Raw genomic sequence first — 51,763 nt, forward strand, 5'->3', positions numbered from 1 at the left:
GTGCGGGGCAGGCGGGCGGCGCGGGCGTGGCCCGGCTGCGGTACGCGCTCGCGCAGGTGCCGACCGGCGTGCTGTGGCCCGTCGCCGCGGGCACCGTGGCTCTCGTGGCGGCGGGCCCGATCCACGCCTGCGCGGCCGCCGTGCTGGGCGGCGCCGCGGCCGACCTGCACGGGCGGGCCACCGAACGCCGACAGCGCCTCGCGAGACTGGGGGCGTGGGAGCGTGCGCTCGACGACACCTCCTCGGCCCTGCGTGCCGGCGCCGGGCCGGGAGGCGCCCTCGGGCAGGCCGCCGACGCCGCGGCCGCGCACGACCGGCGAGTGGCCGGGATCCTCGCCGCGGCGGGGTCACACGCCCGCCTGGGCGGCGACGTCGCGGCAGCCCTGCGACCCGCCGGAGGCGACGGCCCGGACGGGGACCGCGTCGCCGGGGAGCTCGCCGGCGCCTGGCTCCTCGCCACCCGACACGGGGTGGAGCTCGCCGACGTCGTGGACGGACTGCGGGCCGACGTGGCCTCGCGGCGGCAGCGGGCGCTGCGTGTGGACGCCACCCTCGCCGGACCCCGAGCCACCTCCGTCATCCTCACCGCGCTCCCCGGACTGGGCGTGCTCCTGGGGTCCGGCTTCGGCGCCGACCCGCTGGGGGTCCTGGGCAGCGGCGCGCTGGGCGGCGGGTTGTGCCTGGCCGGGGCGATCCTGCTGGCCGCCGGACTGCTGTGGACCGACCGCATCGCGGGCGGTGCCGCCCGATGACCGCGGCCGTCCTCCTGCTCGCCGCCGCGCTGTGCGTGGCGCCGTGGCGCCCGCGGGCCGCCGACAGGGTGGCGGCTCTCCCGGCCGGTGCCGAGGGATCGACACCCCGGGCCCGGGACAGCGATCGACCCGGCGGCAGGCTCCCCTCGAAGGCGACCGCCCGCGCCCTGGCCACGATCACGCGCCGCGGCCCCACCAGCGCCGACACCGGAGCCCTGGCCCAGCTGGTCGACCTGCTGGCGGTTGCGTTGCAGTCCGGTCTGCCCGTGCCCGACGCACTGGCCGCGGTCGCCGACGCCGTCGATCACTCCGATCCCGCGTCGGCGCGTCCGTTGCGGGCGGCCGCGGCGCGGATGCGGCTGGGGGCCGCACCGGCCGAGGCGTGGCGGGAGGTCCCGGACGCCGCCCGGCTGGCCCCGATCGCGCCGGTGCTGGCCCGCGCGACCGACGGGGGCGGGTCGGTACTGGCCGCGCTCGGACACGCCGCCGACCGGTTGCGCTCGGAGGCCGACGCCGACGCCACCGCCCGGGCCGAGCGGGCCGCCGTCATGGTCGCCGGCCCGCTCGGCCTGTGCTTCCTCCCGGCGTTCGTCTGCCTGGGAGTCCTCCCCGTCGTCGTGGGCCTGGCCGACGGGATGCTGCCGGGAGTCCTGCCGTGAGCGGACTCGCCGGCCACACCGATTCCGGGACGGAGACGCCGCCCCGGTCACCGAAGAAGGAGAACCCAGATGAACACCCACCTCACCACCCACTCTACCGCCCGCTCCACCGCCCGGAACGCCACCGAGAACGCCGCCCGCACGCCAGCGGTCTCCGGCGCGCCGATAGCCCGGGCCCGTGCCGCCCTGGCCCGACGGTTCAGTGCCGTGACCACCCCGGACGCCGGCATGTCGACAGTCGAGTACGCCGTGGGGACGATCGCCGCCGCCGCGTTCGGCGCAGTGCTCTACACCGTGGTCAGCGGCGACTCGATTCCCGACGCGCTCAGCGGGATCATCGAACAGGCCCTCAACACCTCGGTGTGATGGTGCTGCGGCGGCTCCGGACCGCGTCGGCCCGCGACGAGGGGTCGGTGACCGTGGAGGCGGCCCTCGGCATCGCCTCCCTGGTGGCGGTGTTCGGCGTCGCCGCCGCCGGGGCCGGCGCGGCGCTCACGCAGATCCGGGTGGTCGACGCGGCGCGGGAGGCCGCCCGGGTGGCGGCGATGGCGGGTCCGGGCGACGGGGTCGCGGCCGGACGGGCGGTGGCTCCCGGGGCGGAGGTGTCGGTGGACGGCGGCGGGTCGTTCGTCACGGCCGTGGTCGTGGCCCCGGCGCGGGGCCTGCCCGGTGTCGAGCTCCGTGGCCGGGCGGTCGCGCGGACCGAGCCGGGGGTGGTGGGATGACGCGCCCCGTACCTGACCGATCCGGTGCGGCCGCGCCCCGTTCGCCGGGGTGGCGGCGGGTGGTCGACGACGACGAGGGCGCCATGACCGTCATGACCGCCTTCGCCGTCGCCGCGGTTCTGGCACTGACGGTGGCGGTTCTCCTGGTGGGACGGGCCGCGGTGGCCGCGCATGCTGCCCGGGCGGCCGCGGACCTGGCCGCATTGGCCGGCGCGCACGCGCTGCGCGCGGGGCAGGACGCGTGTGCCGCGGCGGCCGGGATCGCGGCCGCTAACAGTGCGGAGTTGTCGGTCTGCCGGGTCGACGGCCACGACGTCGTGGCCCGCGCCGAGGTGCGCGTGGATCTCGGGGTGTTCGGCGTGCGGTCGGGCTCGGCGGTGGCCCGGGCGGGGCCGGCCTGACGGGTCAGCGGGGACCGGCGGCGGGCCCGGCCGGCGCGGGCTCCCCGGCACCCACGTCACCCAGCTGTCCCACAACCTCGGTGAGCAGCGCGATCGCGCCCGGCTTGGACAGTGGGTCGTTGCCGTTGCCGCACTTGGGGGACTGGATGCAGGACGGGCACCCGGATTCGCATTCGCAGGAGCGGATCGCGGCCAGCGTCGCGCCGAGCCACGCGGTGGCGCGCCGGAACCCGCGTTCGGCGAAGCCCGCCCCTCCGGAGTAGCCGTCGTAGACGAACACCGTGGGCAGCCCGGTGTCCGGGTGCAGGGCGGTGGACACGCCACCGATGTCCCAGCGGTCGCACGTCGCGACCAGCGGCAGCAGCCCGATCGCCGCGTGCTCGGCCGCGTGTAGCGCCCCCGGCCAGTCCGCCTCCTCCAGCCCGGCGACCCGCAGCAGCTGCGGGGTGAGTGTGTAGACCACGGCCCGCGTGGCCAGGGTGGTCTCGGGCATGTCCAGCGGGGTGACGTCGAGGATCTCGCCGCCACGCAGCCGCCGCTGGTAGCCGGTCACGCGGGTGGTCACCTCGACGTCGGCCAGCGAGAGGGTGACGGGACCGGCGGGTACCGACTCCAGGGTCTCGACCAGGTCGATCGACACCTGCTCACGTGCGCTGGTCGTCCACTCCGGCACCTCCGGGTGGCACAGTGCCAGGCCGTCCTCCAGGTTCAGCTCGTCCACGACGAACGACTCACCCTGGTGCAAGTAGAGCGCTCCCGGGTGGACCTGGGAGCGGGCCCGGACGGAGTCGATCGTGCCGAGCATGCGGCCGTCGACCGCGTCCACGATCACCACCTCCGCCCCGCCGGTGCCGCGGATGTCGACCTCGGCGTGCGGGGTGTGGTCGTCGGCGGCCGGGTACCAGCCGGCCGGTCGGCGCCGCACCAGTCCGTCGGCGGCGAGCCGTTCCAGCACGTCGGTCGCGCCCCACGCGCGGGCCTCGTCGTGCGACATGGGCCGCTCGCTCACGGCGCACCTCAGTTGCCCGGCCAGCAGGACGGGGTTGCGCGGGTCGGTGACGGTGGCCTCGACGGGGCGGCCCAGTAGCGCCTCGGGATGGTGGACGAGGTAGGTGTCGAGCGGGTCGTCGCGCGCGACCAGCATCACCAGGGCGCCCTGTCCTCGGCGTCCGGCGCGTCCGGCCTGCTGCCAGAACGAGGCGATCGTGCCCGGGAAGCCGGCGCTGACCACGGCGTCGAGCCCGGAGATGTCCACGCCCAGTTCGAGCGCCGAGGTCGAGGCCACGCCCACCAACTCGCCGTCGGCGAGGTCGCGTTCGAGTTCGCGGCGGTCGTCGGCGAGGTAGCCGGCGCGGTAGGCGGCGATCCGTCCGGCCAGCTCGCGGCCGCGTTCCCCGTGTTCGGAGGCGAGCCGCTCGCGGGCCCGCAACGCGGTCGACTCGGCTCCGGCCCGCGACCGGACGAAGGTCAGGGTCCGCGCGCCCTCCGCGACGAGGGAGGCCATGAGGGTGGAGGCCTCGACCGGGGCGGGCCGCCGGACCGGCGCGCCGTGCTCCCCGGACAGGCCCTCCATCAGCGGTGGTTCCCACAGTGCGACGGTCCGTCCGCCCTGCGGGGAGGCGTCCTCGGTGACCTCCACGCACTCGCGCCCGACCAGCGTGGTCGCGGCGACGCCGGCGTCGGAGGTGGTGGCGGAGGCCAGGATGTAGGTCGGTGCGGCGCCGAGCGCCCGCGCGAGACGGTCGAGCCGGCGCAGGACGAGGGCGACGTTGGAGCCGAACACCCCCCGGTAGGAGTGACACTCGTCGACGACGACGAAGCGGAGCCCCCGCAGGATCCGTGTCCACTGGCGGGCCCGGCCGAGAAGTGACAGGTGGAGCATGTCGGGATTGGTGACGATCCACCGGGAATTCTCCCGGATCCACGGCCGGGCGTCGGTCGGGGTGTCGCCGTCGTAGGACGCAGGTGCCACGTGGGAGAGCTCGGGCACGGCGTCCACCAGCGAGATGACGGACGACAGCTGGTCCTGCCCGAGTGCCTTGGTCGGGGCCAGGTAGAGCACGCAGGCGCCCGGGTCCGCGGCGAGCGCGCTGAGTGCGGGCAGCTGGTAGCCGAGGGACTTGCCGGACGCCGTCCCCGTCGCGACCACCACGTTGCGGCCCGCGTGTGCGTGCTCGGCGGTGGCCACCTGGTGAGCCCACGGGCGCTCGACCCCGCGGCCACGCAGCTCGTCCACCAGACCGGGGTGCGCCCAGGCCGGCCAGTCGGCGTGCCGTGCCTCGCGCGCCGGCAGGTCGACGGCGTGCGTGAGCGGCGACGCCCCGGCCGGCAGCTGCTCGAGCAGGTGGCCGAGGAGTTCGCGTCCGTAGGTCGTCACCCCTCGACCGTAGAGGGCTGATCACCCCGTGCGCCGGATCGGCCTGCCCCGGATCTGTTCTCCTCGCGCCGCGGTCGTGATGTACTGGACCCGGTCGTCATCATCGTCCACGGGAACCCCGTGGTCGGGGGCGCCGGCCCGACACGCGTGGCCATCCCGCGAGTCGCACCTGGCAGTACGGAAAAGGAACACATCAAAAATGGCACAGGGCACCGTCAAGTGGTTCAACGCGGAGAAGGGCTACGGGTTCATCGCCCCTGAGGACGGTTCGGCCGACCTCTTCGTCCACTACTCCTCCATCGAGGGCTCGGGCTTCAAGTCGCTCGAGGAGAACCAGCGCGTCGAGTTCGAGGTCGGCGAGGGCCAGAAGGGGCCGCAGGCCCAGGAGGTCCGCGCCATCTGAGGCGCTCCGCTCGATCTCGGCGAGGCCCCCACCGCACGCGCGGTGGGGGCCTCGCGATGTGTCGGGGGTCGACCGTAGGCTCTGGTCCGTGACGCAGCTGTCGTTCTTCGCCGCGGACGGCCACGTCCCCGAGCCCTCGGACCTGGAGGGCGCACTGGCCGCCCGGGGTCAGTCCACCCTCGCGGGCGAGCTCGCGCAGGTCTCGGTGGTCCTCGACGCGGCCTGGCGGGCGGACGCGCTGGAGTCCCTCCTGGCGGAGGCGGGGCTCGATCCGGTCCGCTCGGAGGCGGGACCGGACGGCGAGTCGGGCCCGGACGGCCGCTGCACGGTGTCGACCGCGCGGACCCCGGCCCTGGTACCGGTGGTGCGCCGCTGGCGGCGGGGCGCGGTCACCGCGGTGCCCGAGGGGTGGACGCCCTCCGCCGGGGCGCTGCGCGTCTGGGTGCTCACCGCCGGCCACGTCACCGACGGGGGAGCGGTCGAGTTGGGCATCGACGCCGCGATGGAGCACCATGCGCCTCGACGGGACGCCCTGCGCGCGGCGCTGGACCGCGTCGGGATCCGGACCACCTACGTCGGCTCCAAGGGTGGCGGGCCGCTGCTGCGGCTCGGGACGGCCCGAGCCCGCACGCGTCTGGCGCAGAGCATCGGGCCCGCGCCCGCCGGGGTTCCGCCGCAGCACTGGCCCGGCTAGCCGGACCTCACAGCCGGCGCCGTCACGCCGGATGTCGGATCTGCGCTGCGCCGGACGTCGGCCCCGCGCTGCGCCGGACGTCGGCCCTGCGCTGCGCGGACGCCGCCCGAAGTACCGTGGGGGTATGTGCATGCTGGTCGTCGCCCGTCGGGTCCACCCTCACTACCCGCTGATCGTGGTGGCCAACCGGGACGAGGTCCTGAGCCGGCCCACCGAGCCGTTGCACGAGTGGACCGCCGACGCCGGTGGCGCCGAGGGCATCGTCGCCGGCCGGGACGTCACCGCGGGCGGGTCCTGGCTCGCGGTGGCCCCGGGCGGACGGTTCTCGGCGGTGACCAACGTGCGCGAGCCCGGACCCGTGCTCCCCGCAGCCGCCTCCCGCGGCGAGCTGCCCATCGACGCGCTCACCGGGCCGGTGCCCGTCGCGGAGTTCGCCCACCACGTCGTCGACGACCTCGATCGCTACGGGGGCGTCAACCTCCTGGCCGGCGACCTCGACCGGATGTGGTGGGCGTCCAACCGCTCCACCCGCGGCCCGGTGGCGCTCGGCACCGGCGTCCACGGGCTGTCGAACGCCTCGTTGGACACCCCCTGGCCGAAGGTGGTGGGCGCGGTCCACGACGTCAGAGCGCTCATGGGCACCGACGTCATGACAGGCCCGGACTGGTCCGGGGCGCTGCTGGACGTGTTGGCCGATCGTCGCCCGGCGACACCGTGGACGATGCCGCGCACGGGCGTGCCGCTGACGCACGAGTGGCGGCTGTCGTCGAGGTTCGTCCGCATCGGCCGGCGGTACGGCACCCGGTCGACCACCGCCGTGCGCGTCGACCAGCACGGCGTGGCCGACGTGGTCGAGCGCACGTGGGACGCCCGAGGACGCATCACGGGGACGGTCACCAGGCGCATCTGAGCCGGTGACCGCCCCCGCGGGCGGCTGGTTCCGACGCCGCTGACGCGGCGCGGGTGGTGCCTTCGGCCCTAGCCGACGGTCCAGGTGTTGCTGCCGTCGAGCAGCGCCTGCAGGTCCGTGGGTGAGGTCTCCTTGGCGGCGGCGACCTGGCCGCGGGCGAGGTCGTCGTAGGTGTCGCGGCGGACCTGCCGGATGATGCCGGTGACCGTGTACTCGAGGTCCTGGCTGGACAGGTTGGCCAGGGCGTGGGCGTAGGTCGGGTCGTCGGCGTGGGCGTCGTGGACGACGATGTCGGCCTCGTCCACGTCGGCGGTCGCGGCCACCGCGAGGGAGAAACCGCGGCGCACGACGCAGTGCTGGCCGTCGTCACCGAAGATGATCTTCTCGCCGTGGCGCACCGGGATGAGGTGGTCGCCGGCGTCCTCCTTGCGGAGCAGGTCGAAGGAGCCGTCGTTGAAGATCGGGCAGTCCTGCAGGATCTCCACGAAGCTCGTGCCGCGGTGGCGTGCGGCCGCGTCGAGGACCTCGGTCAGGCCCTTGCGGTCCGAGTCCAGGGCGCGGGCGATGAAGGTGCCCTGGGCGCCGATCGCCAGCGACAGGGTGTTGAACGGGTGGTCCAGCGACCCCATCGGGCTGGACTTGGTGACCTTGCCGGGCTCGGAGGTGGGCGAGTACTGGCCCTTGGTCAGCCCGTAGATCCGGTTGTTGAACATGAGGATGTTCAGGTTCACGTTGCGGCGCAGCGTGTGGATCAGGTGGTTGCCGCCGATGGACATGGCGTCGCCGTCACCGGTGACGACCCAGACCGACTGGTCGGGGCGTGCGGTGGCCAGGCCGGTCGCGATGGCCGGGGCGCGGCCGTGGATCGAGTGCATCCCGTACGTCTCGAGGTAGTACGGGAAACGGCTCGAGCAGCCGATGCCGGAGATGAAGGTGATGTTCTCCCGCTTGAGCCCGAGCTTGGGCAGCAGGGCGCGGATGGTGGCCAGGATGACGTAGTCGCCGCAGCCGGGGCACCAGCGCACCTCCTGGTCGGAGGTGTAGTCCTTGGGCTTCTGCGGAGCATCCGTCTTGGGCACGGACGCCAACGCGTCGAGCGGCAGTGCGCTGCCGACGAGGCCGGATTCGGTGGTGGTCATGGGGTTCCTCTCCTCGCTCGCAGGTCAGCGGGTTCGGTTGGCGGTGGTGGTGCCGGTGGCGGTGTGCCCGATCCGCCGGTTGCGGGCCGCGGGCTCGCCGGTGGTGGTGATGACCCCGTCGAGCGCCAGGCGGTACTTGTCGTGCTCGGTGTGGGTGAGGCGGCCGGCGAACTCGGACTCGATGGCGGTCTGCAGCTCCTCGGCCGAGAACGCCATACCGTGCACCTTGGTGATGGGCTGGATGTCGGCGGGGAAGCGGGCCTTGAGCAGCATCGCGAGCTGTCCCAGGTTCATCTCCGGGACGAGGATCCGGCGGTACCGTTCGAGCACCTCACCGATGTTGTGCGGCAGCGGGTTGAGGTGACGCACGTGGGCGCGGGCCACGCGGTGGCCGTTCGCGCGGGCGCGGCGTACGGCCTCGCCGATGGGCCCGTAGGACGAACCCCAGCCCACCACCAGCACGTCGGCCTCACCGGACGGGTCGTCGACCTCGAGGTCGGGCACCTCGATGAGGGCGATCTTCAGGGCCCGGGTCCGGGTCATGAGGTCGTGGTTGTCGGCGGTGTAGGAGATGTTGCCGGTGCCGTTGGCCTTCTCCAGTCCGCCGATGCGGTGCTCGAGTCCGGGCTCACCCGGGATGGCCCAGTCGCGCGCCAGCGTCTCCGGGTCACGGGCGTAGGGGAGGTACTCGGAGGCGGGCGTCCCCTCGTCGCCCTCGCCCTCGGCCTCGGGTGCCGTGGCGAGGTTCTTCTCGATCGCCGGCAGGGCGGCGACGTCGGGCAGCAGCCACGGCTCGGACCCGTTGGCGATCGCGCCGTCGGACAGCACGATGACCGGGGTCCGGTAGGTGACCGCGATCCGGGCCGCCTCGCGGGCGATCTCGAAGCAGTCCGCGGGGGACTGCGGGGCGATCACCGCGACGGGGGACTCGCCGTTGCGGCCGAACAGGGCCTGCAACAGGTCGGACTGCTCGGTCTTGGTCGGCAGGCCCGTCGAGGGGCCGCCACGCTGGACGTCGATGACCACCAGCGGCAGCTCGGTCATCACGGCCAGGCCGATGGCCTCGGACTTGAGGGCCAGACCCGGACCGGAGGTGGACGTGACACCGAGGGTCCCGCCGTAGGAGGCGCCCAGTGCCGCGGCGACGCCGGCGATCTCGTCCTCGGCCTGGAAGGTCGTGACGTCGAACTGCTTGAGCTTGCTCAGCTCGTGCAGGATGTCCGAGGCCGGGGTGATGGGGTAGGTGCCCAGGAAGACGGGCATGTCGGCGGACCGGCCCGCGGTGACCAGGCCGTAGGCCATCGCCGTGTTGCCGGTGACCTGACGGTAGCGGCCCTCGGGCAGCTTGGCCGGGGCGATCTCGTACTCCGAGGCGAAGGCCTCGGTGGTCTCGCCGTAGTTCCAGCCCGCGTGCAGGGCGAGGATGTTGGCCTCGAGAATGGTCGGCTTCTTGCCGAACTTGTCCTTGAGGAAGTTCTCGATCGAGTCGACCGTGCGCCCGTACATCCACGTGAGCAGCCCCAGGGCGAACATGTTCTTGCAGCGCTCGGCGTCCTTCTTGCCGAGGTCGACCGACTCGACGGCACCGATCGTCAGGGTGCTCATCGCGACCTCGTGCACCTGGAACGCCTCGAAGGCCGGCGACCCGAGCGGATTGGACTCGTACCCGACCTTGGTGAGGTTGCGCTTGGTGAACTCGTCGGAGTTGACGATGAGGATTCCGCCGGAGGGCAGGTCCTCGATGTTCGCCTTGAGCGCCGCCGGGTTCATCGCCACCAGCACGTCGGGACGGTCACCGGCGGTGAGGATGTCGTAGTCCGCGATCTGGATCTGGAAGCTCGAGACCCCGTGGATCGTGCCCTGTGGGGCCCGGATCTCGGCGGGGTAGTTGGGCTGCGTCGCCAGGTCGTTGCCGAAGGCGGCGGCCTCGGAGGTGAACTGGTCACCGGCGAGCTGCATGCCGTCGCCCGAGTCACCCGCGATGCGGATGACCACCTTGTCCAGCTTGGTCTTGGACGAGTTGCCCACCGGTGCTGACCTCCAGAAAGTCGTGATGAATCGAGGCTTGTCGCGGCTCCCGTTCAGCCCTCGACGGTACGCCGATTCCGGCGCAGCCCGCGGCCACGACCGTGTGACCGGGACTGTAACAGGTTCCAGTTCGGCGACGTGGCTTCTTCCCTCACCCTAGACCGATCTGTCTATTGCTGCCAGTCGGGCGGTCCCCCCGCAGGAAAACCCGCCGGAACGCAGCGGAGATGAAAAACTCGTCATCATGCCCCACTTCTCACGACGCCTGGTCGCGTCCGCGACCGCAGCCCTCGTCGTCGTCGTACTACCACCCGTCGCCCCGGCCACGCCCGCACCCACCTCCACCCTGACCGGGGTTGACGTCGTGACCTGGACCCCGTGCCCCGCGGAGTCGGCGGCCGACGTCCTCCACCGCCTGCCCCGCCCCGACGTCCTGTGCGCCTCCGTCACGGTCCCCGTCGACCACGCCGACCCCGACGGTCGCACCGTGGGGATCGAGGTCCGCAGGATCACCGCCACGGGCGATCGTCAGGGGGCACTGTTCTCCAACCCCGGCGGGCCGGGAGGCGACGCCCGCACCCTCTGGTACACCGCACTCGACAGGGACGACGACTCCGCCGTCGACGAGATCCGTCGCACCCACGATCTGGTGATCGTGCAGCCCCGGGGCCTGGCGGGATCGGGCGCGCTCGAGTGTCTCCCCGGGCCGGAGGTGGAGGCCCCGGACCGTTCCGACCCCGACGACGACGACGACCTCAACGAGCAGGCCGCGCGGTGCATGGCCACCGACCCGGAGTTCGTGCGGTCCATCACCACGGAGAACGTCGTGCGCGACCACGAGGTGGTCCGCGAACGCATGGGCCTGGAGCGCATCTCCTTCCTCGGGTACTCCTACGGCACCGCGATCGGGATGATGTACCAGACCCTGTTCCCGCAGAGCCTCGACCGGATGGTGCTGGACTCCTCGGTCGGACCGTCCGAGACGTGGTGGTACGAGTTCCACCAGCGGCAGGCGGAGAATCGGCACCGGGCGCGCGACTACGTCCTCGCGTGGATCGCCGAGTACGACGACGTCTACGCGTTGGGGGACACCGCCCTGAAGGTGTACCGGCGGATCCACGAGCTCGACCTGTCGGAGGGGGCGGCCGCGGGCCGGTTCCTTCCGCCCCCCGCCGTGCCGGGCGATGACGCCCCGGGGTCGGTTCCCACCGGATCGCTGGCGGCGGGCTCCCTCGACGCCCTCAACACCGGGTCGGTGCGGGCGGAGAACGCCGCCGTCGCGTCCACCGGCGGGTTCGACTCGACGCCGGACGACGCCGTGGGCTACTTCCGGGTCCTCGACTTCTACAGCCGGTCCCCCGACGCCTGGCCCGACATCGCCTGGGCGATCTCGGCGAAGGTGCACGGCACGGCGCCCGACGTCGAGACACCGGAGGAGCTGGACGAGCGGATCGAGGAGGAGGCCGAGGAGCGCACCGGCCGGCCCCCGGTGACGTCCGACCAGGCCACCTACCTGAAGATCATCAACTGCAACGAGACCGCGCCGCCCCGGACGAACCTGGCGGCCCCGGCCCTGATCGGCAGCAGCGACCCGGCGGGTAGCACCGGCGAGGACGTGTGGGCGTTGACCGAGCAGACCCGATACTGCCTCTACCCGCCCTCGGCGGTCCCGCCGCGCATCGAGGCACGCGAGATGGCCGCGCCGCCCCTGATCCTCCAGGCCGACCACGACCCCAACACTCCGGGCATGTTCGGTCCGACCACCGCCGACGCGACGGGAGGCACGCTCGTCCGGATCCGGGGCACCGTGCACTGCCATTTCGACACCGGCAACGAGGCGGTCGACGAGATCGTCCTGCGGTATCTCGAGACCGGTCAGGCGGAACCCGGGCAGTATCTGGACACCCCGCGCCCCGCGCCGGGAAGCCCACCGTGGGTGCCGGAGGGGTGACTCGACGGTTCTCGTGGAGGGCATCCCGCCTGGTATGAATTCCTATAGAAGGGCCCCGGCACGCGTACCGTAGCCGGGACCGGTGGTCGGTGAAGGGCGTCGACGACGGAATCAGCGCAGGTTGGGAGCACTCCAGTGGCGAGCAAGAAGGCAGCATCGGGCGGCAAGCGGAGCCTGGTGATCGTCGAGTCCGCCACCAAGGCACGCAAGATCCAGCCCTACCTGGGGTCCGACTACGTGGTCGAGGCGTCGGTCGGACACATCCGCGACCTGCCCAAGGGCGCGGCCGACATCCCGGCCAAGTACAAGAAGGAGCCGTGGGCGCGGCTCGGGGTGAACCCGGACGACGACTTCGAACCCATCTACGTCGTCAGCGCCGACAAGAAGAAGAAGGTCGCCGAGCTCAAGAAGGAACTCGCCGGCGTGGACCAGCTCCTGCTGGCGACAGACCCCGACCGTGAGGGCGAGGCGATCGCCTGGCACCTGCTCGAGGTCCTCAAACCCAAGGTCCCGGTCAAGCGGATGGTGTTCCACGAGATCACCAAGCCCGCCATCCTCGCCGCCGCCGAGAACACGCGCGAGCTCGACACCGACCTCGTCGACGCCCAGGAGACCCGCCGGATCCTCGACCGTCTCTACGGCTACGAGGTCTCCCCGGTGCTGTGGAAGAAGGTCATGCCGCGACTGTCCGCCGGCCGCGTGCAGTCGGTGGCCACCCGCGTGATCGTCGAGCGTGAGCGCGAGCGCATGGCGTTCGTCGCCGCGGACTACTGGGACATCACCGCGACCCTGGCAACGAAGGGATCCGCCGGCGGGGACGCCGGTGAACCCCGCAGCTTCACCGCCCGCCTCTCCGCCGTCGACGGCGCCCGGGTCGCGCAGGGCCGCGACTTCGGCCAGGACGGGCGTCTGAAGTCCACCGGCGCGGCCAAGGACTCCGTCGTCCTCGCCGAACCGGCGGCCCGGGCGCTGGCCGACGCGCTGACCGGTGCCGACTTCGTCGTCGACTCCGTCGAGTCCAAGCCGTACACACGGCGCCCCTACGCGCCGTTCATGACCTCCACGCTCCAGCAGGAGGCCGGCCGCAAGCTGCGGTACACGTCCGAGCGCACCATGCGGATCGCGCAGCGACTGTACGAGAACGGCTACATCACCTACATGCGTACCGACTCCACGACCCTGTCCGAGGGCGGCATCGCAGCCGCCCGCGCGCAGGCCACGGAGCTGTACGGCAGCGACTACGTCTCACCCACGCCCAGGCAGTACACCCGGAAGGTCAAGAACTCGCAGGAGGCCCACGAGGCCATCCGGCCCGCCGGCGAGACCTTCGCCACCCCCGGGCAGCTCCACAGTGCGCTCGACGCCGAGGAGTACCGCCTCTACGAGCTCATCTGGCAGCGCACGGTCGCCTCCCAGATGGCCGACGCGCGCGGCACGACCGTCAGCATCCGCATCAGCGGTGACGCCGGCGACAACGCGTCCGGCTACGAGCGCGCCACCTTCGCCGCCTCGGGCCGCACCATCACGTTCCCCGGCTTCCTCAAGGCCTACGTCGAGGCGACCGATGACCCGGCCGAGGGCTCGGAGAAGCAGATGGCGGACGACGCCGAGCGGCGCCTGCCCCGCCTCGACGAGGGACAGCAGCTCACCGGCACCGACCTGGTCCCCGACGGGCACACCACCAGCCCGCCCGCCCGCTACACCGAGGCGAGCCTGGTCAAGGCGATGGAGGAGATGGGCATCGGCCGCCCGTCGACCTACGCCAGCATCATCCGCACCATCCAGGACCGGGGGTACGTCTACGTCCGCGGCAACGCGCTGGTCCCCAGCTGGGTCGCCTTCGCCGTGGTCGGACTGTTGGAGCAGAACTTCGGCCGGCTCGTCGACTACGACTTCACCTCGCTGATGGAGGACGAACTCGACGCGATCGCCGAGGGCCGCGAGAACCGGGACGACTGGCTGCGGCGCTTCTACTTCGGTGCCGCCGAGGGCTCCGGCGACGAGGACAAGGCCAACTACGCCGTGGGGTTGAAGAACCTCGTCGACGTCAACCTCGAGGCCATCGACGCCCGCAGCATCAACTCGATCCGGGTGTTCGACGACTCCGAGGGCCGCCCGGTGCACGTCCGCGTCGGTCGCTACGGTCCGTATCTCGAGCGCATGGTCGCCGGCGAGGACGGCGCCGAGGAGTCCCAGCGGGCCAACCTGCCCGAGGGGATGAGCCCGGACGAACTCACACTCGAGGTGGCCGAGAAGCTCTTCTCGACCCCCCAGGACGGTCGCCCGCTGGGCGTGGACCCCGAGACCGGACACGAGATCGTCGTCAAGGACGGGCGCTACGGCCCCTACGTCACCGAGAAGCTCCCCGAGGCCACCGACGCCGAGAAGGCGGTCTGGGCCAAGAAGGTGCTCGCCGACGCGGATGCGGAGAAGAAGCGGATCGACGCCGAGCGCGATGCCGCGATCGCCGCCGCCAAGGACGACGACGCCAGGGCCGAGGCCAAGAAGGCCGCGACCAAGGCCAAGGCCGCCGTGACCCGCCGGGCGAAGAAGGAGGCCGACAGCCCCACCGGGCCGAAGCCCCGGACCGGGTCGTTGATGCAGTCCATGGAGCCGGCGACGGTGACGCTGGAGGACGCGCTCAAGCTCCTGTCGCTGCCGCGCGTGGTGGGCATCGACCCCACCAGCGGCGAGGAGATCACCGCCCAGCTCGGTCGCTACGGGCCGTACCTCAAGAAGGGCACAGACTCCCGGACGCTCGATTCCGAGGACGCGGTGTTCACGGTGACGCTCGAGGACGCGGTGAAGATCTACTCCGAACCGAAGCGTCGGGGCCGGCAGGCCGCCGCCCCCAAGGCGCTGCGTGAGATGGGGGTCGACGAGGTCTCCGGCAAGCAGATGTTGGTCAAGGACGGTCGCTTCGGCCCGTACGTGACCGACGGGGAGTCCAACGCCTCCCTGCGCAAGGGCGACACCGTGGAGAGCCTCACCGACGCCCGCGCCTCCGAGTTGCTCTCGGAGCGGCGCGCCAAGTCGCCGCCGAAGAAGGCGCCCGCGAAGAAGGCTCCGGCCCGCAAGTCGCCGGCGAAGAAGACGGCGGCGTCGCGCCGCTGAGGCCCGAACGAGACACCCCGCGCAGCCGAGGCCGCGCGGGGTGTCGCCGTCTTGCGGGGTCTCGCGTCGCGGGGTGTCGTCCCGGTGCGTGGTGGCGGACGCCCCCCGGAGCGTCAGTGCGCCGGGTCGTCCGCCGGGCGCAACGCCACGGAGCCGGCCTGCCACCGGTCCGCGAGGGTGGGGCGCAGGGGTCGGGCGAGCTGGGTCATGATGCCCCGGCCGCGCAGTTCGACGCTGCGGCCCAGCACCCACCGGGCCGCCTCGGGTGCGTCGGCCCGGTGGATCGTGGCCGCCGACGCCAGAACGTGTCCCTGCTCCATCTTGGCCAGCGTGGTGAGGCGGGCGGCCTCGTTGACCGGATCGCCGATGACCGTGTACTCGAACCGCTTGGCATGGCCGATGTGTCCGGCGATGACGGTGCCGTAGGAGACGCCGATCCCCGCCGTGAGCGGGGCCAGGTCGGCGAGTCGGCTCTGCAGTGCACGCGCGGCCCGCAGCGCACGGCCAGCCTCGTTGTCCACCTCCAGCGGCGCCCCGAAGACCGCGAGCAGGGCGTCGCCCTGGAACTTGTTGATGTACCCGCCGTTGGTGTCGACGGACTCGACGGCGATCCGGAAGAAGTCGTTGAGCACGGAGACCACCTCGGCCGGCTCGTGGGCCGCCGCGAACTCCGTCGAGCCGGTGAGGTCGACGAACAGCACCGCGACCTGGCGTTCCTGCCCGCCCAGTTCGGTGCCCCGCTCGAGCGCATTGCGTGCGACGTCCTCGCCCACGTAGCGACCGAAGAGGTCCTGGATGGCCTCACGTTCCTGCAGGCCGGTGACCATCTCGTTGAACCCCTGGGCGAGCTGGCCGATCTCCGAACTGTCATAGATCGTCACGCGGGTCTCCAGGTCGCCCTGCTTGACGCGACTGACGCCCGCCTGCATCTCGCGCACCGGGTCGGCGATCGAGTCCGAGACCAGCCCCATGCCGATCGCACCGGCGATCACGGCGACGCTCGCCAGTACCGCGAGGGCGACGAGGATCAGACCGGGGTCGTCGCCGAACAGGCCGAACCAGTGTCCGGTGAGGATGAGCAGGATGCCCGCGATGGGGATGACCGTGGTCAGTGACCAGCCGAGGAAGATGCGGCGACGCACGCCGGGGACATGGCGGCTCTCCGGCACCCCCCTGGACAGGGCGCGGACCGTGATGGGTCGCATGATGCGCTCGGCCTGGAGGTAGGAGATCAGGCAGGTGGTGCTGCCGCCGAGCAGGCTGGTCACCGCCACGATGAGCGCCAACCTGGGGGAGTGGCCCACGTTGACGGCGACGAACAGCAGCGTCCCGGTCACCCACATGGCCCCGGAGATGAGCGCCTGGTGGAACGGCAGGCGCAGGGTGCGCCGGCGGATGGCGCCGTCGAAGTCCGCCCCCGACCGGTCGACCCGCAGCACGGGCAGGAGGAGCAGCGTCGAGGCGATGACGCCGCCGACGAAGGCCAACACGAGATAGCCGATGAACAGGTACTGGTTGAGGAAGCGGAACTGGTCGAGGTCGAGGAACCGGTCCATCGGCAGGACGAAGCGCAGGAACGAGAACACGAAGACCGCGCCGATGATGTTCGCCTGCACCATCGTCAGGGCATAGACGGGCCAGGGGGTGGCCCACAGCCACCTGAACAACCTGACCCATCGTTCCATCGGCCCAAGCCTAGTTCGCGCCGGTGATGCCGGGAACGCAGGTGTGTCGGTGGGCGGGGATAAGGTGGGGGCCATGCCCGGGGTGTTCGATCGGTTGGCCGGACAGGCCGACGTCGTGGCGGAGCTGACCGCTGCCGCCACGGCCGCTCGTGCCCGCGTGCCGGGGCAGGGGTGGGATGCCTCGGACGCCCGGATGGTCCATGCCTGGCTGTTCACCGGTCCGCCGGGCAGCGGCCGCAGCGTGGCGGCCATGGCGTTCGCCGCCGCCCTGCAGTGCGAGGACCCGGACGTGGTGGGCTGCGGGGAGTGCCGCGCGTGCCACACGGTGTTGGCCGGCACCCACGCGGACGTGCACCTGCTCGCCCCGCAGGGCGTCAACATCCTGCTCAAGGACGTCAAGGAGACCATCCACCGCGCGGCGAGCCGCCCCGGCACCGGGCGCTGGCAGATCGTGGTGGTCGAGGAGGCGGACAGACTCACCGAGCAGTCCGGGAACGCCCTGCTCAAGGTGGTGGAGGAGCCGCCCAGTCGGACCGTGTTCCTCCTGTGCTCGCCGACCACCGACCCGATGGACATCATGGTGACCCTGCGGTCGCGCTCGCGGAACGTCGCACTTCGTCAGCCGGACGCGGCGGCGGTCGAGCGTGCGCTGCTCGCCGGCGGGGACCCGATAGACCCCGATCTGGCCCGGTGGGCGGCGTCGGTCTCCTCGGGCCACGTGGGTCGTGCCCGGTGGCTGGCGACCGACGAGGCGACCCGGGAGCGGCGGGACGTCGTCCTCCAGCTGCCCATGGTCATGCACAATCCCGGCCGGGCGTTCCCTCTCGCGGACCGGCTCGTCAGCGCCGCGGAGCAGGAGGCGTTGGCCCGCAACAGTGAATCCGACGAGCGCGAGGTCGAGGAGCTGCGCACCGCGCTGGGCGCGGGCGGCACCGGCAAGGGCACCGCGTCGGCCGGGCGGGGTGCGACGGGCGCGGTCAAGGAACTCGAGAAGGCCCAGAAGTCGCGACGGACCCGGTCCACCCGCGACTCACTGGACCTCGCGCTGGTCGACCTGGCGGGGTTCTACCGGGATGCGCTCATGTCGGCGCTCGGCGCTCGCGAAGTCGACCCGGTCCATCCGGACAAGGCGGCGGAGGCCGCGAGGCTCGGCGGGCATTATCCGGCCGCGGCGATCCTCCGGGCGATCGAGGCGATCCAGGACTGCCGGGCGGCGATCGAGGTCAACGTCAAACCCAAGTTCGCGGTGTCCGCCATGGTGGGCGCGATCCGCGAGGCACTGGGCTGACAACCGGGGCGGGGGCGGGTCGTTTTCCGGCGACGGGGGTCCGTCGGATATAGTTGCGACGCCCCACAAGGGCTCGCCGCGTTAGCTCAGTCGGTAGAGCATTTCACTCGTAATGAAAAGGTCGTCGGTTCGATTCCGACACGCGGCTCCATCGGAACGCCGAACGCTGTCAACCCCCGCCCTCCCAGGTCGGGGGTTTTCTGTCGTCCGGTCCGCTTCCCGGGGACGACATGATGCCTAGCTCCTGGGTCCCGCCCGAATGTCCTGCGCCCGCGGTCATTGACGGTGACGACGATCACTCGCTACTGTCAGGTAACAGTTTACGTAGTTGCATATCGTCGGCTGTTCGCCCCTCGATCAAAGGACTCCCATGACCACTGCGCCCCTGCTCGTCGAGCGAGCGGACCACATCGAGACGTGGACGATGAACCTGCCGGACTCCCGGAATCCCATCTCCGATCCGGCGATCGTCGACGCGCTGTGCGATCAGGTCGCCACGGTCAATGGGGATCATGACGTCCGGGCCGTGGTCCTGACGGGTGCCGGTTCCGCGTTCTCCGCCGGCGGGAACGTCAAGGACATGGTGGACAGAGCGGGGATGTTCGGCGGCAGCCCGTATGAACTGCGTGACGGGTACCGCCGGGGTATCCAGCGGATCCCGCGCGCCCTGTACCACTGCGAGGTGCCGGTGGTCGCCGCGGTGAACGGGCCGGCCGTCGGTGCGGGGTGCGACCTCGCCGTGATGTGCGACCTGCGGGTGGCATCGACGAAGGCGTGGTTCGCGGAGAGCTTCGTCCAGCTGGGGATCATCCCGGGCGACGGCGGTGCATGGCTGCTGACCAAGGCGATCGGCCCGGCGCGGGCGGCCGAGATGGCGCTTACCGGCGACCGGGTCAAGGCCGAGCAGGCCGCCGCGTGGGGGCTGGTGAACGAGGTCGTGGAACCCGATCAGCTGCTGGAGGCGGCCCACACTCTCGCCGCGCGGGTGGCCAAGAATCCACCGCACTCGGTGCGCATGGCCAAGAAGCTGCTCCGCGAGTCACAGCACCAGTCGCTCGAGTCGCTCCTCGAGCTGTCGGCGGCGATGCAGGCGCTGGCGCACCACACCGAGGATCACCGCGAGGCGCTCGCGGCGTTCGGGGACAAGCGCGCCGGCGAGTACACAGGTCGCTGATCTCCGTCTCTCGGCCGGGCCGGGCCGGGGCTGGGTCTGGCTCCAACACGCGACCAGGCTCAGCGCAGGCCCCATTCCGTCGCGTGGCGGAGGCAGGTGCGGGCCAGTTCCTCGCTGCGTTCGACGATGAGGTCGCGCGCGGCGATGACCCCCACGGTCGCGATGGTGCGGCCCCTCTCGCGCAGGGCGACTGAGACGCCGTCCCCGCCGTCGACCGCCACGCCAGGGGCGGTGCACACCCCGGTCTCGCGGAGTTCCTCCAGGGAATCGAGAAACCTGTCCACGAACTCGGATTCCGCGGACGGCCGGGCGTTGAGGTAGGCCCAGATGTCGCGCTTCTCGCGGTCGGCGAGCAAGAGCCAGCCGGACGAGGTCCGAAGAAGTGAACGCCGCAGGCGGTTCTCCGCGATGTACGAATATTGCGGGTCGCTGGAGACGTGGTCCACGTAGAACAAGTCGTCACCGACATCGGTCGACAGGGCGGTGGTGAGGCCTGTCTCCGCGTGCAGGGCCAGGAGTTGGTCCCGCGACACGGACGTCACGGGCGGGCGACCAGCGATGACGTTGAGTAGATACGGTGCCGTACCCAGGGTGTATACGCGGTTGCGCTCGTCGAGGTATCCCACCGCCACGAGCCCGTTGAGCAGGCCCTGCGTGGAGCTGATCGGGGCCTCGAGCGCTCTTGCCACCGCGGTGAGCGTCAGGCCGGATCCCGATCGGGCGACGAGTTCCATGATCGCCGCGACCCGGTCGACCATCCGGTGCCGGGGACGCTCGGGGACCTTGTCCATGCGGGGCACGTCTACCGCCCCGTCGCCTCCCACGTCCGCTTGCGTCATGGGGTAAGACTATCCGCCCCCGCGGGACGACCGGGCGAATACGAAAGAGCGTAGTGGAATCCCCTATTGCGTAAAAACGCCGACCGTGCGATTCTCGAATACGTGGTCCGGGTCACCCTTCGGTCCCGATCCGGCAGACGACATCCCAATCCCCTTCAAGGAGGCCCGATGAGGTCCGCACTCGCTCCACCGACCACCCTGGCGTCGGCGGACATGGACGCCCTACGGGCGGAGGTCCGCGACTTCCTCTGCGGCGAGATCGCCGCCGGCCGTCTCACGCCGTGGATCGACACCTGGCTGACCCGGTGGGACGAGGACTTCACCCGTCGTCTCGCAGAGCGCGGCTGGGTCGGCATGGCGATCCCCACCGAGTACGGCGGCCGAGGACGCACGCACCTGGAGCGCTTCGTCGTCACCGAAGAACTCCTCGCTGTCGGGGCGCCCGTGGCCGCGCAGTGGGTCGCCGATCGGCAGATCGCCCCCTCGCTCCTGCGGTACGGCACAGAGGAGCAGAAGCGCGAGTACCTGCCGCGCATCGCAGCGGGAGAGTGCTGTTTCGGCATCGGGATGAGTGAACCGGACTCGGGTTCCGATCTGGCCAGTGTGCGGACGAAGGGTGTGAGAGTCGACGGCGGCTGGGCCGTCTCCGGCACCAAGGTGTGGACCTCCGGTGCCCAGTACGCGGAGGCGTTCATCGCCCTCGCCCGCACCGAGCCGCTGGACACCGCCCACCGGCACGCGGGGCTGAGCCAGTTCATCGTCGACCTGCGCAGCGAGGGCGTCACCATCCGACCGATCGTCTCCCTGTCCGGCGACCACCACTTCAACGAGGTCGTGCTCGACGAGGTGTTCGTCCCCGATGCTCGCGTGTTCGGTTCCCTGGGCCGGGGCTGGGAGCAGGTCAATTCCGAGCTGGCCTTCGAGCGCAGCGGCCCCGAGCGGTTCCTCTCCTCCTTCCGCCTGTTCGCCGCCGAGATCGGCGCGATCGCCGAGGGGAAATTGCCCGCCCGCACCGACCTCGGCCGCTCGGTCGCGCGGATGGCGGGGCTTCACGCCCTGAGCCAGAACATCGCCGGGGCGCTGCAGCGCGGCGAGCCCGCCGACAACGCCGCGGCACTGGTCAAGCTCCTCGGAACCACCACCGAGGGCGACATCGTCGACGTAGTCTCCGCCCGGCTCGGCGACGAGTTCGCGCCGGGCGAGGCGGACGCGGCCGCGTCCGAACTCACGGATCTGCTCCGTGTCGGACTCCATCAACGCCCCGGCTTCACGCTGCGCGGCGGGACCAACGAGATTCTGCGCGGCGTGATCGCGCGGGGAATGGGGATGCGATGAACGGGCGCACCGCCTCCGACCGGACCATCGAGGCCGTCGACCTGGCCGTTGACGAGGACCTCGAGTCGATGATGGCGGGTGTCCTGGCGCAGTTCTCCGGGCCCACCGTCGACCCCGACGCGACTGCGGTGTGGCGGGCCCTGTCCGAGGTGGGGATCGGCCGGCTCACCGGCCCGGAGGAGACCGGGGGCAGCGGGGCGGCTCGGAGATTTGTATAAGAGACAGGGCGGAGGCCGCCACGCTGCTGAGATTGGCCGCCGCCGCCGGGGTCGCGGTCCCGTATGCCGAGACCGACCTCGTCGTCGGGCCGCTGCGCCGCGCGGTCGGCCTGGACGACTCCGCCCCGGGGACGGCGACCCTCGCCGTCCTCGGGTCCGACTCCCGCGCCCGGCGCGTGGCCTGGGCCGGGGCCACCGATTCCGTGCTGTTCGTACGCCGGTCCGCCGCCGACGACGGCGGGCGACCCCGCTTCGAGGTCGCGGACATCCCGACCGACCGGGCGGCGGTCACACCCGTCGACGGGACCTCCGCGGTGGCACTGGGCGACCTCAGCGCGCCCGACGACGCTGCGTGGACCCCGGTCGACGCCGCTCCCGTCGAAGCGGCGGTACTCCGAGGCGCCCTCGCCCGGGCCGTCCAGTCCGTGGGCGCCGCCGAGGGGATGCTCGACGCGGCGATCGCCCACAGCACCGAGCGCAACCAGTTCGGTCGGGCGCTGGCCGAGTTCCAGTCGGTGCAGAACCTCGTCGTCGACATCGCGGCCGAGACCGTCCTCGCCCGCGCGGCGGTCGACCAAGCGGTCGCCGACGCGCTCGACACCGACCTCGGGGGGCCGCTGTCGGGATTCCGCGTGGCCGTGGCCCGCAGCGTGGCCTCGCAGACCGTCGCCGTCGCCGTGCGCAACACCCATCAGGTGCACGGCGCCATCGGCACCACGCACGAGCACACCCTGCACCGCCTCACCCTGCCCGCTCTGCAGTGGCGCGGTGAGTTCGGCTCCGCGGCGTTCTGGGAGAGCCGACTCACCGACGTCGCACTCGCGGGCGGGATGGACGGGGCATGGCCCATGGTCGTCGAGGGCGCTCGGGTCGAGGGTGCGGCCGCCGGTTGGCTCGACCGTGTGACGGGCCCCTGAGTCGTGGCCGCCACGCCGTACGCGGATACGCCGCGGACCGGGGCTCTCACCGACATCCGTGTCGTGGACCTGTCCCGTGTCCTGGCGGGACCTCTGTGTGGTCAGATGCTCGCCGACCACGGTGCTGATGTCGTCAAGGTGGAGCCACCGGGCGGGGACGAGACCCGGGGCTGGGGTCCGCCGTTCGTGCGAGAGGACCACAGCGCCTACTTCGACGGTCTGAACCGCAACAAGCGGAACATCAGCATCGACCTGCGCAGTGAGGAGGGGCAGTCACTCCTGGCGAGGATGCTCGCGGAGGCGGACGTCGTAATCGAGAACTTCAAAGCCGGGACCCTGGAAGCGTGGGGATTCGGCGACGCCGAGCTCGCCGTGCGGTTCCCCCGCCTGGTCCACTGCCGCATCACCGGGTACGGCGTCGACGGTCCGCTGGGCGGCGCACCCGGTTATGACGCCGTCCTCCAGGCGCTGTCGGGGCTCATGAGCATCAACGGGGAGCCCGACGGGCCGGCCATGCGCATCGGTATCCCGCTGGTGGACATCGTCACCAGCCTCAACGCGATCACCGGCATCCTCATGGCGTTGCACGTCAGAGAAACCACCGGGCGCGGGCAGCTCGTCGACCTCGCCCTGCTCGATAACGCCGTGTCGATCCTGCACCCACACGCGGGGAAGTGGTTCGCCACGGGCGAGCCCCCGGCCAGGACAGGCGTCGCCCACCCGACGATCTGCCCCTACGAGACCTTCACCTGCTTAGACGGCCCCTTCTTCATCGGCGCGGGCAACGACAGGCAGTTTCGCTCCCTCGCCGTCGCGCTGGGTGAACGCGCACTGGCCGAGGATCCGCGGTTCCTCACCAACTCGGACCGTCTCGCGCACGCCGGAGAACTCCGGTCGCTCCTCGGGGAGCTCGTCGGCGGCATCGATCGCGCCGACCTGGCGGACCGCCTCCGTTCGGCGGGGGTTCCCTCCGGTGCGGTCAACGATGTGGGGGAGGCGCTCGCGATGCCGCAGGTCATTCATCGGGGCATGGTGGTCGAGCGGGAGGGATACCGCGGTGTCGGGATCCCCGTCACCTTGTCCGACACGCCCGGATCCGTACGCTTCGGACCGCGCCCCCGCGGAGCGGACACCGATGCGGTGCTGGCCGGGTTCGGGATCGGCCCGGCCGAGGTGGCCCGCCTACGGGAGGCGGACGTGGTGAGCGGCGCGGGCGACCGTTCCTGACCCCGCCGCACCGCGCGCCACGGGCCGCGATCTCGGTACCCTCGACACCAGTACCGAGAAAGGTCGTGTCGTGGAATTCCTCCTCATCGCCGCAGTGATCGCGGTGGCCGTCGCAGTGGTCTCCCGCAGTCAGAACAAGGGCCAGACCCAGCTGGAGGCGCAGCACAATCACAACCTCGCGGACTACCGGGCCGAGGCGGCCCGGTGGGTCGAGCGTCTCGGGGGCCAGGTGTTCAACCTGGACGGCACCGACGAGGCGTCCAAGCAGGCCATGGCCGACGCGTCGGAGCGCTACACCGCGGCGGTCTCCGAGTTGGAGAACGCCCGCACCCCGGTGCAGGCGCAGCTGGCCAAGGACACCGCGCTGGAGGGCCTGTACTACGTACGCGCCGCGCGCTCGGCGATGGGCCTGGACCCGGGCCCTGAGCTGCCCAAGACCCCCGGACAGGACCGCGCCGGCCGTGTGACGGAGGACCGCGAGGTCGACGTCGAGGGCCGGACGATGAAGGCCGCGACCGATCCGAGTGACGAGACCCCGCACTACTACCCGGGTGGCGTCGTGGCCGGTCGACCGGTCCCGGCCGGCTGGTACTCGGAGCCCTGGTGGGCGTCGGCCCTGACCACGGGCGTGTGGATGATGGGCTCGATGATGATGTTCAACATGATGTTCGCCGGCATGTCGGGCATCGGGTACTCCGGTGAGGACTTCGCGTCCGGGGTCGGCGAGGGCGGCGCCGACGTCAGTGACATGGGCGGCGGCGACGGCGGCGAGGGGTTCTTCGACGGCGGACTCATGGGCGGGGACGGCGGCGATGGCGGAGGCGACGGCGGAGGCTTCTTCGACGGTGGCCTGTTCGGAGGCGACGGCGGGGGAGACGGCGGCGGGGGCTTCTTCGACGGCGGCCTGTTCGGCGGCGACGGCGGCGGCTTCTTCGACTTCTGACCCGGCCGCGGTGCGCCCTGCCCGGTCGCGGTGCGCCGCGGCGGCTCAGCAGCCGGCCAGGACCCGGTCCATCGCGTCGCGCTCGGCCGGCGTCACCCACAGGCCGTACCGGTCCTTGACCAGCACCTGGCGCGAGACGTACGAGCACCGGAACTCGCGACGGGGCGGCAGCCAGGTGGCGGTGTCGCCGTCGCCCTTCTGCTGATTCGCCCACCCTGCCACGGCCAACAGGTTGAGCGGGTCGTTGGCGAAGTCACGCCGCTGCTCCTCGGTGAGTTGCTGTGCGCCCTTCTGCCACGCGTCCGACATCGCCACCACGTGGTCGATCTGAACCTCCGATGACGTGTCCTGCCCGCGGACGAAGTCAATCCGCTCCCCGGTGTACGGCCCCTCCAGGACGCCGGTGAGGACCACGCAGTCCCGCGTGCCGGGCCGGAAGGTGATGTCCTGCAGGTCGCGCTGGAGGATGTCGTTGCGAGTGTCGCAGCCGTTGCGTCCGAACTCCACGGACACGTCGTCGGTCCACGACTGCCCGAACAGGTCGCGGTCGTACCCCGTCTTTGGTGCCCGGCCCTTGACCTCGAGTTGCGGCAGGGCCCCGAGGGCCGCCGCGACCAGGGGATCTCCGGGTGGGCCGGCGTCGGGGTCGACCGGGCGGGGGGCGCCGGCTGCGCGTCGACGGGCGGGGGCTCCACCGGCGACGACGGCGAGGCGTTCCTCTCCGGGTCGACCGCCGACGTCGGGGGAGTGCCGACCGTGCCCGGAGCGCCGACCGTGCCCGGAGCGCCCTCCTCGGGCTCGGCGCACCAGCCGATCCCGGCCAGTACGGCCACCCCGAGGACGACGGCACCGATTGCACGCGGGGTTCCGGAACTCATGCGGGGCACCTTATCGAGGGCCTCCGACATCCCCGCCCGCGGCCGAGCATCGTCGCAGGCCGGAGCGCACCCACGGGCGCGACTGTGCCCATGATGGTCGTGGCGCCCGTACACCTGCATCGCAGCCGCTCCCCGGGGTGGCGTCTCGCACCCGCTTCGGGGCAGGCGAGACGCCATGTTGACGTGCGGCTGTGGCCCGGGCGTACAGCCGCGCGAGCGAGACGCCAGGCGCGGGAGCGGCTGCGCGGTGATGCGGCGATGCGGCGATGCGGGTCTGCGGGGGCGCAGGCGTAGCGGCCATCGTTCCCGAGCGCCCTGCCACTCAGGGGAGTGCACGTGCGCTCCCGCCTGGCCGACTAGCGTGGCCCGCGATGCCCCCCGCCACGTCCAGCCGCCGACCCGCCCCGGGCACGCCCGACGACCGCACCCCGGGCACGCCCGACGACCGCACCCCGGGCACGCCCGACGTTCCCGCGCGGGCCCGGCCGACGGATCGCGGTCGGCTCGTCCTGGCGGCCTGCGCGCTGGTGGTGGTGGCGGCCACGGCGGTGCGCACCTGGGTCGCCGCGGCGGGCTGGTTCTACTGGGACGATCTCCTCCTGCACGGCAGGGCGGCCGCGCAGGCGTTCCCGGATCCCGCGTTCCTGTTCGCGGACCACGACGGTCACCTCATGCCCGGCGCGATGGCCCTGACCTGGGTCGCGGCGCACGTCGCGCCGCTGGACTTCCGCATGCCGCTGGTACAGATCGCGCTGCTCCAGCTGGTCGCGGGCGCCGCGCTCGCCCGGATGCTGTGGGTCCTGCTGGCGGGCCGCGCGATCCTGCTGGTCCCACTCGTGGCCACGCTCGCGATCCCGCTCGGCCTGCCGTCGGCCACGTGGTGGGCGGCCGCCCTCAACGCGCTGCCGCTCGCCGCCGCGATGGCGTGGACGGTGGCGTCGATAATCCTGCTCGCCCGCTCGGGTCGCCGACGCCATGCCGTGGGTGCCGCGGTGGCCACGGCTCTGGGGCTGCTGTTCGTGGAGAAGGCGCTCATCATCCCGGTGGTGGCCGCGGCGGTGCTGCTGGGGTCGTGGTGGACGGGCGGCGGAACACGCAGTGAGCTGCGGGCCCTGTGGCGTCGGACCCGCTGGGCCTGGTCGGCACTGGCCGCGATCGTCGTGGTGTGGGGGGCGGTGTTCCTCGTCGTCGTCGGCCGTCTCGGGGGAGGATCGTCGGGCGGGTTCCCGGCCGGGACCGAGGGCGGGGACGACACCGGCGGCACCGGCGCCGGGAGCCCGGGGCCCGGATTCGTCGACCTGGTGGACCACACCTACCGGCTGGCGGTGGTGCCGACGCTGGGCGGGGGGCCGTGGAGCTGGGAGCGGTGGCACCCGGGGCCCCCGATGGCCGACCCGTCGACGCTCGCCGTCGTCGTGGGCGCCCTGGCTGTCGCGGCGGTCCTGGCGTGGTCCCTCCTCACCCGGCGGCGCACCGGTGCGATCTGGGCGGCCGCTGCGCTGTACCCGCTGGTGACGGTGGTCCTGGTCGCGGTGGGGCGCACAGGGCCGGACACAGCGACGGAGATCGTGCAGACCCTCCGGTACCACTCCGAACTACCGGTGGTGCTGGCGGCGGCCGCCGCTCTGGCGATCGCCGCACCGCGCCGGCAGGACGCCGCGCCCGAGGAGCGCGCCGAAGCGCCTCGCGGCCGCGCGGGGACGTGGCTGCCGATGGCGGGCGCGCTCGGCCTGGTCGCGCTGCTCGCCTCCTCCGCCGTCTCGACCGTCTCGTACCGCCAGGTGTGGTCCGAGCAGCCGTCCCGCGACTACACCGAGCCGCTGTTGACCGCACTGCGCGAGCGGTCCGAGCCCCTGCTCGACAAGGAGGTCCCGCTCGAGGTGCTGCTGCCCCTGACGACGCCCGCGAACCGGCTGTCCGCGCTGCTCGCCGGGGTGCCGGGGGTTCCGGCGGTGGGGGCGTGGACCCGCGACCCGGTGGCGATCGACGCGCACGGGGCCCTGCATCCCGCTGACGTGGTCCCGGGCCGCACCATCCCGCAGGGGCCGGTGCCCGGGTGCGGCCACCGGGTCGGTCCGGACGGCGCCCGGATCGCCCTGGACGGGCCGCTGATCGGGCGCGACTGGGTGGTGCGGCTCCACCTCCTCGCGGACGCGGACGGTCACGTCGCGGTCCGCCTCGACGACGGCGACGAGGTGACGGCTCCCGTCCAGGCCGGGCCGGGGACGGTGTACGTCCGCCTCGAGGGCGGGGGGACGGGCCTGACCATCTCCCCGGGCGGGGGCGCCTCCCAGCTGTGCGTGGGCAGCGGACCGGTCGGCGTGCTGGTGCCGCGCTGAGGTTTCACGGCCCGGTGGACCATAATGGGCGGGTCGGACGGCGGGCCCACGGACGCCGAGAGGGACACGGACACGGACAGGGCCAGAACACGGACAGGACTAGGAACGGAGGCGGGTCATCGACATCGCGTTGGTCATGATGACCCTCACCGCGCTCCTGGTGGTGCCCGGCGCGATCGTGGGCGCCGCCGCGCAACTGCCCCTGCGTCTCGCGCTGGGCACGTCGATCCCGGTCTCGTTCGGGATCGCCGCGATCGCCGGTTACGTCTACGGCCGGGTCGGGGTGCCGTGGTCGCTCGGCGGGTACGTGGTCGCCACGGCCGCGACCGCCGCGGTGGTCGGCGTGGTGGGGCTGCTGATCACCGGGGCGACGTGGGTGTGGCGACGACGACGGAGTCGCGACGCCACGCCGGCGGACGGGCGACGCCGTCGCCGGCGCCGCCGAACCGGTCGGGTCGGCCGACTCCGCAGGGTTCGCGGAACCGCCGGGGTCGAGCGCCCCGGCCGGGTGGACGGCCGGCCCGGGCGGCGCTCGTGGTGGTGGCTGCTGCCGGGCGCGGCGATCCTGACGAGCGCCTGGCTGATCGGCCAGATGATCCTCACCGAACTCTCGGCGACCCCCGGCGGCACGGCGAACATCTTCCAGGGCTGGGACGCCCACTGGCACGCCAACTACATCCGCTTCATCCATGACCTCGGCGTGGCGTCGCCCGACCTCGCCGGGGAGCTGCGTTACCCGGAGAACGGCGCGACGCTCTACTACCCGAGCACGTGGCACTCGATCGCCGCCCTGGTCATGGGCCTGCGCGGGATCGGCGCCGTCGAGACGTACAACCTCGTGCAGATCGGCAGCGTCGCGCTCGTGTTCCCGCTGGGCGTGGCGGCGTTGGCGTGGCTGATCACCCACCGCCGGTTCTCCCGGCCCGTGGTGGCCACCTCGGCGGCCGTGGCCGCGATGGCCACCCCGCTGTTCCCGGGTCTGCCGTTCGTCGAGGTGATGGTGGCCGCCACCCCGTCGGCCGTGGCCAACGGTATGGCCGGTCTGGGGGCCGCGGTCGTGGTGGCGGCCCTGGCCGATCGGCGGTTCATCCCCGCCGCCGCGCTCGGGCTGGTCGGTATCGGCGGCGTCCATCCGTCGGCCATGGTCACCGCGGCCGTGTTCGTGCTGTTCTGGTGGCTGTTCGACGGGCTGTGGCGGCCGGTCCGCGGCCGCGTTCGCGACTTCGTGGTGTTGGCCGGTATCGGGCTGGCCGGGGTGCTCACCCTGTTGCCGCAGGTGCTCACGGTGTCCGAGGAGGCCGACGACATCTCGGCCTTCGAGTTCCAGATCGACGCCGACCGCGCCGCAACCTGGGGCAAGGCGGTAGCCCTGCAGGTGCGCCACGTCGAGGACTGGGGCGTGCGGTGGGTGCTGCTGTCCCTGGCCGCGCTGGGCCTGGTGGTGATGCTGCGCCGCAAGGTGTTCTGGCCGCTGCTGCTGTGGGGCGGTCTGTTGGTGGTGTGCGTCAACTCGATGAGCGTGTTCGGCAACTGGACCGGCGGTGTACTCCGCGGGATCGGCAGCATCTACTACAACGACCCCCGCCGGATCGGGGTGGTGCTGGCCGTGGTTGTGGCCGCGGCGGTGGGTGTGGGCGTCGGGGCGACCGTCCAGGCGCTGGCGGGCTGGTTGGGCAGGCTCGTCGATCCCCTCACCGACCCGGACGGTGGGGGCGTCCGGCTCGCCCGGGTGGCCGTGGCATTGGCGGCCCTGGTCGGGGTGGGGTCCTGGGTGGTGCAGGCCTCGCCCGAGTACGCGGTCGCGGCCGGGGTGAACCAGCGGTGGAACCGCATGGTCGACGAGCACGACCTGCGCGCCTTCCGCTGGTTGTCCGAGCAGCCGCAGGCCTACTCGGGTCTCATCTACACCAATCCCGACGAGGGCTCGGGCTGGATGTACGCCACTGACGGGTTGCCCTCGACCTCGCGGCACTACCTGCAACCCGGCGCCACGGCCCCGCTGACCACCTATCTGTTCTCCCGGATGGACGAGGCCGGGGTGAACCCGCGCGTCGACCGGGCGTTGGCGGATCTCGGTGTGACGTACGTGTACGTGAGCCCGCCCAACTACTGGGGGTTCCAGAAGCCCAACGAGCACCTGTTGCGCCTCGACGGCACGCCCGGCCTGGTCAAGGTGTACGCCGAGTCGCAGGTGCGGATCTACGCGGTGCGGGACGCGTTCACCGACGCCGAACTGGCGCAGATGGTGGAGGACTCCCCGTTCCCGCCCGAGCGACGCTCCCCGCTCACCCGGGCGACCGGAACATATGGGCCGGAGTGACCTCGCCACCGGTCCTCCGGTCGTATCCTGTGCACGGGCCTGAAGGTGAGGGAGCCGCGGCGGTGTCGTCGCACACGAGGGGAGGGCATCACATGCGCGCGTTGGTGACAGGAGGGGCCGGATTCATCGGGTCGACCCTGGTGGACAGGCTGCTCGGTGAGGGCCATGACGTGACCGTGGTGGACAACCTGTCCCGGGGGCGGCTCGAGAACCTGGCGGCGGCCCGTGAGGCCGGTGACCGGTTCGAGTTCCGGGAGCTCGACCTGACCGACCCCGCCATCGAGGACGTGGTGGCCGCCGCCCGGCCGGAGGTCATCTTCCACCTGGCCGCGCAGATCGACGTGCGCCTGTCGGTGGAGGATCCGGTCCACGACGCCCAGGTCAACGTCGTCGGCACCGTCCGGCTGGCCGAGGCGGCCCGCAAGGTCGGGGTGCGCAGGATCGTCTTCACCTCCTCAGGCGGGTCCATCTACGGGCCCGTGACCGAGCTGCCCGTCGCCGAGACCCGACCGGTGGACCCGCTGAGCCCGTACGCCGCCGGCAAGGTGGCCGGTGAGATCTACCTGGAGATGTTTTCGCGCCTGTACGGGATCGAGTGGGCGGGCGTGGCGCCGGCGAACGTGTACGGGCCGCGGCAGGACCCGCACGGCGAGGCCGGGGTGGTGGCGATCTTCTCCCAGCGGCTGCTGGCAGGTCAGCCCACGCGCGTGTTCGGCGACGGCGGCAACACGCGCGACTATGTGTTCGTCGACGACGTGGTGGACGCCTTCGTCCGCGCCGCCGAGGTCCCGGCCGCGGCGGGGCTACGTTTCAACGTGGGCACCGGCGTGGAGACCACCGACCGTGGGCTGCACACCCTGGTCGCCGAGGCCGCGGGGGCCGCTGATGATCCCGAGTACGCCCCCGCCCGCCTGGGGGATGTCGACCGCTCGGCCCTCGACGCCGAGCGTGCCGCCGAGGTGCTCGGCTGGACGCCGCGGGTGACGATCCGCGAGGGCGTCGCCCGGACCGTCGACTACTTCCGCGACTGACGCGCTAGTCGGTGTCGGCGCCCGCGTCGCCGTCCGCGCCGGCAGCGTCAGCGGTGCCGTCCTCACCCGCATCGCCGTCCACCTCAGCCGCGTCGGCGGCTCCGACCGCGTCGGCGCCCACGGCCGCGGCGCCGACGGCGTCCGGCTGCGGGGCGAAGTTGGGCCGGGGCAGGAACGGGCGGAGCAGGTCCGGGAATCCGGGCGCGGGCCGGGCACCGTCGGGTGCGGTGACCTCGAGCTCCCCCCCGCCCTGACCGGCGTCGTCCGCGCCGTCCGTGGCGTCACCCGCGGTGCCGCCCTCGGCTCCGCCACCGGCGACACCGTCGCCTTCCGCGGGAGCCACCGGAGCCGCCGGCGCAGCGGGCACCACCGGGGCGGGGGCCGCGGGCGCGACCGGGACGACCGGCGCCTGACGGACCGGCTGGACGGCGGCGGCCCGCGGCACCGGGGCCACGGTCGGCACACTGGTCACGGGGGCCACCGGGGCGACCGCCTGCTCGGCCCGGTCGTCGGCGGGCTCGGTCTCGGTGCTCGACTCGGTCGACTCCTCGCTAGTGCTGGTGAGTTCCTCGGTGCTCGACTCGGTGCTGGTCTCCGAGGTGGTGCTCGCGATCGGCTCGGCGGTGGGGCCGGTGGTCTGCGCGGACTCGACCTGCGCGCGGGCCCGCTCGACGGCCTCGGCGCTGCGGTGCGAGTCGTACCAGAGGCCGGCGGAAATCAGCCCGACCGACAGGACGCCCAGGGCGCCCATCCCCACGGTGGTGAGGGACGGTGGGGTGAACCGGGTGTCGAGCGAAGCCATGGGCCCAGTATCAGACAGCGTCCGTGGGAACGCCAACCTCTTCCCTCGCCGCGCGCGTCGCCGGAGGGACCGTCGTCAGTCGCTCGGGCCCCTCCCAGAGCACGGTCGCCTCGCCGTAGGGGTCCTGATCGCGACGGAGCAACAGCCCCACCGTGTGTCGGCGCAGGACGGGGAGGACGCGCCCCTCCTCACCGCGGTCCACGCGGGTGTGGCGAGCCCGGATCCGCCGTTCCCGCCACAGTGGCACCTGCCCGCCGAGCATCACGGCGAGCATCGCCCGGAACGCCCCGCAGTCCCGGTCGAACACGCCGCCGTGACCGCGCGTGCCGTAGACGGGCGTGCCGTCGGTGAAGTAGCCGGTGTCGAGCCGGACGGCGCCGCCGCCCAGCTCGGAGTGCGACCCGCGCTGTCGTAGGCCGAACCGGATCTGCAGCAGTTCCACGGGGTCGCCGGGTGCGGTGAGGGAGTACCTGCGCACCGGGCCGGGTGCGCGCCAGTCCGACGGCCCCGCGACGCCCACCCCGAGATCGGGCGACTCGGCGTAGATCACCCGGTCGGCGCGCAGGCCGAGCCGTTCGGCGGTGCCCACGATCCGCCCGCCGTACGAGTGACCCACCACCGTCAGCGCCGCGCCGGGGCACTCGATCTCCATGACCCTGTCCACCTCGCGACAGAAGCGGACCAGGCGCGGCGCCATGGCGTCGGCGAACCGGGGATCGCCGGCATCGGCCATGATGTCCTGCGGGAACTCGCCGTCGAGGAACGTCACCACGGCCAGTCGCCCGCCGCCCGCCTCGACGAGGTCCACCGCGACGTCGGTGTTGACGTGGGACATGTCCAGGTTGGTGCCGGTGCCGGGCACGTACACCGCCACCGCCTCGGTGTCCGGGCCGAGCTCGCCCACCACCTCGATCATCCGACCACCGCGACGCGGGGAGAACGCCGGGAAGGAACGTCGACGACGAGAATCACGCCTCGCCATCGTCTCCAGACGCCCGATGCGCGGACTCCACGGCGTACCCGCCAGGTGCTCGCGGTGGAGCGCGGCGCGCACGGCCACCGCGTTGGCGCGGGCCCGCACCGGCCAGGGCACGCCGTACGTCCCGCCCACGGCCTCCGGCTCGGCCAGCGCGAGGAGTCGCCGGTCGGCCACGGGCATGTGCTCGACCGTCGCGTACACCTCGTCGGGCTCAGCCGAGTGCGGGTCCCAGGCAGCGACCGTGGCGGCGGTGTCGAGCCCGCCGGATCCGCCCGGCCCGCCCGCCACGCCCGCCGCGACCCCGGCGAGCCTGGCCAGGTCGGCCAGCGCGTTGTCCGCCGCCCGGTCCAGCGTCGCCCTCAGGGCCGCGCGCCCGGGCTCGGGAAGCGGGTCCGGCCCGTCGAGGTCGTCCCAGGAGTCCTCGGCGAGCTCGACCAGCCGGTACACGCCCGCCAGGATCTCGGTCAGGCCGCGGGCCTCGCCGCCGACGGCGTCGGCCAGCGCGTCCAGGGCGGGGGAGCGGGTCGTGGAGGTGAGGAGCGCGTCGCGGGCGGTCGCCAGGGCGTCCCGCGCCGAGACGAGGCCGGCGGCCAGGTCGAGTAACCGGATCACCCGGGCCGGCGGCGGGGTCTCTGGCAGTGCGCCGGTCACCGCGGCCGCCGGAACGGCTGGGTGTCGGCGACCGCGCGGGCCGCGTCCCGGACAGCCGCCTCGGACAGCGTGCCGTCCGCGAGACCGTCGGTCAGCTCGAGCAGGCGCGCGATCCGATCGGAGGCGGGGCGCAGGAGGGCGCGGACCTCGTCGTCGTCGATCCGGGCGAGACCCCCGCGCGCCCCGGCGACCCCACCGGCGGCGTCACCCACCCTGCCCGTTCCGGGGTCGTCTCCGGCACGGAGGACCGCGTCGAGTCGTCCGCGCGCCACCCCGAGGCGGCGTCGCAGGCGCGCGGCCTCGCCGCGGACGTCCTCGTTCGCGCCCCCGTCCACGGCTGCGGTCAGGACCGCATCGGGTCGTCGTCGTCCGGGGCCGGCTTCATGACCACCGCGTCGACCTTGTCGTCGGGCCGCACCGCGCTGCGCAACGCGATCGTCCGCGCCAGGCGCGAGTACCGCAGTTCCTGCTCGCGGAAACGCACATAGGTGGACACCGTCACGAACGCGAAGCCCATGACCAGCGCGTACAGCACCAGGTCGGTGCCGCGCTGCACCCCGAGCGCGTTGGCGACCACGGTGAGGTCATCGGGGCGGATCACGGCGTACACCATGAACACGACGAACAGCACGAAGCCGATCTTCACGCCGGCCTTCGCACGCGCCTTGCGGCGGTTGGCCAGGAAGAACAGGACCAGCGCGGCGCCGGCCAGCAGGAGCAGGACCTTGATCATCGGGGCAGCCTCTTTCCCACGAACCCGTCGGAGAGGATGTTGATGCCGTTGAGCAGCGACTGGCCCTTGGACATTGAGTACTCGGTGTACAGGATGTCGACCGGCTGCTCGGCCACCCGCCAGCCGCGACTGTCCATGAGCTCGACGAACTCGCTGGCGTGGCTCATCCCGTTCATCCGCAGGTTGAGGTCCTCCGCGACGCGACGGTTGAACACGCGCAGACCGTTGTGGGCGTCGGTCAGACCCAGCCGCCGGGTGCGCGGACTCAGCAGCACCACGGTCCGCAACACGAGGCGCTTGATCAGCGGCACCTGGTCGTCATCGCGGCGGGGGCGACCGAAACGCGTGCCCACCACGATGTCCACCGGCTCGGAGCGCACCCGCTCCACCATGGCCAGCACGTCCTTGACCTGGTGCTGCCCGTCGGCGTCGAAGGTGACGAAGTAGCGGGCCCCCGGCTGGGCGCGGGCGTACTCCACACCGGTCTGGATGGCCGCGCCCTGGCCCAGGTTCACCGGGTGGCGGACCAGGTGCGCACCCGCGCGGTGGATCGCCGTCGCCGAGTTGTCCGCCGAACCGTCGTCCACCGCCACGATGTTGGGGAACGTCCCACGCGCCGAACGCAGCACCTCCTCGATCACGGTGCCCTCGTTGAAGCAGGGGACGATCAGCCACACGTCGTGGTTACCGACGGTCGAATCACCGCCCGCCACACCCGGCCCCGTATCCCGCACACTGTCACTGCTCATCGGAGGTCGATACTATGCGACCGGACGGACAATCCGGTGACGAGAAGGACGGCGGTTCCCCTGATGGCCATCGACGTGATGCTCCCCTACTACGGGGACGTCGACCACTTCAAGAAGGCCGTGGACAGTGTCCTGGCGCAGAGCTACCGCGATTTCCGGTTGGTCGTGGTGGACGACGGCTACCCGGATCCGGAGCCGGCCCGCTACATGGGCGAGATCACCGCGCGCGACGAGCGGGTGACCTACGAGAAGAACGAGACCAACCTCGGCGCGAACGGCAACTACCGCAAATGCGTGGACATGGTCACCGCGCCGACCGTGGTGATCATGGGCGCCGACGACATCATGCTGCCCAACTACCTGCAGGTCGTGGCAGACGGGTTCGCCGCCGTGCCGGATGCCGCCGTGATGGAGGTGGGGGTCAGCGTCATCGACGAGCACGGCGCGCCCGTCCGGGGGCTGTCCGACTCGGTGAAGGCGTTCACCCAGCCCAAGGCGCAGGGCCGCACCGTGCTGCACGGCGAGAAGCTCATGACCTCGCTCATGCACGGCAACTGGACCTACTTCCCGTCGCTGGCGTGGAACTCCGAGTGGGTCAAGCGGATCGGGTTCCGTGAGGGTCTGGACGTGGTGCAGGACCTCGCGCTGCTGGTTGACGTCATCACCGGGGGCGGCCACATGATCTACGACCCCACGCTGGCGTTCCTCTACCGCCGGCACTCGGCGTCGGACTCGTCGGTCCGCGCCCTCGACGGTCGGCGGTTCGACGAGGAGGCCCGCTTCTTCGCCGGTGAGGCCGACGCGTTCGCCGCCCGCGGCTGGAAGAGCGCCGAGCGGGCCGCGCGCCTGCACGTCACCTCGCGGCTCAACGCGCTGTCGCTGATCCCGACCGCGGCCAGGGCCGGCAAGCTGACCGAGGGCGGCAAGAAGCTGCTCGGGCACACGTTCCGCAAGTTCTGACACACGGGTGATCCCCGAGACGTGGATCCCGCACCGTCGCGACGACGGCGAGGTGGTCGGCTGGATCGACATGACGGTCGCCGAGCCGGCGCTCGTGCCGATCGACAGGCTGGGCCGGCCGATGAGCCCGGTCGACGAGTGGCACAAGGCGGAGGCCGCGCTCGACGGTGTCGGCCTGCGCTTCCTCATGGACCGGTACGTCGTCCACGACGACGGGCGTGACACCGAGGTCCGCATCGCCCACGTCTACGACGACCGCATCGTGCTGACCACCGCGCTCACCGACGCGGTGGAGGACGTGGGCCGCGAGATCGTCGTGCCGTTCCCGGCGCAGGCCTCGCTGCGGAGGGCATAGCGACTCTCTGCTGCCGGGGCCCGGGTGGGCCCGTGCTCCCCGGCGCGCCCGCCGGGGCCTCAGCGTCGCACGATCACCATCCGTTCCCCGACTTCGCGGACGTCGAAGCGGGCGGGATCGTCGAACTGCCGCGGCCGGAACACGATCTCCTCGCGCGCGTTGTTCTGGACTCGGGGCATCTGGTTGACGATCGCGGGGAAAACCCAGCGGCGGGACCCCTCGCGGGTGAGGACCAGAACGTCGGGGCTGCGGAACTCACTCGAGTCCAGCGCGGCGGTCAGCTCTCCGGGGGTCTCGGTGTCCGCCCAGCTCCGGATCTCGTCGAGGCGCTCCTCGTACCGGCCGGCCGGCGTGGCGTACGCCTGGGCCGGCGCCTGGAACGAGAAGTACGGCCGGTAGGCGTAGAGGGTCGGATCCGAGGTCAGCAGGACGAGGTCCGAGGGTGCCCGGTCGCCGGTCATGTCGTCCACAGCGTCCAGCACGTCGCGGGGCACCGCGGGGAACCCGCGGGCTTCGGCGGCGAACTCCGCATCCTCCCCGGAGACGTGCTGCACCATCTGGACGGCAGCGAGGCCCGCGACCACCACCGCCGCGGCGGTGACGCGGCCACGGGACCGGTCGGGAGAGGTCCGCACGGCCCACCGGGCCAGCGTCAGCGCGCCGACCACGCCCGCCAGGGCGAGGGCGAGGGTGATGATCGGGATCATCCGGAACGGCAGCAGCGTGCTGCCGGTGACCGCCCGCAAGCCCGAGAGCACGTACCACCCGAGGACGGTCACCGCCGTGAGGCCCAGGGCCTGTGCGAGGACGAGCCGTCGATCGGCCGGGGGGAGAGGGCCGTCGGCGTCGGTGTCGGCGACGTGGTCCGTGTCGTGCTCGGTGCCGATCCGCGTTCGCAACGTCGCCGCCGCGCGCTCGGAGGCCCGGCCGGCTCCGTCGGGCCAGACGGTGACGACCAGCCACACCACGCCGATCAGGCACAGGAGCCCGACGGCGGACACCTCGAGCATCGGCAGCGGCCACCGCGAGGCGATCTCGGGCGCGAAGTCGTTGGCCACCGAGGGTTCGGTGTCCGCGCCGCCGAGGGCGGCCAGCAGGAATCGGTGCCAGAACAACAGTGCGATCGCCGCGGAGATCGCCGCCATGGCGGCCAGGCGGCCGAGCAGGGCGAGGACCACCGCACGATCGGTGCGGTATCGCCAGGAATGGATGACGACGACGAGGCCCACCAGCAGCGCCGCGACACCCGCGATGAGGGTGTAGCCCAGCGCAGCCCAGCCGAGGTACAGGCCGGTCGTCGCGACCAGCGGCCACGTGGGTCCGCGGCTCGTCCGGGATCCGGCTGCGGCGGCCACCCGTGCGCAGAGGAGGAACGTCGCCACGACGACCTGCGGGAGCAGGCAGATGAGGATCCACGAGTAGGGCTCGTAGGCGTTGGTGTGCCCGCCGATGACCGAGGTGACGAGACCGAACACGACGGCAAGCCGCGCGGGGACGAGCCATCGCCAGGCCACGAACGCGATCGCGCCGGCGATGGCCATGGTGACGATGGCGTACGGCTTGTAGAACTCCCAGCCGTCGATGCCCGTGATCCGGGACAGCTGCCCGCCCACCCAGAACCACTGTGGCGGGTAGAAGGGCGCGGCGTCGGCGTAGAAGGGGTCGGCGAGGGCGGGGGAGTCGGCGAAGCGGGTGACGTAGGCGACGCGGTTGAGCTGGTCGCCGCCGAGGCCGAACAGGTAGTGCGGCGTGCCGTTCAGCAGCAGTCCGAGGTGGGAGGAGGCCAGGAAAGCCGGCCCGGCGGTTCCGAGCAGCCACAGGGCCCGGCCGCCAGTGGCCCTGCGCAGCAACAGCCACCCGGCGAGGATGACGACCCCCGCGGCGAGGGTCGCGCCGAAGGTCTCGGGCAGCCAGCTGGGTTCGACGAACGGCAGCGCGTCGACTCCCTCGAACGTGAGGGCACCGACCACGGCCGCGACCAAGAGGGCGGCGAGGAATTCGCCGCCCCGGCGGGCGAGCAGACGGACGTCGGTCACGCGTCGGTTTCCGGGTGGCGCGCGGTCACGGCCAGGCCGGTGACGTGGACCGCGACCCCGATGCCGGGGCCGGCGAGGAGCGCGATCGCGGCGCGCACGTCGAGTGGTCCGGGCACGGCGACGAGAAGCGCCGCCGCGGCGACGACCGCGACCCACCACCCGGCGTTGTAGAGCAGGTGGCGGTCGAAGGCCAGCGCCGCGTTGCCCGTCACCATCAGGGCGGCGGTGCCCACGGACGCGGCGGTGAGGGCGGCCAGTACCGCACCGGGCAGTTCGAAATCGCCTCCGAACAACACGCGGATCAGCCACGGGCCGACCAGCCACGCGGCCCCCGCTCCCACGATCCCCACCGCCGTCACCAGGCCGAGCGGGGCGGCCAGCGACCGCGGTCCGCGGGCGCGGCGCTGGACGAAGTAGACGATGATCGCGCTCTGGAAACTGGTGAGCGGCACGAGCAACGGCGCGCGGGTCAGGGTGATGGCGAGGATCACCGCGCCGACGAGTGGGGCCGGATCGTCCGCGCGGACGGTGGCGGTGACGAACAGCGGGAACCCGGTCACCAAGGCCGAGGTGCCGGCGGAGGCGAGCATGGCTGCCCCGGTGTTGCGCCAGAAGCGCCGGCGGCCGGCGTTGACGGCGGAGGCCAGCGCGTCGCGGGTGGCGGGGGACAGGGCGATGAGCAGCGCCCACGTGACGGCGCCTGCGACCGTGGCCACGGCGAATCCGAGACCGGCGTCGCCGAGCCACCACGCGACGCCCGCCACGGCCAGGCGCAGCGCCGCGTCGACGGTGAGCAGGACCGCGTACAGGCCCCAGCGTTCGGTTCCCGACAGGGCGCCCGCGGTGGCGGCCTGGAGGGTGAAGCCGAGGATGCCGAACGCCATGATGGCGACGCCGACGCCGGAGAACGTGGGCAGGCCCAGCGCGGGCCAGGCCGGTGCGCTCACGGCCACCGCGGCCGCGAGGACCAGGCCCAGCGTGAGCCCGGCCGGCAGCAACCGGACCGCCGACCGCGGCGGCCGCGCGCCGACCGTGCCGGTCCCACCCCCGCGGGCCGAGCGGACGGCGCGGGTGACCTCCTGCATCAGCCCGTTGGCGACGCCGCCGAGGGCGAAGAACGCTCCCCAGTAGGTGGCGAACAGTGGATAGTCGGCCGGGCCGAGTGCGCGGCCGGCGACGAGCATCACCAGGTACCCGGAGGCCGCGGCGAACACGGTCGCCAACGTCAGTGCCCGCATCCCGCCCGCGGCCGAGCGGCCGGTGGTGGGCGTCGGCTCAGTGGCTGCCGGTGTCGTCATCGGGCATACCGAGGGTCGGCGGCAGGGGCTCGGAGAACAGCCAGGCGTTCCACAGCGGGCGCAGGTCGACGGGGGAGTGGTCGGCGGCCAGGTGGAGGAAGTCGTCGGTGGTGACCGTGCTACCGGAGTACGTCGCCACCCACGTGCGGAGGAGGTCGAAGAAGCGGTCGTCGCCGATCGTCAGGCGCAGGGCGTGCAGGGTCAGGGCGCCGCGCTTGTAGACACGGTCGTCGAACATGTCCTCCGGTCCGGGGTCGGACAGGAGGAGGTCCTGCGGGGAATTCTGCAGCTTGGAGTAATAGCGCAGGGCGTGACTGCCGGCGTCGGCGCCGCCGGAGAACTCGGTCCACAGCCACTCGGCGTAGCAGGCGAACCCCTCGTGCAGCCAGATGTGCTTCCACTCGGCGATGGTGACGGCATTGCCGAACCACTGGTGGGCCAGCTCGTGGGCGATGAGTCGCTCGTCCGAGTCCGGCCGGCCCGCGGCCTCACACGTGTTGCGTCCGAACGTCGACATGCCCATCGCCTCGAGCGGGATCTCGAGTTCGTCGTCGGTCACCACGACCTTGTAGCTGTCGAACGGGTACGGGCCGAAGAGATCGGAGAACACGGTGATCATCTCGAGTTGCCGGGCGAAGGCCTCCCGGAATCCCCGCTTGAGGTCGGCGGGGACGAAGGCGTGGAACGGCACCGGCCCGTCGGTGGCCTCGAGGTGGTCGTACTGCCCGAGGTTGACGGTGACCAGGTAGGGGGAGGTGGGGTGCGGGAGGTCGAAGTCCCAGGCGGTCGTGCTGCCACTGCGCTTCTTGCCGACCAGCGTGCCGGTGACGACGGCGCGGTACGGCGAGTCGGTGGTGAGCCTGATACGGAACGGGGCCTTCGCCGAGGGGTGGTCGTCGCAGGGGAACCAGCTGGCGGCACCGTTGGGCTGGCCCGCGACGAGGACCCCGTCGGTCAGTTCCTCCCAGCCCACCTCGCCCCACGGCCCACGGATCGGCTTCGGGTTGCCGGAGTAGCGGATGGTCAGGGTGAACGCGGATCCCACGGCGAGCGGTTCGGCGGGGGTGATCGAGAGCTTGCCGCGGGGCCGGGTGTAGCGGGCGACGCGGCCCCCCTCGAGGAGCACCTTGGACACGGTCAGGTGTGGGGAGAGGTCGAGCCGGATCGTCTTCAGTGGCTCGGTGGCGGTCGCGGTGATCACCGCCTCGCCACGGAGGTTGTTGGGGCTCACCTTGTAGTTAAGGCCCAGCTCGTAGCGCGTGACGCGATATCCGTGGTTGCCCGCGCCGGGCAGGTAGGGGTCGACCGGGTCGGCGCCCGACGGCGTGCGTGGGGACGCGATCCTGGCGACGAGGTCTGACTTCACTGCCTTCAATTCCATGACCTGCGCGAGTCTAGAGGACCCGCGTCCGGCGACGCCCTTCTCGACGCGAGACGTGGCCGATTCCGAGAAAGTAGTTGCCAAACTGGAAAGTACTTGTCTACTCTCAGTATCACTCCGCGGCGGAAACTCCCCCGGGGCACCGACGGAAGGCAGACCCATGGACCCGCAGAACTCCAGCACCGGCGAGGTCGATCGAGCGGAGGCCGCCCGCATGCTCGCCGAGGCCGAGGGGCGCCCACCGGTCAGCTCCCGGCACGACGCCCGCCTGTTCGCGGCGTTCGCCGCGGCCATCTCGCTTCTGATGGGGATCGGGACAGTCGCGATCATGTTCTCCAACTGGGCGCTCGTGCCGTACGTGCTGTTGCTCTTCGTGGCGATCTTCTGGCAGCGACGTGCGATCAAGGCGGGCCCCCGCGGATCGGGACGGACCTACACGTGGGGCGTCGCGGGATCGGGCGTGATGATCCTCGTCGTCGTCACCGGCCTGAACGTCATCCGCACCACGATCGGGCTCACCGCCTGGTGGTACCTCCTCGGGGTTCTGTTGGTCGCCCTGCCCGGCCTGGTGGCCGCCGCGATCATCGACCGGCGGGGATCCGAGCGGTGAGCGGAGAGAAGATGGGCGGTGAGACGACGGGCGGTCATATGACGGGCGACGAGACGACGACGAGCACCCCGGCTGCATCGGGGGGCTCCGCCCCGGGGGCGGGCGGCGGATCGGGAGGGCACGCCCGCCACCGGTTGGACGAGGTCATCCACGCGCCCGTCCGCTTCTCCATCGTCGCGGCCCTGGCCGGCGTCGACTACGCGGATTTCGCCACCATCCGCGACGCGGTCGAGGTCACCGACTCGACACTGTCCAAGCAGGCATCGGTGCTGGAAAAAGCCGGATACGTCAAGGTCAGCAAGGGGTACGTCGGCAAGCGACCGCGGACGTGGTTGTCGCTCACCCGCGACGGACGCAGGGCCTACGAGTCCCACCTGGCGGCGCTGCGGGCCATCGCCGGCGGCTGACCCGCCCACCGGTTCACCCTCGCCAGGGTGCGATCGGATTGCCCTGCCAGCGGGTGCCGGGCGGGATGCGGTCGCCGCGCATCACCAGCGAGGCCGGGCCGACGGTCGAGCCGTCACCGATCGACGACGCCGGCAGCGCGACGCAGTGGCACCCCAGCGTGGCGCCGGCCTCGATCGTCACCCGGTCGATCTGCATGATGCGGTCGTGGAACAGGTGGGTCTGGACCACACACCCGCGGTTGATGGTGGCGCCGTCCCCGAGGGAGATCAGGTCCGCCTCGGGCAGCCAGTACGACTCGCACCACACGCCTCGGCCGATCCGTGAGCCCAGCAGGCGCAGCATCGCGTTCATCACCGGTGTGCCCGACGCGGGCCGGGCCATCCACGGCGCGGCGAGCAACTCGATGAACGAGTCGGCGACTTCGTTGCGCCACACGAACGACGACCACAGCGGCTGCTCGCCCGCGCGGATCCGGCCCACGAGGATCCACTTGGCCAGCGCGGCGACCACCAGGGCGACCAGACCCGCGTAGGCGAGCGTCAGCCCGGAGGTCAGTGCCGCCACGCCGAAGCCCCACTCCAGGTGGATCTCCTGCATCACCACCAGGACACTGACCAGGAGCAGGAACGACATCCAGACGGGGACCAGTCGCAGGGTCTCCCACGCCGCCCGGGCGACCTTGAGGCGTCGCGGCGGCTGGTAGGTGCGGACGTCGTCGGTGTCGGCGACGGCGCGAGGGAGTTTCTGCGGCGGCGACCCCAGCCACGAGGTGCCCTTCTTGGCCTTCTGAGGGGCGGACGAGAGCACGGCGACCAGGCCGCGCGCGGGCACCTTCCGCCCGGCGGAGGCGATCCCGGAGTTGCCGAGGAAGGCGCGCTTGCCGACCTGGGCGTGCTCCAGACGCATCCATCCGGAGCCCAGTTCGTACGGCGCGACCATGGTGTCGTCGGCGAGGAACGCCCCGTCGCGGACGGTGGTGAGCGCCGGGATGAGCAGCACGGTCGAGGCCTCGACGTCCTTGCCGATCCTGGCTCCCAGGATGCGCAGCCAGACCGGGGTGAGCATGGAGGCGTAGAGCGGGTAGAGCCAGTTCCGGGCGGCGTCCATGAGGCGTTCGCTGCACCAGGCCTGCCAGGCGATCCGCGAGTGGACCGGGTGGAAGCCGGGGTCCAGGCCGATCGACAGCAGCCTCACCGCCCCGAGGGTGGCCGCGGCGAAGAGTGCGAGCGCGAGGAGGGTGGCGGGGACCGACCACAGTGCGGCGAGCAGGACCATCTCGCCCGGGCTGCCCGCGCCGCGGGCTCCCCAGGCCACCAGCGCGAGGCCGGCGAGCAGGGCCGCCAGCGGCATCGCACCGAGCGCGACGGCGGAGAACTGGTAGACCAGGCTCCAGAGCCGGTTGTGGGGCGCGGGCTCGGCCGGCCAACTCGATCCACGCTTGCCGCGCTTGAGCGCGGGCGAGCCGGCGTAGCGCTTACCGGCCTTGACCGTGCCGACCACCGCGGACCCGATCTCCACGTGGGCCCCGCGGCCCACCACCGCGCCGGGCAGCAGGGTGGACCGGGCGCCCACCACCGCGTTCTCGCCGATCTCCACGGAGCCCACGTGCACGAGGTCGCCGTCGATCCAGTACCCGGCCAGGTCCACCTCGGGTTCGATCGAGGCCCCGTCGCCCACCCGGAGCAGGCCGGTGACCGGTGGGAGGGTGTGCATGTCCACACCGTGTCCGATTTGCGCCCCCAGCAACCGGGCGAAGGGGGTGAGCCACCCGGCACCCTCGAGGTTGGCGGCCCCGGAGACCTCGACCAACCGCTCGGCGGCCCAGATCCGCAGGTGCACCGACCCCGCCCGTGGGTACGTCCCCGGCGCCACGCCGGCGGTGAGCACCCGGCACAGGCCGGCGGTGACCAGCATGCGGCCGGCGGGGAGCAGGAGCAGAGCCACCATGATCCCGAGCACCCACCACGACACCGGCCGCGCCCAGGGCAGCCCGAGGCCGACGGCGACGTTGTTGGCGATACCCACCCAGGTGAGCCACTGCAGGCCGGTCATGGTGAGCAGCGGGATCGTGGCGAGCACCTGCAGGAGCTGCGCGCCGCGGCCGACGGGTCGGACGTGTCGCGGTTCGACCTCGGCTTCCGGTTCGAGTTCGTCGAGGTACCCGGCGAAGTCGCCCAGGCGCGAGCGGTCGTAGATGTCGCCGACGGTCACCGCGGGGAAGCGTTCCCGGACGCGGGCCACCACGTGCGCGGCGGCGAGCGAACCGCCCCCGAGGGCGAAGAAGTCCTCGTCGACCCCGGAGACGTCGGCCCCGAGGGCGGCCGACCACAGTTCGGCGACCCACGCCTCGATGCCGTCGAGTTCCGACTCGGCGGCCGACGTCTGGGCCAGCGGCCACGGCAGGGCGGCGCGGTCGACCTTGCCGGAGGTGCGGGTCGGCAGCTCGTCGACCAGGGCCAGGCGCGGGACCACGCCGGCGGGCAGGTGCTCGCGCAGGAGGCCGGCCGCGCCGGGCAGGTCGAACTGGTCGGGCTGCTCGGCCACCAGGTACGCGACGAGCACGGGCTGGCCGGCGTCGGTCTTCTTCACCGCGGCGGCGCCGGCGCTGACCCCGGGCAGGGCGGACACGGCGGTGTCGACCTCCCCCAGCTCGAGGCGGCGGCCGCCGATCTTGACCTGGTCGTCGACGCGGCCGTTGAAGTACAGGCCGTCGGCCTCGAGTCGGACCACGTCGCCGGAGCGGTAGGCGCGCTCCCAGCCCAGGGTCTGCATGGGCGCGTACTTCTCGGCGTCCTTCTCGGGGTCCAGGTATCGCGCCAGGCCGACTCCGCCGATCACCAGCTCGCCGGACTCCCCGCAGCCCACCGGATCGCCCGCCGCATCGACCACCGCGAGGTCCCAGCCGTCCAGCGGCAGCCCGATCGACACCTCACCGACGCCGTCCAGCCGGACCGCGCAGGCGACGACGGTCGCCTCGGTGGGGCCGTAGGTGTTCCACACCTCGCGACCGTCACCGACCAGGCGTTCGGCCAGTTCCGGAGGGCAGGCCTCGCCGCCGAGGATCACCATCCGGATACCGGCGAGCATCGAATCGGGCCACATCGAGGCGAGGGTCGGCACCGTGGAGATGACGGTGATCCGCCGATCCCGCAACCACGGGCCGAGGTCGAGGCCGGACTTGACGACCGAGCGCGGCGCGGGCACGAGGCACGCCCCGTGGGCCCAGGCCAGCCACATCTCCTCGCAGGAGGCGTCGAACGCCACGGACAGCCCCGCCAGGACCCGGTCGCCGGGGCCCAGCGGCGCGCCGGTGAGGAAGAGCCGGGACTCGGCGTCGACGAACGCCGCCGCGCTGCGGTGCGTCACGGCCACACCCTTGGGCAGGCCGGTTGTCCCGGAGGTGAAGATGATCCAGCAGTCGTCCTCCACCGTCGGGCCGCGGTGTCGCGAGGGTGCGGTGGTCCGGTCGGGGTCGGTGACGAGCATGCCGTCGGCGGTGTAGACGGCCGCGACCTGCGCCTGACCGAACACCAGCTCGGCGCGCTCGGCGGGGTCGTCCACGTCGACGGGAACGTACGCCGCGCCGGCGGCGAGGGTGCTGAGGATGGCCAGGTAGAGGTCCGCGGAGCCCGAGGGCATGTGGATGCCGACCCGGTCGCCGGCGACGACGCCCTGGTCGTGCATCCATCGGGCGGAGGCGTGGATCGTCCGCGCCACCTCGTCGTAGCTCAGGACGCGGGTGCCGTCGTCGATGCACGGCGCGTCCGGGTGGCGGGTCGCCGCGGCGTCGAACACGTCGAGGAGTGTCCGGGGTTCCGCGGCGTGTGAGCTGCGAAGATACTGCTCGGGAATGGTGGCCACCCGCGGATCGTATCCCGCGTAGGTGAACTGCCCGCCGCGGTCACCCGGGGCTGGTTAAGTGAGGCGGATGACAGAGAACCTCAGCAACAAGACCATCGTGATCGTGGGAGCGGGTCCGGGATTCGGCCGCACGCTCGCCCTGCAGGCCGCCGCACAGGGGGCGACGGTGGTCGTCGCCGCCCGCACGGAGTCGCGGGTCGTCGAGATCGCCGAGGAGGTCCGTGCGGCTGGCGGAAGCGCGATCGCCGCGGCCGTGGACGCCACCGACCCGGAGTCGGTGCGAGCGTTGCGGGAGACGGTGGAGGGTCACACCGATGCGGTGCACGGTCTGGTCTACAGCGCGTTCGCGGTGCCCAGCATGAAGCCGCTCGCGCAGACAGACCACGACCAGATCTCCCTCGGGATCGACCTGTCGGTGCTCGGCGCCCTGCGCACCACGCAGGAGTTCACCCCGCTGCTCGAGGCCGGCGCCGCTCCCGCCACCGGCGCCGCTCCCGCCACCGGCGCCGTTCCCGCCACCGGCACCGCAGCCGGCTCCGCTGCCGCCGCCGACTCCGCCACAGGCGCGGCCCCCGCCAGCGCATCCGTCGTCATGATGGCCTCCGCGGTGATCCACCACTCCCGCGAGCGCTACGCGGGCTACAAGATCGCCAAGACCGCGCTCGTCGCGCTGGGCCATTCCCTGGCCACCGAGCTCGGCCCGCGGGGCATCCGCGTCAACACCGTGGCGCCCGGGTACATCTACGGCGAGACGCTCAAGGCGTACTTCGAGCACCTGGCCACCAAGTACGGCGGCACGGTCGACGACGTCTACGCCCACACCGCAGAGAAGATGGATCTGCGGCGCCTGCCCTCCGAGCGCGAGATCGTCGACCCGGTGCTGTTCCTGCTCTCCGACGCCGCCTCGGCGGTCACGGGCCAGACCCTTACGGTGGACTGCGGCGAGTTCCACACCTGAACGGGGCGGACCGCACCCCGACGCCGGATCAGGGTCTCAGAATCGGGTCTTTCCCCGATGCGGACCGGGTCGTGGGGGAGGAGGGTGGAGGTCACCGGGGAGAGGTCCCCGATCTTCCTGTCCCGACGACGACGAGGTGTGACGTCATGACCTACTCCCCAGATTCCGGACCCAAGCGACTGATGCGGTCGGAGGACCGCTGGATCGGCGGCGTGTGCGGTGGGCTCGCCGACTACTTCGGGCTGGACCCGGCGTTGGTCCGGCTCCTGTTCGTGGCCTCGATCCTGCTGCCGGGTCCGCAGCTGCTCATCTACGTGATCCTGTGGTTCGTCATGCCCGATTCCCGTGCCTCGCGAGCCCGCGACTGAGGGGCCCGTGGCAGGCTGGGGCCATGAGCACTCCAGACACCTCAGCCGTTCCCGGCGAGTACGCCTCCGTCCGTATCGAGAAGGGTGCCCGTCACCCGCACGTCGCCCAGGTGACGCTGATCGGCCCGGGGCGCAACAACGCGATGGGCCCGGACTTCTGGGCCGAGATGCCCCGCGTGATGGCCGAGCTCGACGCCGACCCCGAGGTCCGCGCCGTCGTGCTCGCCGGCGAGGGCCGCAACTTCACGTACGGCCTGGACCTGATGGCGATGATGCCGCAGTTCATGGAGTTCCTGCCCGAGGACACGACCCCGGACGCCTCGCGTAACGAGCGCATCCTGGACTTCGTGGAGAACATGCGCCGCGCCGTCGACGCCGTCGCGTCGGCCAGGACGCCCACCGTCGCCGCGATCCAGGGCCGCTGCATCGGCGGCGGCATGGACCTCATCTCGGCCTGCGACGTCCGCCACGGTTCGGCGGACTCGAGCTACTCGGTCCGCGAGGTCAAGGTGGGCATCGTCGCCGACATGGGCTCGCTCGGGCGCCTGCCGTACATCATCGGCTCCGGGCTGACCCGCGAGCTGGCGCTGACCGGGCGCGACATCGACGCGGAGACCGCGCTGCGCTACGGCCTGGTCACGCACGTCGCCGACGACGCCGCGGGCGTGCTGGACTCGGCCCACGCCACGGCCGCCGAGATCGCGGACAACCCGCCGTTGGTGGTCCGCGGCACCCGCGAGGTCCTCAACCGGGCGATCGAGGGGCCGATCTACGAGTCCAACCGCTACGTCGCCACGTGGAACGCCGGCTTCCTGGCCTCGGCGGACATGATGGAGGCCATCGGCTCGACGCTGGAGAAGCGCGAGGCGCGGTACACCGGCCGCTGACCGCGCCCCACAGAGGAGCGCCCCACAAAGGAGCGCCCCACAGAGGAGCCAGCCCCGCCGAGAAGAGTGTTTCGCACATCGCTACTCGGGCGACACGAGCGAAATGCTCTTCTCGGCGTCCCGGCACGGCACGGCACGGCACGGCACGGCACGGCACGGCACGGCCCGGCACGGCCCGGCAGGCGGCCGGTGCCGGGCCAGACGGCGTCAGCCGCGGAAGGGCTCGGCCTTCTCCTCGGGGTGCTCGGTGAAGTTCTCGAGGCCCTCGGCGATGAGCTTCTCGCCATGGGCCTTGTCCCGCCACTCGCCCGGGGTGACGTGCTTACCCGGCTCGAGGTCCTTGTAGTGCAGGAAGAAGTGCTCGATCGCCTTGAGCTCGAAGTCCGGGACATCGTCGACGTCCTGGATGTGCTCCCAGCGCGGGTCCAGGGCGGGGACGCACAGCAGCTTGTCGTCGCCACCGGCCTCGTCGGACATGGTGTAGACGCCCACGACGCGCGACTTGACGATCACGCCGGGGAAGACGGACTCGTCGAGCAGGACCAGGGCGTCACAGGGGTCACCGTCGTCGGCGAGGGTCTTGTCGATGTAGCCGTAGTCGGCCGGGTAGCCCATCGAGGTGAAGAGGAAACGGTCGAGATAGATCTTGCCGGTCTCGTGGTGGATCTCGTACTTGTTACGCGAACCCTTGGGGATCTCGATGGTCACTTCGACGGTCACGGGCTACCTCACAAATCGTCATTCTCCGGACCCGGGACGGCTCTCCCGGACAATCCGGGCCGATTCTAATAGGCGGCCCCGGCGCCGGGGGTGGCCGCCGTCACGCGGGCCGCTAGCGTGGGTCCGACGCACGGCAGGCGAGGGTAGCGTCGGCAGCCGCCGGTGGCGACCGGTGGCGGTGACAGTGGAGGCGACAGCGTCCGGGAGGGTGGGCACGAGTGACCGAGCGCGGAGTGTGGCGCGGGCGTGGGCTCGTGTGGCGGGCGGGGGTCGTGTTCGTCGTCGTCGTACTCCTGGTCGCGGGGCTCGTCGCGGCGGCGCTGTTCACCGACGTGGAGGACGACGTCCGCGCGGTCGTCGGCGCCCCCGCGCAGACCACGGCGGAACTGAACCCCGGACTGCACGCGGCGGACGACTCGGCGCCCCTGCCGGACCCCGCCGCCCTCGAGGAGATCCTCGGCCCCCTCGCGGCGTCTCCGGCGGTCGGCGACCTCACCGCCAGCGTGGTCGACGACGCGACCGGACAGGTCCTCTGGGAGCGACGTCCTCGCGACGCCAAGGTCCCCGCGTCCACGACCAAACTGCTCACCGCGGTCGCCGCGCTGAGCAGACTGCCCGGCGACACCCGCGTCGACACGGTCCTCGCCCGCGGCGCCGAACCGGACACGCTCGTCGTGGTCCCCGGCGGCGACCCCACCATGTCCGGCGGCGCCGAGCCCGGTCCGCTCTTCCCCGGCGCGGCCACGCTCACACAGGCCGCCGACGTCGTCCGCGACGCCGGGCTCGCCCCGGCGCGCATCGTCGTGGACCCGGGCCCGTACACCGGGCCGCGGCTGGGCCCCGGCTGGCCCCCGTCGGAGATCCCGGCCGGCAACATCGCGCCCATCGAGGCGTGGATGCTCGACTCCGGCCGCCTCGACCCGGCCGACGAGTACTCGCCCCGCACGACCGAACCCGCCCTCGCGGCCGGCAGGGCCCTGGCCCGCGAACTGGGCGTGGACCCGGAGCGCGTGCGGGTCGCCTCCGACCCAGTGGAGACGACCGGGGAGCTGGGCAGGGTGTCGTCGGCGGAGCTCACCGATCGCCTCCGCTCGATGCTCGTGCACTCCGACAACGTGCTGGCCGAGGCGATCTGCCGCGAGGTGGCGCTGGACCGCGACCCGGACGGTCCGGTCGACTTCGCCGCCGGGACCGCCGCCGTGCTCGACACGCTCACCGACCGTGGCCTCGACATGTCCGGGGTGCGCCTGGACGACTGCTCCGGCATGAGCAACGGCAACCGCATCTCGGCGGCCGTGCTCACCGACGTCCTGCGCACCGCCTCCGCACCCGACGCGACCCGCGAGATGCGCGACCTGCTCGACACCCTGCCCGTGGCCGCCGGGTCGGGGACGCTGGTCGACCGGTTCACCGGCCCCGCCGCCGCGGGCGCCGGCTGGGTGCGCGCCAAGACCGGCACCCTCGCCGGGACGAGCACCCTGGCGGGCTCGGTGACCAGCACCGACGGCCGCACCATGAGCTTCGCCCTGCTGTCCTCCGGCACCGACCCCGCCGTCGCGCGCCCGGTCCTCGACCGGATCGCCGCCGAGATCAGCGCCTGTGGCTGCCGCTGACCCCGCTCGCCGGCACCCCGCCCGGACCGGTGGGGACCGGCCCGGCCCGGCCTGGACCGGCCCGGCCTGGACCGTGCGCGCGGCGCTGCGGGCGTTCCGCCGCGCCCACCCCGAGCTCGGCGACGAGGTGTGCGTCGGACTGTCCGGGGGAGCGGACTCGCTGGCGCTGACCGCCGCGGCCGCCGTCGAGTTCGCCGACGTGACCGCCCTCGTGGTGGACCACGGTCTGCAAGAGGGGTCGGATCAGGTGGCCCGGGACGCGGCCGCCGCGGCCCGCGGGCTCGGTGCGTCGGCCGACGTCCTCGTCGTCGTCGTGGATCAGAGGGGTTCCGGCCCCGAGGCCGCCGCCCGCGCGGCGCGCTACACCGCGCTCGACACCGCGCGCCGCGGACGGCCCGTGCTGCTCGCCCACACCCTCGACGACCAGGCCGAGACCGTCCTGCTGGGGCTGGGCCGCGGCTCCGGCGCCCGCTCGCTGCGCGGGATGGCGCCGTGGGACGCACCGTGGGGGCGCCCGCTGCTGGGGGTCCGCGCCGCCGACACCCGCGCCGCGTGCCGCGACCTCGGCCTGGGGTTCTGGGAGGACCCGCACAACACCGACCCGGCGTTCACCCGGGTGCGCCTGCGGCACGAGGTCCTGCCGCTGCTCGAGGACGTGCTGGGTGGCGGTGTCGCGGAGGGGTTGGCGCGCACCGCGTCACTGCTGGGGGTCGACGACGACGAGCTGGAGCGTCTCGCGGCGGCCGTGCCCGTCGGCGACGACGGCGCCCTGGAGGTGAGCCGGCTGGAACCCCTGTCGACGGCCGTGCTGACCCGGGTCCTGCGCCGCTGGCTGCTGGCGCGGGGAGTCACCTCACCCACGTACGCGCACCTGACGGCCGTGGCCGCGCTCGTCACCGACTGGCGCGGGCAGGGCGGGGTGGCGGTCGGTGGCACCGGGCCCTGTCTCTTATACACATCTAAAAAAAAAAAAATTTAAGTAACGAAAGACACAACGCTGACCGGCATGGGGCGAAATGGGATTTCCCCTGCGGTGATTTGCTTGAA

The 51,763-nt window shown here is 72.4% G+C and carries 45 protein-coding genes and 1 tRNA gene; 30 read left to right on the plus strand and 16 right to left on the minus strand.

What is annotated here, in order from left to right; genetic code table 11:
* The 5 genes from J1M64_RS07010 to J1M64_RS07030 form a co-directional block, all read left to right on the plus strand.
* The coding region (locus tag J1M64_RS07010; protein WP_206473724.1) for a type II secretion system F family protein at nt 1-752 on the plus strand (752 nt) is incomplete at its 5' end.
* A complete protein-coding gene (locus J1M64_RS07015) occupies nt 749-1,411 on the plus strand; it encodes a type II secretion system F family protein (protein WP_206473727.1) in 663 nt (220 codons plus the stop codon). The genes J1M64_RS07010 and J1M64_RS07015, both read left to right, overlap by 4 nt.
* A 165-nt stretch (nt 1,412-1,576) precedes the next feature.
* Nucleotides 1,577-1,777 carry a DUF4244 domain-containing protein gene (locus J1M64_RS19805; protein ID WP_307872396.1) on the plus strand — a complete coding sequence of 67 codons (201 nt, stop codon included), beginning with the start codon at nt 1,577-1,579 and terminating at the stop codon, nt 1,775-1,777.
* Complete coding sequence (locus tag J1M64_RS07025; protein ID WP_206473847.1) at nt 1,777-2,136, plus strand: TadE family type IV pilus minor pilin; 360 nt, start codon at nt 1,777-1,779, stop codon at nt 2,134-2,136. The genes J1M64_RS19805 and J1M64_RS07025 overlap by 1 nt, the downstream gene beginning before the upstream one ends.
* Nucleotides 2,133-2,537 (plus strand): Rv3654c family TadE-like protein, encoded by a 405-nt coding sequence (locus J1M64_RS07030; protein WP_307872389.1) that lies wholly within the window; start codon nt 2,133-2,135, stop codon nt 2,535-2,537. The genes J1M64_RS07025 and J1M64_RS07030 overlap by 4 nt, the downstream gene beginning before the upstream one ends.
* A gap of 4 nt (nt 2,538-2,541) precedes the next feature.
* On the opposite strand, the gene J1M64_RS07035 is transcribed toward J1M64_RS07030, so the two are convergent.
* The gene (locus tag J1M64_RS07035) at nt 2,542-4,914 is read right to left on the minus strand and encodes a DEAD/DEAH box helicase (RefSeq protein WP_206473737.1); all 2,373 of its coding nucleotides are present in this window, start codon (nt 4,912-4,914) and stop codon (nt 2,542-2,544) included.
* A gap of 199 nt (nt 4,915-5,113) precedes the next feature.
* On the opposite strand from J1M64_RS07035, the gene J1M64_RS07040 reads away from it, so the two are divergent.
* The 3 genes from J1M64_RS07040 (at nt 5,114) to J1M64_RS07050 (ending at nt 6,921) form a co-directional block, all read left to right on the plus strand.
* Nucleotides 5,114-5,317 carry a cold-shock protein gene (locus J1M64_RS07040; RefSeq protein ID WP_067711447.1) on the plus strand — a complete coding sequence of 68 codons (204 nt, stop codon included), beginning with the start codon at nt 5,114-5,116 and terminating at the stop codon, nt 5,315-5,317.
* A gap of 88 nt (nt 5,318-5,405) precedes the next feature.
* A complete protein-coding gene (locus tag J1M64_RS07045) occupies nt 5,406-6,011 on the plus strand; it encodes a hypothetical protein (RefSeq protein ID WP_206473739.1) in 606 nt (201 codons plus the stop codon).
* Between the two features lie 124 nt (nt 6,012-6,135).
* Complete coding sequence (locus J1M64_RS07050) at nt 6,136-6,921, plus strand: NRDE family protein (protein WP_206473741.1); 786 nt, start codon at nt 6,136-6,138, stop codon at nt 6,919-6,921.
* Between the two features lie 68 nt (nt 6,922-6,989).
* Here the strand turns inward: J1M64_RS07050 and J1M64_RS07055 are convergent, their stop codons facing one another.
* Together J1M64_RS07055 and J1M64_RS07060 are read right to left on the minus strand one after the other, a co-directional pair.
* Complete coding sequence (locus tag J1M64_RS07055; RefSeq protein ID WP_069388588.1) at nt 6,990-8,060, minus strand: 2-oxoacid:ferredoxin oxidoreductase subunit beta; 1,071 nt, start codon at nt 8,058-8,060, stop codon at nt 6,990-6,992.
* Between the two features lie 24 nt (nt 8,061-8,084).
* The gene (locus J1M64_RS07060) at nt 8,085-10,088 is read right to left on the minus strand and encodes a 2-oxoacid:acceptor oxidoreductase subunit alpha (RefSeq protein WP_206473743.1); all 2,004 of its coding nucleotides are present in this window, start codon (nt 10,086-10,088) and stop codon (nt 8,085-8,087) included.
* A 244-nt stretch (nt 10,089-10,332) separates the two neighbouring features.
* Between J1M64_RS07060 and J1M64_RS07065 the strand changes: the two genes are divergently transcribed.
* Both J1M64_RS07065 and topA read left to right on the plus strand, forming a co-directional pair.
* Nucleotides 10,333-12,039, plus strand: coding sequence for an alpha/beta fold hydrolase (locus J1M64_RS07065; protein WP_206473745.1), 1,707 nt, complete (start codon nt 10,333-10,335; stop codon nt 12,037-12,039).
* A gap of 135 nt (nt 12,040-12,174) precedes the next feature.
* On the plus strand, nt 12,175-15,153 hold the full coding sequence (gene topA / locus J1M64_RS07070; RefSeq protein ID WP_206473747.1) for a type I DNA topoisomerase: 2,979 nt from the start codon (nt 12,175-12,177) through the stop codon (nt 15,151-15,153).
* A gap of 113 nt (nt 15,154-15,266) precedes the next feature.
* Here the strand turns inward: topA and J1M64_RS07075 are convergent, their stop codons facing one another.
* A complete protein-coding gene (locus J1M64_RS07075; protein ID WP_132062762.1) occupies nt 15,267-16,838 on the minus strand; it encodes an adenylate/guanylate cyclase domain-containing protein in 1,572 nt (523 codons plus the stop codon).
* A gap of 73 nt (nt 16,839-16,911) precedes the next feature.
* On the opposite strand from J1M64_RS07075, the gene J1M64_RS07080 reads away from it, so the two are divergent.
* From J1M64_RS07080 to J1M64_RS07090, 3 genes are all read left to right on the plus strand, one after another.
* A complete protein-coding gene (locus J1M64_RS07080; RefSeq protein WP_206473749.1) occupies nt 16,912-18,126 on the plus strand; it encodes a DNA polymerase III subunit delta' in 1,215 nt (404 codons plus the stop codon).
* Between the two features lie 75 nt (nt 18,127-18,201).
* Nucleotides 18,202-18,277: transfer RNA gene (locus tag J1M64_RS07085), tRNA-Thr, on the plus strand.
* A 219-nt stretch (nt 18,278-18,496) separates the two neighbouring features.
* Nucleotides 18,497-19,300 carry a crotonase/enoyl-CoA hydratase family protein gene (locus J1M64_RS07090; protein WP_206473751.1) on the plus strand — a complete coding sequence of 268 codons (804 nt, stop codon included), beginning with the start codon at nt 18,497-18,499 and terminating at the stop codon, nt 19,298-19,300.
* Nucleotides 19,301-19,359: 59 nt separating this feature from the next.
* Here the strand turns inward: J1M64_RS07090 and J1M64_RS07095 are convergent, their stop codons facing one another.
* Complete coding sequence (locus J1M64_RS07095; RefSeq protein WP_206473848.1) at nt 19,360-20,058, minus strand: IclR family transcriptional regulator; 699 nt, start codon at nt 20,056-20,058, stop codon at nt 19,360-19,362.
* A gap of 249 nt (nt 20,059-20,307) precedes the next feature.
* Here J1M64_RS07095 and J1M64_RS07100 point away from each other — a divergent pair, with 249 nt between their 5' ends.
* From J1M64_RS07100 to J1M64_RS07115, 5 genes are all read left to right on the plus strand, one after another.
* The gene (locus J1M64_RS07100; protein ID WP_206473753.1) at nt 20,308-21,474 is read left to right on the plus strand and encodes an acyl-CoA dehydrogenase family protein; all 1,167 of its coding nucleotides are present in this window, start codon (nt 20,308-20,310) and stop codon (nt 21,472-21,474) included.
* Nucleotides 21,471-21,692, plus strand: coding sequence for a hypothetical protein (locus J1M64_RS19810; RefSeq protein ID WP_241261253.1), 222 nt, complete (start codon nt 21,471-21,473; stop codon nt 21,690-21,692). Before J1M64_RS07100 ends, J1M64_RS19810 begins: the two co-directional genes overlap by 4 nt.
* A 32-nt stretch (nt 21,693-21,724) precedes the next feature.
* Nucleotides 21,725-22,609, plus strand: a complete 885-nt coding sequence (locus J1M64_RS07105; protein ID WP_241261254.1) for an acyl-CoA dehydrogenase family protein — start codon at nt 21,725-21,727, stop codon at nt 22,607-22,609.
* A 3-nt stretch (nt 22,610-22,612) separates the two neighbouring features.
* Nucleotides 22,613-23,836: a CaiB/BaiF CoA-transferase family protein gene (locus J1M64_RS07110; protein ID WP_206473755.1), complete on the plus strand. Its 1,224-nt coding sequence runs from the start codon at nt 22,613-22,615 to the stop codon at nt 23,834-23,836.
* Between the two features lie 70 nt (nt 23,837-23,906).
* On the plus strand, nt 23,907-24,779 hold the full coding sequence (locus tag J1M64_RS07115; RefSeq protein WP_067711504.1) for a hypothetical protein: 873 nt from the start codon (nt 23,907-23,909) through the stop codon (nt 24,777-24,779).
* 45 nt (nt 24,780-24,824) lie between these two features.
* Here J1M64_RS07115 and J1M64_RS07120 read toward each other — a convergent pair whose 3' ends face one another.
* Entirely contained in the window at nt 24,825-25,586 is a 762-nt protein-coding gene (locus tag J1M64_RS07120) for an HNH endonuclease family protein (RefSeq protein ID WP_307872390.1), read from the minus strand.
* Nucleotides 25,587-26,028: 442 nt separating this feature from the next.
* Between J1M64_RS07120 and J1M64_RS07125 the strand changes: the two genes are divergently transcribed.
* The 3 genes from J1M64_RS07125 to J1M64_RS07135 all read left to right on the plus strand — a co-directional run bounded on the left by J1M64_RS07125 (nt 26,029) and on the right by J1M64_RS07135 (nt 31,347).
* Nucleotides 26,029-27,996, plus strand: a complete 1,968-nt coding sequence (locus J1M64_RS07125) for a hypothetical protein (RefSeq protein WP_241261255.1) — start codon at nt 26,029-26,031, stop codon at nt 27,994-27,996.
* 136 nt (nt 27,997-28,132) lie between these two features.
* Nucleotides 28,133-30,316 (plus strand): DUF6541 family protein, encoded by a 2,184-nt coding sequence (locus J1M64_RS07130; RefSeq protein WP_206473757.1) that lies wholly within the window; start codon nt 28,133-28,135, stop codon nt 30,314-30,316.
* A gap of 92 nt (nt 30,317-30,408) precedes the next feature.
* Nucleotides 30,409-31,347 carry an SDR family NAD(P)-dependent oxidoreductase gene (locus tag J1M64_RS07135; protein ID WP_096906128.1) on the plus strand — a complete coding sequence of 313 codons (939 nt, stop codon included), beginning with the start codon at nt 30,409-30,411 and terminating at the stop codon, nt 31,345-31,347.
* Nucleotides 31,348-31,351: 4 nt separating this feature from the next.
* On the opposite strand, the gene J1M64_RS07140 is transcribed toward J1M64_RS07135, so the two are convergent.
* The 5 genes from J1M64_RS07140 to J1M64_RS07160 are packed head-to-tail and all read right to left on the minus strand — an operon-like array spanning nt 31,352 to nt 35,261.
* A complete protein-coding gene (locus J1M64_RS07140) occupies nt 31,352-32,149 on the minus strand; it encodes a hypothetical protein (protein WP_206473759.1) in 798 nt (265 codons plus the stop codon).
* A 10-nt stretch (nt 32,150-32,159) separates the two neighbouring features.
* Nucleotides 32,160-33,779: an alpha/beta hydrolase gene (locus tag J1M64_RS07145; protein ID WP_206473761.1), complete on the minus strand. Its 1,620-nt coding sequence runs from the start codon at nt 33,777-33,779 to the stop codon at nt 32,160-32,162.
* Nucleotides 33,776-34,114 (minus strand): hypothetical protein, encoded by a 339-nt coding sequence (locus J1M64_RS07150; protein ID WP_206473763.1) that lies wholly within the window; start codon nt 34,112-34,114, stop codon nt 33,776-33,778. The genes J1M64_RS07145 and J1M64_RS07150 overlap by 4 nt, the downstream gene beginning before the upstream one ends.
* Nucleotides 34,115-34,122: 8 nt before the next feature.
* Nucleotides 34,123-34,512, minus strand: coding sequence for a DUF2304 domain-containing protein (locus tag J1M64_RS07155; protein WP_206473764.1), 390 nt, complete (start codon nt 34,510-34,512; stop codon nt 34,123-34,125).
* Nucleotides 34,509-35,261: a glycosyltransferase family 2 protein gene (locus J1M64_RS07160; RefSeq protein ID WP_241261256.1), complete on the minus strand. Its 753-nt coding sequence runs from the start codon at nt 35,259-35,261 to the stop codon at nt 34,509-34,511. Before J1M64_RS07160 ends, J1M64_RS07155 begins: the two co-directional genes overlap by 4 nt.
* A 63-nt stretch (nt 35,262-35,324) precedes the next feature.
* On the opposite strand from J1M64_RS07160, the gene J1M64_RS07165 reads away from it, so the two are divergent.
* Both J1M64_RS07165 and J1M64_RS07170 read left to right on the plus strand, forming a co-directional pair.
* Nucleotides 35,325-36,221: a glycosyltransferase family 2 protein gene (locus J1M64_RS07165; RefSeq protein WP_067711529.1), complete on the plus strand. Its 897-nt coding sequence runs from the start codon at nt 35,325-35,327 to the stop codon at nt 36,219-36,221.
* Nucleotides 36,222-36,228: 7 nt separating this feature from the next.
* Complete coding sequence (locus J1M64_RS07170; protein WP_206473765.1) at nt 36,229-36,576, plus strand: hypothetical protein; 348 nt, start codon at nt 36,229-36,231, stop codon at nt 36,574-36,576.
* A gap of 59 nt (nt 36,577-36,635) precedes the next feature.
* Here J1M64_RS07170 and J1M64_RS07175 read toward each other — a convergent pair whose 3' ends face one another.
* Genes J1M64_RS07175 through J1M64_RS07185 form a run of 3 tightly spaced genes read right to left on the minus strand, consistent with a single transcriptional unit; the run spans nt 36,636 to nt 41,291 of the window.
* On the minus strand, nt 36,636-38,612 hold the full coding sequence (locus J1M64_RS07175) for an arabinofuranosyltransferase (RefSeq protein ID WP_206473766.1): 1,977 nt from the start codon (nt 38,610-38,612) through the stop codon (nt 36,636-36,638).
* Nucleotides 38,609-39,910, minus strand: coding sequence for a polysaccharide biosynthesis protein (locus J1M64_RS07180; RefSeq protein ID WP_206473767.1), 1,302 nt, complete (start codon nt 39,908-39,910; stop codon nt 38,609-38,611). Before J1M64_RS07180 ends, J1M64_RS07175 begins: the two co-directional genes overlap by 4 nt.
* Nucleotides 39,888-41,291 (minus strand): M1 family metallopeptidase, encoded by a 1,404-nt coding sequence (locus J1M64_RS07185; protein WP_206473768.1) that lies wholly within the window; start codon nt 41,289-41,291, stop codon nt 39,888-39,890. The genes J1M64_RS07180 and J1M64_RS07185 overlap by 23 nt, the downstream gene beginning before the upstream one ends.
* Before the next feature lie 160 nt (nt 41,292-41,451).
* Between J1M64_RS07185 and J1M64_RS07190 the strand changes: the two genes are divergently transcribed.
* Nucleotides 41,452-41,901: a hypothetical protein gene (locus J1M64_RS07190; protein ID WP_119192898.1), complete on the plus strand. Its 450-nt coding sequence runs from the start codon at nt 41,452-41,454 to the stop codon at nt 41,899-41,901.
* Nucleotides 41,898-42,308 (plus strand): transcriptional regulator, encoded by a 411-nt coding sequence (locus J1M64_RS07195; protein WP_240341232.1) that lies wholly within the window; start codon nt 41,898-41,900, stop codon nt 42,306-42,308. Before J1M64_RS07190 ends, J1M64_RS07195 begins: the two co-directional genes overlap by 4 nt.
* Nucleotides 42,309-42,321: 13 nt before the next feature.
* Here the strand turns inward: J1M64_RS07195 and J1M64_RS07200 are convergent, their stop codons facing one another.
* Nucleotides 42,322-46,170 carry a Pls/PosA family non-ribosomal peptide synthetase gene (locus J1M64_RS07200; RefSeq protein WP_206473769.1) on the minus strand — a complete coding sequence of 1,283 codons (3,849 nt, stop codon included), beginning with the start codon at nt 46,168-46,170 and terminating at the stop codon, nt 42,322-42,324.
* A gap of 67 nt (nt 46,171-46,237) precedes the next feature.
* Between J1M64_RS07200 and J1M64_RS07205 the strand changes: the two genes are divergently transcribed.
* From J1M64_RS07205 to J1M64_RS07215, 3 genes are all read left to right on the plus strand, one after another.
* Nucleotides 46,238-47,128 carry an SDR family oxidoreductase gene (locus tag J1M64_RS07205; protein WP_206473770.1) on the plus strand — a complete coding sequence of 297 codons (891 nt, stop codon included), beginning with the start codon at nt 46,238-46,240 and terminating at the stop codon, nt 47,126-47,128.
* A gap of 146 nt (nt 47,129-47,274) precedes the next feature.
* Nucleotides 47,275-47,496 (plus strand): PspC domain-containing protein, encoded by a 222-nt coding sequence (locus tag J1M64_RS07210; RefSeq protein ID WP_206473772.1) that lies wholly within the window; start codon nt 47,275-47,277, stop codon nt 47,494-47,496.
* A gap of 23 nt (nt 47,497-47,519) precedes the next feature.
* On the plus strand, nt 47,520-48,383 hold the full coding sequence (locus J1M64_RS07215; protein WP_154829083.1) for a crotonase/enoyl-CoA hydratase family protein: 864 nt from the start codon (nt 47,520-47,522) through the stop codon (nt 48,381-48,383).
* 207 nt (nt 48,384-48,590) lie between these two features.
* Here the strand turns inward: J1M64_RS07215 and J1M64_RS07220 are convergent, their stop codons facing one another.
* Nucleotides 48,591-49,103, minus strand: coding sequence for an inorganic diphosphatase (locus tag J1M64_RS07220; RefSeq protein ID WP_067711556.1), 513 nt, complete (start codon nt 49,101-49,103; stop codon nt 48,591-48,593).
* A gap of 218 nt (nt 49,104-49,321) precedes the next feature.
* Between J1M64_RS07220 and dacB the strand changes: the two genes are divergently transcribed.
* Entirely contained in the window at nt 49,322-50,716 is a 1,395-nt protein-coding gene (gene dacB / locus J1M64_RS07225) for a D-alanyl-D-alanine carboxypeptidase/D-alanyl-D-alanine-endopeptidase (RefSeq protein ID WP_307872391.1), read from the plus strand.
* 73 nt (nt 50,717-50,789) lie between these two features.
* Entirely contained in the window at nt 50,790-51,695 is a 906-nt protein-coding gene (gene tilS / locus J1M64_RS07230) for a tRNA lysidine(34) synthetase TilS (RefSeq protein ID WP_206473852.1), read from the plus strand.
* Nucleotides 51,696-51,763: the final 68 nt, after the last annotated feature.

Source organism: Dietzia sp. KRD202 (assembly GCF_017168155.1).
In the GTDB taxonomy this organism is placed as follows: Bacteria; Actinomycetota; Actinomycetes; order Mycobacteriales; family Mycobacteriaceae; genus Dietzia; species Dietzia kunjamensis.

Bases quoted from the DNA above. Each gene is read 5' to 3' on its own strand.
- J1M64_RS07125 (WP_241261255.1), top strand. From the start codon at position 26,029: ATGCCCCCCGCCACGTCCAGCCGCCGACCCGCCCCGGGCACGCCCGAC.
- J1M64_RS07065 (WP_206473745.1), top strand. From the start codon at position 10,333: ATGCCCCACTTCTCACGACGCCTGGTCGCGTCCGCGACCGCAGCCCTC.
- J1M64_RS07160 (WP_241261256.1), bottom strand. From the start codon at position 35,261: ATGAGCAGTGACAGTGTGCGGGATACGGGGCCGGGTGTGGCGGGCGGT.
- J1M64_RS07095 (WP_206473848.1), bottom strand. From the start codon at position 20,058: ATGGTCGACCGGGTCGCGGCGATCATGGAACTCGTCGCCCGATCGGGA.
- J1M64_RS07050 (WP_206473741.1), top strand. From the start codon at position 6,136: ATGTGCATGCTGGTCGTCGCCCGTCGGGTCCACCCTCACTACCCGCTG.
- J1M64_RS07025 (WP_206473847.1), top strand. From the start codon at position 1,777: ATGGTGCTGCGGCGGCTCCGGACCGCGTCGGCCCGCGACGAGGGGTCG.
- J1M64_RS07180 (WP_206473767.1), bottom strand. From the start codon at position 39,910: ATGACGACACCGGCAGCCACTGAGCCGACGCCCACCACCGGCCGCTCG.
- J1M64_RS07210 (WP_206473772.1), top strand. From the start codon at position 47,275: ATGACCTACTCCCCAGATTCCGGACCCAAGCGACTGATGCGGTCGGAG.
- J1M64_RS07215 (WP_154829083.1), top strand. From the start codon at position 47,520: ATGAGCACTCCAGACACCTCAGCCGTTCCCGGCGAGTACGCCTCCGTC.
- J1M64_RS07055 (WP_069388588.1), bottom strand. From the start codon at position 8,060: ATGACCACCACCGAATCCGGCCTCGTCGGCAGCGCACTGCCGCTCGAC.
- J1M64_RS19810 (WP_241261253.1), top strand. From the start codon at position 21,471: ATGAACGGGCGCACCGCCTCCGACCGGACCATCGAGGCCGTCGACCTG.
- J1M64_RS07205 (WP_206473770.1), top strand. From the start codon at position 46,238: ATGACAGAGAACCTCAGCAACAAGACCATCGTGATCGTGGGAGCGGGT.
- J1M64_RS07155 (WP_206473764.1), bottom strand. From the start codon at position 34,512: ATGATCAAGGTCCTGCTCCTGCTGGCCGGCGCCGCGCTGGTCCTGTTC.
- J1M64_RS07100 (WP_206473753.1), top strand. From the start codon at position 20,308: ATGAGGTCCGCACTCGCTCCACCGACCACCCTGGCGTCGGCGGACATG.
- J1M64_RS07090 (WP_206473751.1), top strand. From the start codon at position 18,497: ATGACCACTGCGCCCCTGCTCGTCGAGCGAGCGGACCACATCGAGACG.
- J1M64_RS07030 (WP_307872389.1), top strand. From the start codon at position 2,133: ATGACGCGCCCCGTACCTGACCGATCCGGTGCGGCCGCGCCCCGTTCG.
- J1M64_RS07040 (WP_067711447.1), top strand. From the start codon at position 5,114: ATGGCACAGGGCACCGTCAAGTGGTTCAACGCGGAGAAGGGCTACGGG.
- J1M64_RS07185 (WP_206473768.1), bottom strand. From the start codon at position 41,291: ATGGAATTGAAGGCAGTGAAGTCAGACCTCGTCGCCAGGATCGCGTCC.
- J1M64_RS07135 (WP_096906128.1), top strand. From the start codon at position 30,409: ATGCGCGCGTTGGTGACAGGAGGGGCCGGATTCATCGGGTCGACCCTG.
- J1M64_RS07075 (WP_132062762.1), bottom strand. From the start codon at position 16,838: ATGGAACGATGGGTCAGGTTGTTCAGGTGGCTGTGGGCCACCCCCTGG.
- J1M64_RS07080 (WP_206473749.1), top strand. From the start codon at position 16,912: ATGCCCGGGGTGTTCGATCGGTTGGCCGGACAGGCCGACGTCGTGGCG.
- J1M64_RS07165 (WP_067711529.1), top strand. From the start codon at position 35,325: ATGGCCATCGACGTGATGCTCCCCTACTACGGGGACGTCGACCACTTC.
- J1M64_RS07130 (WP_206473757.1), top strand. From the start codon at position 28,133: ATGATGACCCTCACCGCGCTCCTGGTGGTGCCCGGCGCGATCGTGGGC.
- J1M64_RS07190 (WP_119192898.1), top strand. From the start codon at position 41,452: ATGGACCCGCAGAACTCCAGCACCGGCGAGGTCGATCGAGCGGAGGCC.
- J1M64_RS07015 (WP_206473727.1), top strand. From the start codon at position 749: ATGACCGCGGCCGTCCTCCTGCTCGCCGCCGCGCTGTGCGTGGCGCCG.
- J1M64_RS07140 (WP_206473759.1), bottom strand. From the start codon at position 32,149: ATGGCTTCGCTCGACACCCGGTTCACCCCACCGTCCCTCACCACCGTG.